Consider the following 57,671-nt stretch of genomic DNA (forward strand, 5'->3'; position numbering starts at 1 on the left):
CTGATCGGCGTAAGCTCGCTGGAGGACGTACCGGCAACGAGACGTTTTTATGCCGGCGGCGGCGGATCGGTTCGCGGATATAGCTATCAGGAGATTTCGCCCTATAATGATGAAGGCGAAGCAACCGGTGGCCGCTCCTACGTTGTCAGTTCCCTGGAAGCACGTTTCAAGGTGACGGACACGATCGGCCTTGTCCCATTCGTCGATGCGGGTGTGGTCTCTTCAGACCTCGCTCCGGATTTTTCCGATATCCGCGCCGGGGCCGGCATCGGTCTTCGTTATGCGACACCGTTTGGACCATTGCGTCTCGACGTCGCCATGCCACTCAAGAAATACGAGGGTGGAAGCAGCTTTGGCATCTATGCCGGTATAGGCCAGTCTTTTTGAACAGAGCGGCCTTTCAAGACAACCAGCAGAGTGAAGAATACGTTTGATGACCGCATTGATTCGACTGTTGACATGGATCATCTACGTTGCCCTCGGCGGCGTGGCTTTGCTGGTGCTGGCGGTCATGTTCATCGGACTGACACCGACGGGCTCCCAATTTGCTGCCTCTAAGCTGTCGTCGCTGATCTCCACGCCGGATCAGGCCATCGAAATATCATCCCCCACCGGACTGCTCACGGGCGATCTGCGCCTGGACCGCGTTACGCTGTCAGACCGCGATGGTCGATATGCGCAACTCAACGGCATCGAGGTCGATTGGTCCCCTATGGCGCTGCTGCAAGGTACCTTCCATGCGCAGCGGATCAGCGTTCTCAATGTCGACGTGCAAAGACCCCCTCTTCCCGCCCAGCAGACTGCTGAAAAAAACGAGAGGGGTTTTTCGCTCCCCGTAAACATCACGGTCGACGACCTCGCCCTGCTCGATATCAGGCTCGGGGAAAAGCTGGCAGGCCGTATGTTCGAGCTCGCAGCAACGGGTAAAGGCAACGCAAGCAGCAACACGATTGCTCTTTCGCTAGCCGCAAATCGCAAAGACGAGCCTAATGCCAAAGTCGTTGCCGATATCGCTTTTTCGCCGAACGAAAATCTTCTGAAGCTCGATGCGTCCCTAGATGAACCAAAGGGAGGTCTGTTGGCTACGCTCCTGCGTCTACCGAACACGCCTGCCGTGGCTCTGGCGTTAAAGGGAGACGGAGCACTATCGGACTGGACCGGCAAGCTCAGCGGTGCGGTTGATGGCAATCCCGTGCTTGAGCTCAATGGACGCCATCGGCTTGCCAGCGACGGAACACGCCACCTGGAGCTTCAAGGCGGTGGCCAGCCGGACATGCTTCTGCCGCCGGTGGTGCGACAGCTCTTTTCCGGTCAGACCAAGCTGGATATAGCTGCCAGCATCGCTCCGAGCGGTCGTATCAGTGTCGAAAGCGGCAATATCGAAACCGGAAAGCTGTTGCTGACCGCGTCCGGTGCTGTCGACCAGCAAGGCCAGAACGATTTGACGGCAAACCTCATCGGCACGGATGGTCCCGTCGATATACGCGTGCCCATCGATGGCGGCGAAGTGAGCGCCCTCGTCAACGGTATCGATCTTTCCCTTCGCGGCAATGCAAGCGCCGCGAAACTCGATGCGTCCGCGTCGCTCCGTTCACTGGCTTTGCCACAAGGTCGTTTCGATGACGTCAAGATTACCGCAGGAAGTGGCGACCTCAATCTGGCAAGCCAGACCGGAACGGTAAAGACCTTCGTCAGCATCGCCCAGTCCGCATTGATCGCCCCGGATCTCGAAAGAGCGATCAAGGCACCGCTGAAGCTGACCGCGCCGTTGCGGATTTCTCCCGGCACGATCGCATTCGAAGGGGCAACGCTGGAGAGCGCCAGCATCGGCGGAACCGGAAGCGGCACCTATGATCTGTCAGCAGGCAACATTACGAGCAATCTTCGCCTCTTCGTGCTCCCAGCCGTACTTCCGCCGGTACTTGCGGATAAATTCGACACGACGATTGCCATCGATGCCTATCTCGACAGCACGATAGGTGGCCGTACAAGCATCGAAAATCTTGTCATCAAGTCCGGCACCCTGGAAGCCAATGGCAATCTGGCCGTTGAGAACGGAAATGTCGTCGCCAAGCTTGGCGGTCGTTTGCCGGCACTCGAAAAACTGACGCCGCAAGCATCCGGCGCTCTGGGCTTTTCATTGGATGCCAACGGACCGCTGGGCGCGGCAGAGTTTCAGCTCGACCTGAACGCGGCGAGGGCGACGCTTGCAGGGCGGACATTGGCTGCACTGAAACTCTCTGCCAAGGGCAAGGCCGACCCGAATGCCCCACAAGCCACGTTGACAGCAAGCGGCACATTGGACGGGCAGGTTATCGATGCATCGGGGGAGCTGCTTCAAGGAGAAACGGGAACGACGGTTCCAGCATTGAACGTGACCGTCGGGCGCAATGTTCTGACCGGAAAGCTTCAGTTCACGCAGCAGTTTCTTCCCACGGGCACCCTGACATTCGACTTTCCCGACCTCTCTCTGTTGGCGGCCCTTGCGGCGCAACAGGCAAATGGTGACGTAAAGGGTGATGTCGCCTTGTCGAACTCCGGTGGCAAAATCGCAGCCACCATTCGCGCATCGGGCAGCAACATTGCGCAGGGAACCAGTTCCGTCTCGAAATTCGTGGCGGACCTCAAGATCGATGATCTTCTGGCACTTGCTGCCAACGGCAAGGTAACCGCAGAAACGATCAACGCCGGTGCTGTTTCCATCTCCGGTCTCGACCTCGATATCGATCACTCTGGTACGGCAACCACCTTCGATCTCAACGCTCGCTACGACAACGCGCCATTGATACTGAAAGGAAGCGCCGACACCGGTACAGGCGCACTCGCGGTCAAAATCGACGCCCTGTCTGCAACACCGCGTAATATACCGGTGAGGCTTGCTCAACCCACCGCCATCGCGGTTGAAGGCGGTACTGCCCGCATTGCAGGCCTCGTCATACAAACCGGGAACGGGCGCGTCGAAGTCAGTGGTACGGCAGGCTCCGCGCTTGATCTTAAGGCCACGATACGCGCCCTTCCGGCCAATCTCGCCAATGCATTCGCACCCGGTCTGGACGCAGCAGGCACGATCTCAGGAACAGTCACGGCAAAGGGGTCGGCCTCCGACCCGGCGATTGATTATGATCTGACCTGGTCCGATGCCGCTGTAAGCCAGACCCGCGCCGCCGGTCTCGGCGCTCTCGGCATCAAGGCCAATGGGCGCTTTGCCGGTGGAACGCTCCGCCTCGATACCGACGTGACCGGTCAGGGCGGGCTGTCGCTTTCCGGCGGCGGAACGCTGGGTGTCGATGGCAACCGCCCACTCTCCATGGCATTCAAGGGAACATTGCCGTTCGGCGCAGTTGCCGCCCAGACCGCAGCGCAGGGCTTCGACGTAGAAGGCAGGGCCGCAATCGACGTGAAGATCGAAGGCACCGCCTCTGCCCCCATCGTCACCGGCGGCATTACGACGGATGGCACCCGTGTCACGGATGTGCGTCGGAACCTGACGATCAACAATCTCGGCGCGACGATCAATCTCGATCGCGACCGAGCCACCATTGCGCGCCTGACAGGCAGGCTGGCCGGTGGCGGAACCATCTCCGGCACCGGCACCGTTGGCATAACACCCGGCTCCGGTTTTCCCGCAGACCTCACCATTACGCTCAACCGTGCCGCCTATAATGACGGAACGCTGTTTACCACAAATGCCAGCGGCACGCTGACGCTGAAAGGGCCGGTTTTGAACTCACCCGTGCTTGGCGGCACGCTAACGTTGGAGAAAAGCGCGATCACGATACCGGAGCGCCTACCCGCATCTCTCGCCCAGATCGACGTCAAGCACAAGAACGCGCCGCCTGCCGTGCGGGCCCAAGAGAGAAAGCTGAACGCCGACAAAGGTGGCTCGGGCAGTTCCTCCACCATTGCGCTCGACCTCCAGATCAATGCGCCCAGTGGCATATTCGTTCGCGGTCGGGGTATCGACGCCGAATTGACGGGTAGCCTGACAGTACGTGGCACGGCCGCAGATCCTGTGGTCTCAGGCGGCTTTGAAATGCGCCGCGGCAGACTTGAAATCCTGACGCGGAGACTGGATTTCACGACCGGCGACATCACGTTCGGGGGCGGTCTCGTCCCAGTGCTGAACATGGCAGCGGAATCGACCGCCGGCTCCACCACCGTGACCGTGTCGGTAACCGGAAACGCCAACGATCCGGCCTTCGCCTTCACCTCGTCTCCTGCGTTACCGCAGGACGAGGTCATGGCGCAGCTTATCTTTGGGCAATCCATGTCCAAGCTGTCTGCGTTACAGATCGCACGGCTGGCGGATGCAGCAGGTCAGCTGGCAGGCGGACGCTCGACATCCCTGTTCGATAGTCTGCGCAGCAATTTGGGCATAGACGATTTGGATATTTCCACCGACTCGGAAGGGCAGGCGCGCGTTTCGGCTGGCAAATATCTGAACGACCGGACCTATCTGGAGCTTGAACAAAGCGGCAGTTCCGGCGCCAAGGCCATCATCAATCTTGATGTAGGGCGCGGCGTCAAATTGCGTGGCGAAGCGGGCGGCGATGGCGAAGGTGCGGCGGGCATATTCTACGAAAAAGAATACTGAAGCGCCTGCTCCATAGGAAAAATCATGGCTTTCAGTAGCTAAATAAGCGTTTAGACATCCGTCAAATTCAGATATTCTTAAACACAATCTTGTAGATGAATTGTTGTTGCCTTGAACAGTGGGAGTTGGCCACCTGATCAGGTCCGCGCGCAACAGCAAAAGCCGCACCGGACGAACTGACGATCCAGTGCAATGGAGTGTCATCCAAGTGCTATCTCTTCTCGGAACGCATTCAAAAGCCGTTCTCACTGCGCTCAGTTGCTCTCAGGCAATGATCGAGTTCGACACAAGCGGCAAAATTCTTTCAGCGAACGAAAATTTCTGCCGGGCGATGGGTTACACCGCAGATCAGATCGTTGGCAAACATCACAGCCTGTTCTGTGAACCAGCCTATGCAAAGAGTGCAGAATACCGGACTTTCTGGGAAAATCTGCGCGAAGGAAAATTTCAGGCACAACAATATAAGCGGATCGCAAAAGGCGGCGGCGAAGTATGGATTCAGGCCTCGTATAATCCCGTGATCATGGGCGGCAAGGTCAAAAGCATCGTCAAGATCGCAACTGTCATCACGCAGGAAAAAACGAAATCCGCTGAGGACGCTGGAAAACTCGATGCGATCTCGCGGGCTCAGGCGATCATCGAATTTACACCTTCGGGTGAAATCATCACCGCCAACGAAAATTTTCTGAACTGTCTGGGCTATAGCCTCCACGAAATCCGGGGCCAGCATCACCGGATGTTCTGCGAAGAACAATTCCGCAACAGCCCGGAGTATACGGAATTCTGGCGCAAGCTTGCCGCGGGCGAATTCATTTCGGCGGAATTCAAGCGCATCAGCAAGACCGGCAAGCACGTCTGGATTCAGGCGTCCTACAATCCCATCATGGATCAGGACGGTCGAGTTTTCAAAGTCGTCAAATTTGCAACGGATGTGACCGAGCGTGTTCGCGCCGTGGACGATCTGGCTGCAAGCCTGACGGCTCTTGCCAGCGGAGACCTGACGGCAACGATTGAAAAGCCTTTCATTCCAACACTGGAAAAAGTCCGTCAGGACCTGAACAGCTCGCTCCATAAGTTGCAGGGCGCAATGCGCGAAGTTGCTGAAAGCGCCAGCGGCATTGCAACCGGATCGCGCGAGGTCAGCGAAGCATCCGACAATCTCGCAAAACGCACGGAACAGCAGGCGGCCGCCGTAGAGGAAACCTCCGCAGCACTCAACGAGATTACCCGAACCGTCGGCGAGAATACGGCGCGTGCGGAAGAATCTGGCGAACTGGTGGCCAAGACGAAAGCAGGTGCCGAGCATTCCGGCGCCGTCGTCAACAAGGCGATTGCGGCCATGGGCCGTATCTCGCAGTCGTCGAACGAAATCGGCAATATCATCAGCGTCATCGACGATATCGCGTTCCAGACCAACCTTCTGGCTTTGAATGCCGGTGTTGAAGCCGCGCGCGCCGGAGAAGCGGGCAAGGGCTTTGCCGTTGTTGCGCAAGAGGTTCGTGAACTGGCCCAGCGATCCGCGCAAGCAGCCAAGGAAATCAAGACCCTCATCACAACCTCCTCCGAACAGGTCAAGGAAGGCGTGAACCTGGTTGGCGAAACCGGCAAGGCGTTGGATACGATCGTTTCGCAGGTTGCAGAGATCAACACAAATGTCGTCGCCATCGTGGATACGGCGCGTTCGCAGGCAAGTGGACTGAAAGAAATCAACCACGCCGTCGAAGCAATGGACACCAACACTCAGCAAAATGCTGCCATGGTCGAAGAAACGACCGCCGCCAGCCACAGCTTGGCGCATGAAGCAGACGTTTTGAGAAATTTGTTAACGCAGTTTAGATTTGGGAAACACTCTTCTGCTACGAATCACAGAATGAAGCCGGAAGAGAATACCCCGGTTGTTCGTACACCAGGCAGGATGCCAAAGTCCGGATACGCAAGCGTCGGTGCGCTTGCACTAGCCCAGAACAAGGATTGGGAAGAATTCTGATGGTTACGATTAATTCTACGAACTTCGGTGGCGACACTCTGGAAATCATCGCGTTTCGTCTGCACGATCAGGAGTTCTGCGTCAAAACGACCACAATCCGTGAAATTCGCGGCTGGGCTCCATCCACACCTCTTCCGCACGCGCCGAAAGACGTGATCGGCGTCATGAACCTTCGCGGCTCGGTTATCCCGATTATCGATCTCGCCTACAAGTTGGGCATGAAGAGCACAGTCGCCAACGAGCGCAGCGCCATCGTCGTGGCTGAAGTCCACAACATGGTCATCGGCATGCTGGTCGATCGCGTCTCGGACATCCTGACCATTCCCGCCAGCCAGGTTCAGCCGGTCCCGGAAGTATCCGCTTCCTTCGACAAGTCTTTCTCCGAAGGCATAATCGCCAACGAGCATGGCATGATCTGCTTCCTCAACCTCGCCAAGATGTTCAAGGGCGCGGACCTCGAAGACCTGGCAGCATAAGCTCTGCTTTCATCCAATAGAAATTCAAAGGCCTTCCGGAAACGGGAGGCCTTTTGCTTTTCGTCTTCACTGGCTTTGCGAAGCAAGATCATTCAACGGTATAACCATAAATAAAAATACGTATCTATACATGGCCTTACATGAATGATCATCGATTAAACTTTAGGACATTAGAAATTTAAGTAAAATGTAGAAAATTATCAACCCTATATTAATATTATTGATGTCTAATTCAATTAAAGAACGAGTAAATGACCTGGAACGACACCCCCCCGATAAAACGCACGCGACGATGAAGTGCACTGCCGCGGCGTCTAGCTCACTTTGGAGACGACATGCTTTGGCTGGGAAAAAGCGCGGATGACCGGAATGTTCTGGAGGCCCTGTCGGCTTCTCAAGCCGTGATCGAATTCGACCTCAAAGGCAACATTCTGACGGCAAACAAAAATTTCTGTTCTGCTCTGGGGTATGAGCTGGCCGAGATCAAGGGCAAGCACCACCGGATATTCTGCGAGCCGGATTACGCGGGTTCCAAAGCTTACTCCGATTTTTGGGCAAGCCTTGGCAAAGGCAATTATGACGCCAGCGAATACAAGCGTATTTGCAAAGACGGTCGCCCGATCTGGATCGAAGCATCCTACAATCCCGTCAGCCGCAACGGCAAGCCCTACAAAGTCGTCAAGATCGCGATCGATATCACCGCCAAGAAGCTCAAGGCCTATGAAGACGAACGCACGCTGGAGGCTATCTCCCGTTCGCAGGCCGTTATCGAGTTCAAGCCGACCGGCGAGATCATCACCGCCAACGACAACTTCTGCAACACGCTGAACTACAGTCTGAGCGAGATAGCGGGAAAGCACCATCGCCTGTTTTGTGAGCCGGGCTATGCGGCATCCAAGGACTATGCGGATTTCTGGACGCGGTTGGCTGCGGGTGAATTCATTTCCGACGAATTCGTACGTTTCGGAAAGAACGGCAAGGAAGTCTGGATACAGGCCGCCTATAACCCCATTCTCGACAGTAGCGGCAAAGTCGTCAAGGTCGTCAAGTTTGCCACCGATGTCACACCGCGTATGAGCGCGATTTCGACACTGGGCGCTGCCTTACGCCTTCTTGCAGAAGGCGAGTTGCAACAGCGGCTCGACACGGCGTTCGTTCCCAGCATGGAAAAACTACGGGCAGATTTCAACGAAGTGATCGAGAAGCTACGCTCGACCATGCAGACGGTCGCCCAGAACGCCGCGACCATCGCCTCGGGCTCGGCCGAAATTCGCGTTGCCGCCGATCAGCTTGCCCGTCGCACGGAACAACAGGCCGCCTCGCTGGAAGAAAGCGCGGCAGCACTGGAAGAAATCACCACCACCGTCAAGGACTCCAGCAGGCGCGCAGATGAAGCCGGCAAACTCGTAGGCTCGACAAAGCAGAGCGCCGAAGTCTCTGGCGACATCGTCCACCGCGCCATCGGTGCCATGGACCAAATCTCGCAGTCATCCGGCGAAATCACCAACATCATCGGCGTCATCGATGACATCGCTTTCCAGACGAACCTGCTCGCTCTCAATGCGGGCGTAGAGGCTGCCCGGGCTGGCGAAGCGGGCAAGGGCTTTGCAGTTGTGGCCCAGGAGGTGCGTGAACTTGCCCAGCGCTCCGCAAGCGCTGCCAAGGAAATCAAGCAGCTCATCAACACATCGCGCCAGCATGTGGCCAACGGTGTGGAACTGGTTGGCCAGACGGGTGATGCGCTGAAGGATATTGCCAACAAGGTCGGGCTGATCGACGTCAACGTAACCGCGATTGTCGAGGCGTCGAAAGAACAGGCCAATGGCTTGGCGGAAATTAACGACGCCGTGAACCTGATGGATCAGGCAACGCAGAAGAACGCTGCCATGGTCGAAGAAACCACGGCTGCAAGTCATGGTCTCGCACGGGAGGCAGAAAGCCTGCGGCAATTGCTGACGCAGTTCAATGTCGGCAACAATTCGCAGCGTGTGTCGCAACAGGCGCCCGTGCCTCAACACGAAACACCCATGCCCCGTCTCGTCGCGGCGTCAGCCGGTGGATCAGCAGCGGCAAAATGGACTGAGTTTTGAAACTTTCGTGATGCCAAAGATAAAAAAGGCGACCCTTCGGTCGCCTTTTTCCGTTTTATGGTGCCGTTCCATCAGGTGAACAGAACGAACGTCTTCTGCAGTGTGATCCAGATACCCCAAACGATTGGAATACCCACAACGGCCCATGCGATTGCAGCCTTGGCGTCGAAACCGCCCTTGCCGATACCGAAAGAACCTGTCGGACCGCTGCTGGCGGCCGTCGTCTTGGCCTGAAGGGCCGCGACTTCCTCGTCCGACATATACCACTTGTCTGCCAGCGGCTTGACCATGAGGTTGGCGATGAGGCCCAGCACCAGCATGCCAGCCAGGATATACATGGTGAAGTCATAGACCTGCGCGCGCGGGATACCGGCTGCGATCTGTGCTTCGCGGATGTAGTTCACCACGACCGGGCCGATAATGCCCGCCGTTGCCCATGCCGTCAGCAGTCGACCATGGATAGCACCCACGAACTGCGTGCCGAAGATATCGGCCAGATAAGCCGGGATCGTCGCAAAGCCGCCGCCATACATCGACACGATGATGCAGAGCATACCGACGAACAGCGCCTTGTTGCCAAGACCTGCCGCCCATGGAGCAGACGCATAAAGCACGATGCCGAGCGCAAAGAATGTGAAGTACGTGCCTTTGCGGCCAATACGGTCAGACAGCGATGCCCAGAAGAAGCGGCCAGCGATGTTGAAAACCGAGAGAAGTCCGGTGAAGCCGGCAGCAATCGCGGCGATCTGTGCCAGTTGCTCAGGTGTCAGGTCGGCGAATTTCACTTCGGGAAGACCGATGAGCGAACCGGCGAAGATTTCCTGAAGCATGGGCGATGCCATGCCGAGAACGCCGATACCAGCCGAAACGTTGAGGCAAAGAACGAGCCAGATCATCCAGAACTGCTTGGTCTTGTGCGCATTCTTGAGGTGCACGTGGCGGGTGGTGATCATCGAGTTCTTGGCCGCAGGTGCGGTCCAGCCTTCAGGCTTCCAGCCAGCAGGTGGAATGCGATAACCGAAAGCGCCAGCCATCATGAAGACGAAATAGATCGCAGCCATGACGAGGAAGGTTTCCCAGACGCCGATGGAAACATCCGTGCGGAAGTGACGCATCAGCGCATCGGCAAGCGGTGCACCAATCATCGCGCCGCCGCCAAAGCCCATAATGGCCATACCGGTTGCCATGCCGCGACGGTCCGGGAACCACTTGATCAGAGTGGAAACCGGAGAAATGTAACCGAGGCCAAGGCCGATACCGCCGATGACGCCAGCGCCGAACCACATCAGCCACAGCTGGTGGGTCATGATGCCAATGGCAGCGATGGTCATACCACCGCACCAGCAGATGGCGGATACGAAGCCTGCCTTGCGCGGACCAGCGCGTTCCAGCCAACCGCCCCAGATGGCCGCAGAGCAGCCGAGCAGCACGAAGAACAGCGTGTAGATCCAGCCGAGGTCACTGACGCGCCAGTCGCAGGTCGTCGTGAACAAAGCCGATGCCAGGTTGAGATCGGCGCAGGCGACGGTCGAGGTGATGCCGATTGCCTTGGTCAGCGGCAACCAGAATACCGAGAAGCCGTAAGCCATGCCGATGCAAAGATGGATGGCCAGCGCAGCCGGTGGAACCAGCCAACGGTTGAAACCGGGTTTGGCGATAATGCGTTCGCGGTCCAGGAGACCTGCACCCGCGGCCACCGGCGCGAGCGTTTCGTTCGTCGCAGTCATGTGTGTCCCTCCATTCACCGATATCGGTGAATTTCGATGTTGTTATTCGTTCCGAGGTTTGCGGCGTGACCGTCGATTACTCGACAGGCCACGCCCTCATCCATATGAAACAATGTCCCAAGCCCACGGACCCGAAAGCGCGGCAGCTCCTTCTTTGGAACGCTCACACGCAAGGGTCTTTGTGTTGCCGATGACTACTCAGCAATTCCCGTGCCAGAAACAGAATTGTTATTTATCAAAGTGATAGTCGCAACGACGCGAACCGCTGGGACAAATTGTCCCGGCAATGCGACAAAATGTCCGCAATTTCGCTTTTATTTCGCCATTTTCGACATTAATCATCCAAGCAGTCAGACAGCTTCCGGTAACCATATTGTAAAAGCGGTACCGCTGTTGACGGCGCTTTCGACAGTGATCTCCCCGCCCTGCCGTGCGACCAGCATCTGGCTGACAGAGAGGCCGAGCCCGGTTCCCTCCTGCCGTTTGGTCGTAAAAAACGGGTCGAAAATCCGCTCGACAACGTCTGCACTCATACCGACACCCGTGTCCGCAACGATGATCGCGACACCTCTGGCTCCATGACGTTCTTCATCCACATCAGTCAAAGTGAGCGTGCCACCCTGCGGCATGGCATGGGCGGCATTGACAATGAGATTGACCAGAACCTGTTGCAGTTCTGTCCGGTTCATCGCCAGAAGACCCTTGGCGCCGTCATGCCTGACGACATCGATGCCGGCACGATTCAAAACATGTTTGACCAGCGGCATGCAGTCGGAGATGACCGTACTCGGACTCTGGCGCTCCACATAACCGGCGAATTCTTCCGGCCGCGCGAATTGCAGAAGCTTGCCCACAATTCTGCTGATGCGGTCGACCTGATCGTCGATCAGATTGAATTCGGTTCGGGCGACATCTGCCGTGTCACCAAGCATGGCGCGGGCGACTTCCAGATTGCCCTGTATGACGGCGATCGGATTGTTTATCTCATGGGCGACACCAGCGGTGATTTCACCGATCGTTGCCAGCTTTTCGGACATGACCAGCTGTTTCGTCGTGGCTTCGAGACGCAGATTGGCAAGCTGCAACTCCTGTGTTCGCTGCTCCACCCGTACGTTCAGCTCTTCGTTCCACGCCCGGAGTTCCCCCTCACGCTGCTGCAACCGATCCAGCAACTCATCGAGATGCACCGCCACCTGGCCGATTTCATCGCCGATCGGCGGCAGGCCGGTACGGGCGCCGAGGTCACCGTCATCGACCTTGGAGATCGTCTGCGTCATTCTCTCCAGAGGTTTGAAGATACCTCTAGCCCATCGCAGGAAGACGGGAATACTGAGGATGGTGATTCCCAGAAAAGCCGCGATCACAGATCCCAGCGTTTCATATTTGGCACGCGCAAAGGGGGCTTCGAGAAAACCGACATACAGCATGCCGACCCGTTTCCCATAACTGTCTACCAGTGGCTCATAGGCTGAAATATACCAGTCATTGACGACAAAAGCGCTATCCAGCCAGACCTGCCCTGCCCCTAGAACGGCCGAATGCACCGCCTCCGACACGCGAGTTCCCAGGGCACGGCGATTCTCGAACAGGCGAACATTGGTGCTGATCCTGACATCGTCCAGAAACAGCGTCGCAGTGCCTTGGCTTCCCTCGGGCAGGCTGGCCTGCCGATAGACGAGATCGTTGATCGTATCGATGAAGTCGAGATTCTGATTGAGCAACCGGCCGCCGACAAGTGCCGATGAACCGCCATCCGGCAGCCGCAGGGGGCTTGCGGCATGGATCATCATGCCTCGCGTTTCCACAGTCCTGTCGGCGGCATGTGCTGATTGGGTCGGGACGAGTTCGAGATGGGCTCGCTCGACAAGTGAAGGCGACAGGGCAGCCAAATCCTGCTGTGAGAAGATGTCGATCGCATAGGATGCCTTACCTGCGAGTGCCGTTGCCCGCACCGGCCAGTCTACGCGGATATTCGTCGCCCGCGTACCTGCGCTTGCAGAAATCTCACCCTTGCCATTTACGACAAAGAGAAAATCGAGATTGAGCTTTCTTCTGTTGTCCTCCAGAAGTGCAGCGAGCGAACCCTGATCTCCGCTAGCAACGATATCGCGCAACTGCACGGAATTGGTGATCGCTTCAAGACGTTCACCTGTATTTTCCAGAATTGTCGCCAGATATTGATGGGCCACCGTCAAGTCGCTGTTGACCTTGGTTATGAGCAAGGCATCGAACTTGCCGCTCCAGCGCACCATGGTGACGCCGAGCAAGAGCGGCAGGATCACCAGCGTCGGCAACAAGGCGATTGCCAGAAGCCTGAAGCGGACAGACCGCAAGGCTTCGAAAAATGGGGGGAGGCCCGTCGTTTTAGCCATGCCAGGACGACATTTTACGATCGATCGTCTTGCGCGAAATGCCCAGACGCTTGGCCGTTTCATCACGATTTCCGGCCATTTCACTGAGCACAGCCAGGATGTGTCGTCGCTCGACCTCCTCAAGCGTGCCGGTTGCGGCTGCAGCGGAACCGCTTGCGCGCAAATCAAGTGGGAACCGACCCAGAATAAGGCTCCGTTCGATAAAATTGCGCAATTCACGAACGTTGCCGGGCCAATGATAGGCGAGCAGCATGGCGCGCACCGCATCGTCAATTGCCACGGGCGGCATGCCCAGTTGCTGCGACAGCTTGTTCATGAACAGCTCGGTCAATTCCAAGACGTCTTGCTCACGGTCACGCAACGGAGCCAGATAGATTTGCATGACATTGATGCGATAGAACAAATCCGCCCTGAACCGCCCCTTCTCCACATCGGCAGCCAGATCGGCATTTGTCGCAAAGATGAAGCGGATGTCGACAGGCACCTCCCGCTCCGCGCCCACAGGTCGAATTTTTCTATCTTCGATCACACGCAGAAGCTTGCTTTGGAGTGCTATCGGCATCTCGCCGATCTCATCCAGAAACAGCGTTCCGCCCTGCGCATGCAGGAACAACCCTTCCCGCCGGGTGTCTGCACCTGTGAAAGCGCCTTTCACATGGCCAAAAAGCTCCGTTTCCAGCATGTCTGCAGGAATGGCCGCACAGTTGATCGGCACGAACGGCTTGTCGGCCCGATCCGACAGGTCGTGGATGGAATGCGCCAGAACTTCCTTGCCCGTACCAGACTCCCCGGTGAGCAGCACCGATGTGGGCAGCGGCGCAACACGGCTGATCATTTCTCGGGTCTGCTGAATGGTGGCCGAGCTTCCCACCAGCTTGTCGCGCAGGAAAATATGTTCGGATGCCGTCTTCAATTGATATTTCAGCGCCGAATTTTCCCGCTGCAGATTTGAACGGTCGAGGGATCGTGAGATGGCATTGAGAATCTGGTTCGAGCGGAACGGCTTCAACACGAAGTCTGCCGCACCCGCACGGATGGCCTGAATGGCGGTGTCCAGATCGGCATAGGCGGTCATTAAAATCGCGTCTGCATAAAATCCGATCGCTCTTTGCTCAGCCAGCCATTCCAGCCCCGTCTTTTTCGGCATGATGTTATCGAGAATGACGATATCGAAATGTCGCTCATCAAGTTTTCGCGTGGCCTCCGCCGTGTCGGCTGCCTCATCGACAAAACCGCAACGGGTTTCGAGGGTCCGCATCAGGAAATTACGCATACCCGGCTCGTCATCGATGATGAGAATGGATGCCTTCGCCAACCATGGGCCGAAGTCAGTTTCCGACGTGGTGTGCCGTGTCTTGGAAATCGGGTCTTGCTGCATGCTCGTCTCCCGGAACCGCCGTGGGACGCAGCCCGTCAAATAGGGTCGTGAAAGCAGCAGGGCATCGCGTTGCTGGCCATGCCGCTGACATTTCGAATGATGCTCAATGGACGAATATCAAAACCGGCGAACAAATCAAAACGATTGCATGGGTTACATTTGCGATTCTGCGGACGCGCCGGAAAAGACAATGCGATCCGGCCGCGTAAATATTTCCATATCGTCACCTCTCACAAGAGCAACCAGTGTCATGCCAGCTTTGTGCGCGGTCTCGATTGCGAGCGCCGTGGGAGCGGATACAGCAGCAAGGATTGGGCTTCCCAGCAGCGCCGCCTTCTGTACCATTTCAACGGATATACGGCTGGTGACGACGACAACACCAGATGCCCCTTCAAATCCTCCACGCAGCACACCGCCAGCGAGCTTGTCCAGCGCATTGTGGCGACCGACATCCTCTCGCGCAGCAATCAGGCCGCGTTGGGGGACGTAAAAGCCCGCTCCGTGAACCGCTCGGGTCTGGCGAAAAACGAGCTGCGCTTCGTGCAGCGCTTCCATGGCGAGCACCAGTTCTGCCGTTTCCAAAGCGAGCGTTGCCTTGGATACATCCGGAACCGGCCTCACAGCCTGCTCGATGGATTCAATGCCACAAAGCCCACAGCCGACCGGGCCCGCCATGTGGCGCCTGCGCAGCCGCAACGCATCCGCCTGCTGATCAAGCAACGTCACCTGCACATCATAGCCCTGCTCGGTGCGAATAACGTCAACCGCCTCGATCTGTTCAGGATCGGAAATGATGCCTTCAGTCAAGCTGAAGCCGTAAGCGAAGTCCTCCAGATCAATCGGCGACGCCATCATGACGGCATGGGTTGATCCACCATAGGAGAACGCGACCGGGACTTCTTCCGCTACCTCTCGATCGCCTGTCGTGACAGAGCCGTTTTTCAGCGCGATGCGCGTGAGAGAACGAAAGGCTGATATGGCAGACATGGCAAACCTCTGTGATAGCGCCATCAGGCGGAAACATCACGGCGTATGGATTGTGGAAGCAACAGTGACCAACAGTTTGAGTGTGTCTTCATCAAATGACAACGCCCTAACCGAGCGACACATCTCCCATTTGAAGCACCCTCACGTGAACCCGCTGCCCGTTCAGGCGAAGCTTTCCGAAGGGCCAGATAACGCTAGACCCCAAAACCCATCCACAAAAAGAAAAAGCGGCCAAATGGACCGCTTTTCTCCAATTTTTGTGGGCAGTCGTTCTTACGAACCCGCCCGGTGCTTTCAAGCGGCGACGAGAACCTCATGCAGGTTCGTCAATTCGTAGAGATGCTTTTCGAGCTTGGTCAGATGCTCGTGGTGATGATTGCCTTCTTCGATCTCCGAACGGGCAGCATCGATACGCTTCTGCAAGTCATCAGGGCTGATGTCGTCGGCAGGCGTCGCAGATTCGGCAAGCAAGGTGCAGCCGCTCTGAACGATATCCGCAAAGCCACCAAAGACCACGTATTTGTGCGTCTCGCCGGATGCGAACTTCACCGTGACCAGACCGGGCTTGATCGTGGTCATGACAGGCGCATGATTCGGCAGAACCGTCATTTCGCCGAGCGTAGCCGGAATGACAACTTCAGTGACCGTTTCGGAAACAAGCAGACGCTCCGGAGAAACAAGTTCGAATTTGAAACTGTCGGCCATGGCTATTCACTTCTTTTTTGTTGCGCGACGGACAAAGGCGCGTGCAAAAGCCACGCGCCTTTTTGACGATTATCAGGCGACTTCGCCAGCCATCTTCTTGGCCTTTTCGATGGCTTCTTCCATCGAGCCGACCATGTAGAAAGCAGCTTCCGGCAGGTGGTCATACTCGCCGTTGACGAGACCCTTGAAGCCCTTGATCGTGTCTTCGAGAGCCACAAGCTTGCCCGGAGAACCGGTGAAGATTTCGGCCACGAAGAACGGCTGGGACAGGAAGCGTTCGATCTTACGAGCGCGCGCAACAGCCAAACGGTCTTCTTCAGACAGTTCGTCCATACCGAGAATGGCGATGATGTCCTGAAGAGCCTTGTAGCGCTGCAGGGTCATCTGAACCTTACGGGCAACTTCATAGTGCTCTTCGCCAACGATCATCGGGTCGAGCATGCGCGACGTGGAGTCGAGCGGGTCAACAGCCGGGTAAATACCCTTTTCAGCGATCGAACGCGACAGAACCGTCGTTGCGTCCAAGTGGGCAAAAGAAGTTGCCGGTGCAGGGTCGGTCAAGTCGTCGGCAGGCACGTAAATAGCCTGAACCGAGGTGATCGAACCCTTGGTCGTGGTGGTGATGCGTTCCTGCATCTGGCCCATGTCGGTCGCCAGCGTTGGCTGATAACCCACAGCGGAAGGAATACGACCCAAGAGAGCCGACACTTCGGAACCAGCCTGCGTGAAGCGGAAGATGTTGTCCACGAAGAACAGAACGTCCTGGCCCTTGTCGCGGAAGTCTTCAGCGATGGTCAGACCCGTCAGAGCAACGCGGGCACGCGCACCTGGTGGTTCGTTCATCTGGCCGTAAACGAGAGCAGCCTTGGAGCCTTCGCCGCCGCCATGCTTGTTCACGCCGGATTCGATCATTTCGTGGTAAAGGTCGTTGCCTTCGCGGGTACGTTCACCCACGCCGGCAAATACCGAGTAACCACCGTGCGCCTTGGCGACGTTGTTGATCAGTTCCATGATGAGAACGGTCTTGCCAACGCCGGCGCCGCCGAACAGGCCAATCTTACCGCCCTTTGCGTAAGGCGCGAGAAGGTCGACGACCTTGATGCCGGTGACCAGAATCTGGCCATCTGTCGACTGCTCGACGTAGGATGGTGCTTCCTGGTGAATAGCGCGCTTGCCGGAGGTAACCAGCGGACCTGCTTCGTCAACCGGCTCGCCGATAACGTTCATGATACGGCCGAGTGTCTCAGGACCGACAGGAACGGTGATCGGAGCGCCCGTGTCGCGAACGGCCTGACCGCGAACCAAACCTTCGGTCGAGTCCATGGCGATCGTGCGAACAACGTTTTCGCCGAGATGCTGCGCAACTTCGAGAACCAGACGGTTGCCGTTATTGTCAGTTTCGACCGCGTTGAGGATCGCAGGCAGGTCGCCTTCGAACGCCACGTCGACAACAGCGCCGATAACCTGCGTAACCTTGCCGGTCGCGCCAGTGATCGCTGCGGTTTTCTTGGGGGTAGCTGCCTTAGCCATTATCCTTACCCTCTTTCCTTAACCTCAGAGCGCTTCCGCGCCCGAAATGATTTCAATCAGTTCCTTGGTGATCTGAGCCTGACGCTGACGGTTATAGGAAAGCGTCAACTTGTTGATCATTTCACCGGCGTTGCGCGTGGCATTGTCCATCGCGCTCATCTTGGCACCCATTTCGCCAGCAACGTTTTCGAGCAGAGCCCGGAAAACCTGAACCGAAATGTTGCGCGGAATAAGGTCTTCCAGAATGGAAGCCGCATCCGGCTCGTATTCATAAATCGCCGTCGTTGCAGACTGCTCAGCTTCGACCGCAGGCGCGGCAGCAGGAATAAGCTGCAGACCTGTCGGGATCTGGCTGATGACCGATTTGAACTCGGAATAGATCAGCGTGCAGACGTCGAACTCACCGGCATTGAAACGCGCGATGATCTTCTTGGCGATACCATCGGCGTTCTCGAAACCCACCCGCTTCACGTCACGCAGTTCAATGCGCTCGATGATATTGGACGAGAATTCGCGACGCAGGCTATCGTAGCCCTTTTTGCCGACAGTCATGATCTTGACCGTCTTGCCCTGAGCGATCAGCTTACGAGCGCGATCACGGGCAAAGCGGGAAATCTGCGCATTGAAACCACCGCAAAGACCACGGTCAGCCGTGCAGACGACGAGCAGATGCACGTCGTCCTTGCCCGTACCGGTCATTAGAACCGGAGCAACGTCTGCCTCTACCGCCTGAGCGATATTGGCAAGAACGGCACCCATGCGCTGCGAGTAAGGCCGGGCGGCCTCCGCAGCTTCCTGGGCGCGCCGAAGCTTCGCCGCGGCGACCATTTTCATCGCCTTGGTAATCTTCTGCGTCGCCTTTACGGAGGCAATGCGGTTTTTCAGATCCTTTAGTGAAGGCATCCGTTATCCGTCCCAGTCACGAGGCTAATCAGGAGAAAGACTTGGCGAAGTTCTCAAGAGCAGTCTTCAGCTTGCCCTTGGTATCATCGCTAACAGCCTTTTCCGTGCGGATGGTGTCGAGAATGTCCTTGCCTTCCGAACGAAGGTAAGACAGCAGACCCTGCTCGAACTTGCTGATATCTGCAACAGCGACCTTGTCCAGGTAACCGTTCACACCAGCGAAGATCACGGCAACCTGTTCTTCAGTCTTGAGCGGGGAGAACTGTGGCTGCTTGAGCAATTCGGTCAGACGTGCACCACGGTTCAGCAGGCGCTGTGTGGAGGCATCGAGGTCGGAACCGAACTGGGCGAACGCTGCCATTTCACGATACTGGGCAAGCTCGCCCTTGATCGAACCGGCAACCTGCTTCATGGCCTTGATCTGAGCAGCAGAACCAACGCGCGAAACCGACAGACCAACGTTAACAGCCGGACGGATACCCTGATAGAACAGGTCGGTTTCAAGGAAGATCTGGCCGTCGGTGATCGAGATCACGTTGGTCGGAATGAACGCGGAAACGTCGTTACCCTGCGTTTCGATGACCGGCAGAGCCGTCAGCGAACCGTTGCCAGCATCGTCACCCATCTTGGCGGCGCGCTCGAGCAAACGGGAATGCAGGTAGAAAACGTCGCCAGGATAGGCTTCGCGGCCCGGAGGACGGCGCAGAAGAAGCGACATCTGACGGTAGGCAACAGCCTGCTTGGAAAGGTCGTCGTAACCGATCAGCGCATGCATGCCGTTATCACGGAAGTATTCGCCCATGGCGCAACCGGCAAACGGTGCTAGATACTGCATTGGAGCAGGATCGGAAGCCGTTGCGGCAACGATGATCGAGTACTGCAGAGCGCCACGCTCTTCCAGAACCTTCACGAACTGGGCAACGGTCGAACGCTTCTGGCCGATAGCCACGTAAACGCAATACAGCTTTTCGCTGTCCGGACCGTTATCGTGAATGGCCTTCTGGTTGAGGATCGTATCCAGAATGATAGCAGTCTTGCCGGTCTGACGGTCGCCAATGACGAGCTCGCGCTGGCCACGACCAACCGGGATCAGAGCGTCGATGGCCTTGAGGCCTGTCGACATGGGCTCATGAACCGATTTACGTGGAATGATGCCGGGGGCCTTGACGTCAACGCGCGAACGGCGCGTTGCGTTGATCGGGCCCTTGCCGTCGATCGGGTTACCGAGAGCATCGACCACGCGGCCGAGAAGCTCTGGACCGACAGGAACGTCAACGATAGCGCCAGTCCGCTTGACGGTGTCGCCTTCCTTGATGTCACGGTCGGAACCGAAAATAACAACACCGACGTTGTCGTTTTCGAGGTTGAGTGCCATGCCGCGAATGCCGCCTGGAAACTCGACCATTTCACCGGCCTGAACATTGTCGAGGCCGTAAACGCGGGCGATACCGTCACCGACGGAAAGCACCTGGCCGACTTCCGAGACTTCTGCCTCGTTGCCGAAATTTTTGATCTGGTCTTTTAGAATTGCGGAAATTTCCGCGGCGCGGATATCCATCAGCCAACCTCTTTCAGTGCAAGCTTAAGGGTGGAAAGTTTGGTGCGAAGAGACGTATCGGTCTGGCGCGAGCCAACCTTGACGATGAGACCGCCAAGAATGGAAGGATCGACGGTCAGCACGACCTTCACATCCTTGCCAGTAACGCTCTTCAGCGCCGCCTTCAGTTCAGTTTCCTGCGCCTCATCCAGCGCATGTGCCGAAGTAACTTCGGCAGTGATCTCACCGCGATGAGCGGCAACGATTTCACGATAAGCAACGACCATGCCGGGAACGGCAAACAGGCGACGGTTGCCCGCAACGACCTTCAGAAAATTCGCAGCCAGACCGGAGATGCCTGCCTTCTCAGCGATTGCGGAAATAGCCTTAGACTGCTCTTCCGCAGAAAAGACCGGGCTCGCAACCAGACGCTTCAGATCTGCGCTTTCGTCAAGCATAGCCTGAAACTTGTCGAGGTCGGCACCGACCGCTTCAATCACACCCGCTTCCAGAGCAAGCTCGAAAAGCGACGACGCATACCTTTCCGCTACACCGGATGTTCCATGGGAGGTATCTGCCACGGGCACTTTTTCCCTGCTAATCGTCCAAGAAAGCCAAGCTGAGGACCAGCTCCACCAAATTCTTGAAATCGTTTCAATTTCCCCGAAAAAGGCCGGAATTCCCCCCTGCCTTATCTCGATTTCGCGGTCCGTCTAGCATAGGACGCCGGGACTCGCAACACGCGTAGTAACGGAAACTGTCTTTTGGGCAAGAGGGATGACGTTAAATTTTCCGACATCACCCAAGAAAGAGGGGAAGAAAGGCGAATTCGTGCGCCTCCGTCTCCTAGACCCAGCCGAAAACATACATCAGCGGCAGTGCAGCGAGCGCTGTATGAACAACCAGGAGTAGGCAATTTCGTATAGTTGCGCCTCCGTCCGACAGAATCGACAGCACGGCACCGAAAACGGCGATCGCAAAGGATATGCCAAATGCCAGGTAGACCATCGGCTGCGCCAGAAGCAGGGCGCTTCCCCCAAAGCCCAGATAAAACCCCGCCAACGACGAGCGCAAAAGCACCATACCGTCACGACGATCTGACAAATAGCTCAAGCCGAAAAAGCGAAATGTCAGCCCCGGCGCAAACATGATGACAAGCCCGATGATGGCAGAGGCGGCGGCGGCGGAAAAAGCCAGTTGCTCACCAAATTCCGTTGGAAAGTAAAATTCCATGTGATCGTCCCCAAATCAGTATTCCCCTGCCGCCTTATGGCATGACGCAGGAATGATCGAAAGAAGGTCAGAGAAAACTTTGTGGATCGATATCGACCTGCACATGGATCGATCCGCGCTCCTTCGGCCCGCTGCCCAGCATGGCGCGCATGAAGGACTGCATGTCCGAGTTTCGCTTGCCATGAACCAGCAAACGGAAACGGTAACGCCCACGGATCAGCGCCAGCGGCGCTTCGGCAGGGCCCAGAAGCATGATGCCGGAGGCTTGAGGCGCAGACGCGCGTAGACCACGCGCATGCGTTTCAGCCTCCGCGCGCGTATCTGCGGAAATGATGACCGATGCCAAGCGCCCGAATGGCGGCAGCAACGCCTTCTCGCGTTCGATCACTTCCCGCTCATAAAAGGCTGCGGCATCACCGGAGACGATGGCCTGCATGACCGGGTGTTGCGGCTGATAGGTTTGCAACAGGCCATGGCTCTTCAGGCCCGTGCGGCCAGCGCGCCCTGTAACCTGTGACAAAAGCTGGAAGGTGCGCTCGGCTGCACGCGGATCACCATTTGCCAGACCGATATCGGCATCGACAATTCCGACCAGCGTCATCAGCGGAAAGTTATGGCCTTTCGCCACCAACTGCGTGCCGATGACGATATCCGCCTCGCCCTTGACGATGGCCTCCAGCTCCAGCCGCAGCCGTTTGACGCCCATCAGGTCCGAAGACAGCACGATGGTCCGCGCTTCGGGGAAATGTTTCTCCACCTCTTCGGCGATGCGCTCCACACCGGGGCCGCAGGCCGCGAGATGATCGAAGGTGCCGCATTCCGGGCAATGGTCCGGCGTCGGCTGATTGTGGCCACACTGGTGGCACTGGAGCTGACTGCGGAAACGATGCTCCACCAGCCAGCTGGAACATTGCGGGCACTGAAAGCGATGCCCACACACGCGGCATAATGTCAGCGGTGCATAACCACGCCGGTTCAGGAAAAGCAGCGACTGCTCGCCCTTCTCCATGGTTTTGGCAATGCCGCGCAACAGCACCGGAGACAGAAAACCGCCGCGCTCCGGTGGGTGGCGGCGCATATCGACCAGATGCAGGTCGGGCATGGCCGCATCGCCAAAGCGCGTGTGCAGATGAATGGTGTTGTAGCGGCCAGACGTACCGTTGACCTGACTTTCAACCGAGGGTGTGGCGGACACCAGCACGACCGGGAAGTCCGCGATGCGGGCCCGCACCACCGCCATGTCGCGAGCATTATAATAGACACGATCTTCCTGCTTGTAGGCGGGGTCATGCTCCTCATCCACGATGATAAGGCCGAGATTATCGAATGGCAGGAACAGCGCCGAGCGCGCACCGGCGACGACCCGCACCTCGCCCGTCACCGTCTGGCGCCACACTTTTTCTCGCATGCGCGGTGACAGATCCGAATGCCATTCCGCAGGCTTTGACCCGAAGCGATCCTGAAAACGTTCCAGAAACGAGGCGGTCAGCGCGATTTCCGGCAAAAGAATCAGCACCTGTTTGCCCTGCCGCAAGGTCTCGGCCACTGCTTCGAAATAGACCTCAGTCTTGCCGGAACCCGTCACGCCATCAATCAGCGAAACCGCAAACCCACCCTTCTTCACATCCTCCAGAATTTCAGACGCGGCCTGCCTCTGCGGACCTTCAAGGCGGGGCTCGGTATAATCAGGGTCCGGCTCCGCAACAACGGCAGGCGCAGGCAGGAACACGCTTTCGAAAATACCCTGCTTGGCAAGACCTTCGATGACGCTGGCAGAGACGCCTGCGGCATTGGCAAGTCCGCTTTTGGTCCAGGCGTGCCCTTCTGCGGCAAGCTCCAGCACCCGTTCACGCGCAGGCGTCAAGCGTTCGGGCCTGGCTTCGGTCAGGCGAAGACCTTCGATCATCGGTTCGGGATCGAAAGCGGCTGGGGCGCGTAGCGCCATGCGCGCCACGAGGCCGGGGGGCGACAGCGTGTAAGCGGCGACCCAGTCGATGAAGCGGCGCATCTCCTCGCGGATAGGGGGGCAATCGAAGGTCTTGGTGATGGGCCGCAGCTTCTTCGGATCGACGGCATTGCCATCGCTCTTGTCCCAGACCACACCGATCACCTGCCGCGGGCCTAACGGCACCTGCACCACCGAACCCGGCTCGACCACCATACCGTCCGGCACCGCATAGCTGTAGGGCCCGGGTGCTGGCAATGGCACCAGAACGGGAACAGCCGAAACAGGGTCGGACGAAGTGGGCTTGCGCTGATCGAACAGCGCCCCGAACAGATCGGTCGAATCTTTTGCCATGATGCTGGCGACAATGCCCTCTGGAAACGGGAAAGGGAACCTTTAGCGGAGACGGGCCTGCCATGTCATCTGCATTTTAACCAAATACAGATGACACCTGCTTTAGGATCGCGTGCCAACAAAGGGACTATAGCTTGGAAGACATCCTCACCTTTGCCGATCAGGAGCTTCTGAACGAGCGGCAGCTATGGCTGTCGTCGCTTGAAGGCGAAAGGCGGCTGGCGGACAACACGCTGGAAGCCTATGAGCGCGATACCAGACAGTATCTGATGTTCATGACGGGTTATCTCGGGCATCCGACACGCATCAAGGATGTCAGCAATCTGCGCCCTGTCGATCTGCGAGCCTTTCTCGCAGCCCGGCGCAAAGAGGGTTCCGGTGCGCGTTCGCTCGGTCGCCATCTCGCCGGTCTTCGATCGTTCCTGCGATATCTGGAGAAAAAGGGGCTGGTCAACGCTGCCGGTGCCACGGCTATGCGCTCGCCCAAACAACCGAAATCCCTGCCCAAACCGCTGACGGACCGTCAGGCGCTGAAAATCACAACGGCAGACGCGCAGCTTTCCGAGGAGCCCTGGATTGCGGCCCGCAATGCCGCCGCGCTTGCTCTGCTCTATGGCTGCGGCTTGCGCATATCGGAAGCACTGGATTTGACGGCATCCGACCTGACCGCTGGCACCCGCAGCCTGCGCGTCACCGGGAAGGGCAACAAGATGCGCATCGTTCCCCTGCTTCCTGTCGTCCTTGAAACGGTCGATGCTTATCGCAGGCTGTGCCCCTATCATCTGTCACCCGACGAGCCCTTGTTTCTGGGCGCTCGCGGCGGCAAGCTTCAGCCGGCCATCATTCAGCGCGAGATGCAGAAATTGCGCGGCGCTTTCGGCTTGCCAGACAATGCAACGCCGCACGCGCTGCGCCATTCCTTCGCCACCCACCTGCTGGCAGGCGGCGGAGACCTTCGCACCATCCAGGAACTGCTCGGCCATGCCAGCCTGTCCACGACGCAAATCTACACCGGCGTCGATACGGCAAGGCTCCTCGAAATCTACGACAACGCCCACCCGCGCGCATGATGTGACTTACTTTCGAGCGATGATTAAAAAGAGACAAGCGCTAACGACTTATTAACCAAGCACGTTAACCGTCCGTGCAAAACCCCGCTCTTATAAGCGATGGCATGAAACGGGGGTGATTCGATGATTGTTCTTTCCAGACCGCAAACCATGACATCCCTGCTGATGGGCCGCATGGGAGACGCACTTTTGTGGCTGTTTGCTTCCGTGCACGTGGTCGCCGTCGCCGTTCTCCTGCTCACCCTGCTGTCGCTGACAGAAGCGCAGGCAGCGGAGCCCACCGTGACCTGCGCGGGAAGCGACCTTCTTGTCGATATGCAGAAGAACGAGCCTGCGCGCTACGATGCCATCGTCACCGAGGCAGACGCAATCCCGAACGGCAAGGCGACATTCTGGAAAATCGAAAAGGCCGGTGCCGAACCATCCTGGCTGCTCGGCACCATGCATATCTCCGATCCCCGCGTTCTGGCCATGCCGGAAGGCGCCAAAGCCGCTTTCGATAAAGCAGCTGTTGTCATCGTCGAATCGGATGAAATCACCAGCGAGAAGGAGGCATCTGCCAAACTTCTGGAACAGCCCGAGCTGATGATGTTTCTGGACGGCAAATCCATCACCGATATGCTGCCGAAAGACGATGTCGCAAAGCTCGAGGCGGGCCTGCAGGCACGCGGCATTCCCTTGAACGCCGTCTTAAAAATGAAGCCGTGGATATTGTCCAGCTTCGTTGCTCTTCCCGCTTGTGAGTTTGCCCGCAAGGCACGCGGTGCGCGCTTTCTCGATATGAAGCTCGCCAATGATGCTCTGGCTGACGGCAAACGGCTGGTCGGGCTCGAAACACTTCTGGAACAGATGAAGGCTCTGTCCGATCTGCCCATGTCCTTCCATATCCAGTCCTTGATCGACATGCTGCAACTGGGCGACCGCATGGAGGACGTCATGGCGACGATGATCGACCTTTATCTGAAAGGCGACGTCGGAATGATCATGCCGATGATGAAAAGCATCGACGCCAATATTAGTGAAAGCGAAGCTGGCTATGAGGCCTTCGAACAGCGCATCATCGACGACCGCAACCACGTGATGGCCGATCGTGCCGTACCGCAGCTGGAACAAGGCAATGTCTTCATGGCGGTCGGGGCATTGCACCTGCCTGGCAAGGTCGGCCTTGTCGAACTTTTGCGTGCGAAAGGCTTCAAACTGACCGCTGTCCACGCGGGCTAATCGCGCCGTTAACCTCTTGTAAAATTAGAAAATTCTAATTCTAAAAAATTGTGCGTGATGCAACTTTCTCGCGCGCAACTCATTCCCCGTTCGAGGAACGCCGTGCGTTCGCAAATGCACGAATTTCACGAGGGGAACAGACATGGCTGAAGACCAACCGCCCGCCCAAAAACCCGTCGGTTTGACCGAAGGTGTCAACAAACCTGTGTTCATATGGTCCGTTGCGTTGACGCTGGCCTTCGTCATCGCCGGCGTGATCGCACCGGAAGGGTCTGCTGCCGTCTTCAGCTCTGTTCAGTCGTGGATCGTCACCGAACTGGGCTGGATATATCTTCTGTCTGTCGCCATCTTTCTGATCTTCATGCTCTATCTGGGCTTTTCCAGCCATGGAAAAATCAAGCTCGGTCCCAATCATTCAGAGCCGGATTACAGCTACGGCGCGTGGTTCTCCATGCTGTTTGCCGCAGGCATGGGCATCGGTCTTGTGTTTTTTGGTGTGGCAGAGCCGGTCAAACATTTCACCGCACCACCGACGGGTGATCCAGCGACCATCAATGCGGCCCGCACCGCCATGGAAATCAGCTATTTCCACTGGGGCCTACACGCCTGGGCGGTCTATGCCGTCATCGGCCTGTCGCTTGCTTATTTCTCTTTCCGCCATGGCCTGCCACTCACCATGCGCTCGGCGCTTTATCCGCTGATTGGTGACCGCATCTATGGGCCGATCGGCAATGCCGTCGACATCTTCGCCGTTATCGGTACGCTGTTCGGTGTCGCGACATCGCTTGGTCTGGGCGTGCTTCAGGTCAATGCCGGTTTCAACCACGTTCTTGGCTGGCCGATCAGTTTCTGGATACAGCTGCCGCTGATCGTCGTCATCACCGGCATGGCCACCGTGTCGGTCGCGACGGGTCTCGACAAAGGTATCAAGTTTCTCTCGAACCTGAACATGCTGATGGCCGTTGCCTTGATGCTGTTCGTCTTCGTCATGGGCCCGACGACCTTCCTTTTGCGCGCCTTTGTGCAGAACCTTGGCGCTTATCTCGACCACTTCGTGCTGCGCACCTTCTATATGTATGCCTATGCGCCCGATAAGGGACCGAGCGAATGGCTGGGCGACTGGACGCTGTTTTATTGGGGCTGGTGGATTGCTTGGTCGCCCTTCGTCGGCATGTTCATCGCCCGCATTTCCCGTGGCCGCACCATCCGTGAATTCATTGCCGGTGTGCTGCTGGTGCCAGCCGGTTTCAGCTTTGCCTGGATGACGGTGTTCGGTGACACGGCACTTTCCATGCATCTGACCGGCGCAACGACCGCCGTATCGGACGCAGTGGCCAACGATGTGACACTCGCACTCTTCGTGTTCCTCGAACAGTTTCCGCTTGGCGTCTACGTGTCGTGGTTTGCCATGGCGCTGATTGTGTTCTTCTTCGTCACCGGGGCGGATTCGTCAGCCCTCGTCATTGATACGCTGACCTCCGGCGGTCGTGAAGACGGACCGACAGCGCGGCGTGTCTTCTGGGCCATCATATCCGGCGTCATCGGCGCGATCCTGCTTTCGACAGGCGGTCTTGATGCGCTTCAGACAGCCTCCATTGCCGGAGCCCTGCCCTTCACCTTCGTCATGCTGCTGATGTGCTGGGGCCTGTGGAAAGGTCTGCAACGCGAGGGCCTGCGCCAAAACGCGCTCGTCCAGAGCTTGAGGCCCCGTCAATCGGCTAGCTGGCAAAGGCAGTTGCAGGGTATTCTCAACCACCCCGGAAAGGCGGAAACGGAACGTTTCATGCAGGAAACAGCGACGCCAGCACTGGAAGCTGTCGCGCTTGAGCTTGAAAAACGCTCTCTCAATTCGCAGCTGGACAATAAGGACGACAGGCTGAAGCTCACCGTCACGCCGGGCGAAGCGGAAGAGTTCATCTATGGCATCCGCATGCGTCGCTACGAAACGCCGGGCTACAGCTTCTTCGAGAGCCAATCCAGCCGCAAGAGAGCCGAGCACTATTACCGCGCAGAGGTGTTCCTGTCCGATGGCGGCCAGGATTACGATGTGATGGGCTTTACCAAGGAAGAGCTCATTCAGGACGTGCTGGCGCAGTATGACAGGCACTTCCAATACCTGCACGCCATCCGCGTCTAGATCTTGCGATCAGACACAAAAAAGGCCGCAGCCCGGAAACGGGCCTGCGGCCTTTTGCTGGAAATCAGATCTTACATGTGGATCGGCTTGAAGAAGGTGGCGAGCGCTGCTTCTTTCACCGCTTCCGACATGGTCGGATGCGCGTGGCAGGTGCGTCCGAGGTCTTCCGAAGAGCCGCCGAATTCCATCAGCACGGAAATTTCCTGGATCAATTCGCCAGCACCGAAGCCAAGAATGTGACCGCCGAGAACGCGATCCGTTTCCTTGTCAGCGAGGATTTTCACGAAACCATCCGTAACCTGCATGGCGCGAGCGCGGCCATTGGCGGTGAAGGGGAACTTGCCGACCTTGTATTCGATACCGGCAGCCTTCAGTTCCTCTTCCGTCTTGCCGACGGAGGCGACTTCCGGCTGGGTGTAGACGACGCCCGGAATGACATCGTAGTTCACATGACCGTGCTGACCGGCGAGAATTTCCGCCAGCGCCACGCCTTCGTCTTCAGCCTTATGCGCCAGCATAGGACCCTTGACCACGTCGCCAATGGCGTAGATGCCTTCCACATTGGTCTTGTAGTGACCGTCGATCTCGACGCGGCCACGGCTATCCAGCACGACGCCCGCTTCCGCCAGACCAAGACCTTCGGTGAATGGCTTGCGGCCTGTGGAAATCAGCACGACATTGGCATCGAGCGTTTCAGCTGCACCGCCCTTGACCGGCTCGAACACAACCTTGGCGCCATCGCCAGATTTTTCGACAGCGGTCACCTTCGCGCCCAGCTTGAAGTCGATGCCCTGCTTGGCGAACAGACGCTGCGCCTGCTTGGACAGCTCGCCATCCATGCCAGCGAGAATATTGTCGAGATATTCGACGACCGTAACCTTTGCACCCAGACGCGACCAGACCGAGCCGAGCTCGAGACCGATGACACCACCGCCGACGACGATCATCTTTTCCGGAACCTTGGTCAGAGCAATGCCGCCCGTGGAGGAGACGATCACCTGCTCGTCGATATCGACCTGCACGCCCGGAATGCCCGCAACGTCCGAACCGGTTGCGATGACGATGTGCTTGGTTTCGATTTCCTGAACCTCGCCCGCATCGTTGGTCACAGAAACCTTACCGGCAGACACGACCTTGCCGAGACCCTGGAAGGTGTCGACTTTGTTCTTCTTGAACAGGAAGGAAACGCCATCGACATTGGCTTTCACCACGCCGTCCTTATGCGCCATCATCTTGTCGAGGTTCAAGGTCGGAGCTGCAACCTCGATGCCAAGGCTGTCAACGCCATGGGCCACATGCGCAAAGACTTCCGAGGCGTGCAGCAGCGCCTTGGATGGAATGCAGCCAACGTTCAGGCAGGTACCGCCATAGGTCGCGCGCTTTTCGATAACGGCAACTTTCAAACCAAGCTGAGCCGCCTTGATCGCGCAAACATATCCGCCGGGGCCTGTGCCGATTACAACTACATCATATGCCATCATTTTTTCCTTCATTATTGGCGTCTATCTGCCGCCACTCACATTCAATATCGCTCCCGTGACATAGGAAGCTTCGGGCGAAAGCAGGTATAAAACCGCATCCGCAATTTCCTGCGCTGTCCCGGGGCGTTGCATCGGCACCAAATGTGCCAAATCTCTTGCGCGATCCGGTAATCCACCTGAGGCGTGAATATCGGTGTCGATGATGCCGGGCCGGATGGCATTCACACGGATACCTTCATTCGCGACTTCGCGGGCAAGACCAATGGTAAATGTATCGACCGCGCCTTTCGAGGCAGCATAATCCACATATTGGCCCGCGCTGCCCAGAACCGCAGCCGCCGAGGAAATATTGACGATCGAGCCGCCGTTTCCACCGTGGACAGTAGACATTCGTCTCACCGCCTCAGATGCGCAGCGGATTTTTCCGATCACATTGATCGCAAACATACGGTCAAGCCGCTCCCGCGAAAACTCGTCGACACGTGCAGTCTTGTCGACCACACCAGCATTGTTGACAAGACCGTCGATCTGCCCAAAATCCTTATCGACGGCATTGAAAATTGCAGCAATGCCGTCCTCGGTTCCCGTGTCGCCCTGCACGATGCGGGCGACACCACCGTCGGAAACGATCTTATCCGCAACGGCGCGCGCGGCGTCTTCGTTGGACACATAATTGATCAACAGACGCCATCCACGCTGCGCCGCTGTCAGCGCGACGGCAGCACCTATACCGCGACTGCCACCTGTCACAACGAGAACGGGGCCATCTGTCATTGCGCTCATCCCTCCAGGCTGCCGCGTCAAGCAGACTTTTCCGTGGCCAGCTTGATGCCGAGCGCGATGAACACAACGCCGCTGGTGCGGTCGATCCACTGGCTGGCGCGAGAAAAGGCTGCGCGCATGCGCGGCGTTGTCATGAACATGCTGACACCGACGAACCAGAGGATGAGGCAGCTAGCCATGACGAAGCCATAGCCGAACTTGATCGGAACCGGCGTATGCGCATGAACGACAGTCGAGAAGATCGACAAAAAGAAGAAAACCGGCTTCGGGTTGAGCGCATTGGCGGCAAAGCCCAACGTGAAAGCCTTCACGCCGGACTGACGTTTCTGCTGAACCAGCTCAGCGCCATCGGCCTCTGGCATCTCCATCTTGCCAGCCCGCAAAGCCTTGATCCCGATATAAATCAGATAGGCGACGCCGAGCCATTTGACGATGTTGAAGAGGTAGATCGACTGCGAGATGATCAGGCCGAGCCCAAGGATCGTATAGGTCACATGGAACATCAGCGAGGTGCCGACACCAAAGCTGGTGATAATGGCTTCACGGCGTCCGTGCGTCATCGCCTGGCGCATGACCATGGCGAGATCGGCGCCTGGGGACACGATGGCGAAAGCGAAGATCGCCATGAGTGATGCAAGTTCAATGAGATATTGGTGCATCGACTGTCCTCAGAACAACAAGACAAACAGCATGAGCAGAAGCCCGATCATGGAGCCGATCCAGACCAGCGACCGGACATAGGGGATGCCCGCCAGATATAGCGGGATATAGACGATGCGGCAGACAACCCAAATCCATGCACCAATCAAGGCAATCCCAGCAGGATCACCCGCCATAATGGCGCCGAAGGCCAGAGCGATAAAGGCGACATAAGTTTCGAGAAAATTCGAGGCTGCGCGCTCTGCACGGCCAGCCAGCTTGCCCTGCGGTTTTTTGCCGTCGTCACGCGGACCGGCATTCCAGCTGCTTCCAAGCTCTTTCGTCGCGATCATGGCCTGCAGCGCGATGTGCACCATCAGAATGAGCACACTGACCCCTACGAGGGGCAAAAACGGCGATGCGGCGAGGAAAGTGGGTTGCACGAGCAAGCTCCTGAGACAATTTCAGCGGGATTTCACTTGAAACCCCGCTGACCGAAAAAGCAAGTTCGATCAGAGATCGAGAACCAGACGTTCAGGATCCTCAAGGCTTTCCTTGACGCGAACGAGGAAGGTCACGGCTTCCTTGCCATCCACGATGCGGTGATCGTAGGACAGGGCCAGATACATCATCGGACGGATAACGACCTGACCGCCGATGGCGACCGGACGCTCCTGGATTTTGTGCATGCCAAGAATACCGGACTGCGGCGCGTTCAGGATCGGCGAGGACATCAGCGAACCGTAGACACCACCGTTGGTGATGGTGAAGGTGCCGCCCTGCATGTCGGCCATGCCGAGCGAGCCGTCGCGGGCTGCCTTGGCAAGACGACCCAGTTCCTTCTCGACGCCTGCGATGGAGCGCTGGTCGGCATCACGGATGACCGGCACGACCAAGCCCTTATCAGTGCCGACAGCCATGCCGACGTGACAATAGTTCTTGTAGATGATGTCGGTGCCGTCGATTTCAGCGTTAACCGCTGGCAGTTCCTTCAGCGCGTGGGTCACGGCCTTTGTGAAGAAGCCCATGAAGCCGAGCTTGACGCCGTGCTTCTTCTCGAACACGTCCTTGTAGCGATTGCGCAGTTCCATGACCGCCGTCATGTCCACTTCGTTGTAAGTGGTCAGCATGGCGGCTGTATTCTGCGCATCCTTGAGGCGGCGGGCAATGGTCTGGCGCAGGCGCGTCATCTTCACGCGCTCTTCGCGAACGGCATCGCCTTCGGAAGAAACCGGACGAGGTGCTGCAACGGCAGCAGGGGCAGCGGCTGGAGCCGACGTACCCTTGGCAACAGCGGCCAGAACGTCACCCTTCAGAACCTGTCCACGCTTGCCGGAACCATCGACCTGATCGGCAGAGAGGTTGTTTTCAGCCAGCAGCTTTCCGGCAGCCGGTGCTGGCGGCATGGAGCTTGCAGCAGGAGCAGCGGACACAGCAGGTGACGGGGCAGCGGCGGCAGGTTCGGCAGCCTTTGCCGGTGCAGCGGCGGGCGCAGCCGAAGCGGTGCCGGCAGCACCTTCAGCGATCTGGCCGAGAAGAGCGTCGAGACCAACCGTTTCACCGTTCTGTGCGACGATTTCTGTCAACACGCCCGAGGCAGGAGCTGGAACTTCAACGGTTACCTTGTCGGTTTCCAGTTCTACCAGCGGCTCATCGGCCTTGACGGTATCGCCAACCTTTTTGAACCATGTTCCGACAGTTGCTTCGCTGACGGACTCGCCGAGGGTTGGTACGCGGATTTCAGTGGCCATGATCTAGTTCCGTTTCATCAGATATCTGTTTTGCGAGGGTGCGTGTGGGAGAGATTTCACTCTCCCAGCGCGTCTTCCAGGAATGCCGCGAGCTGCGCGAGGTGCTTGGACATCAGGCCCGTTGCAGGCGATGCAGCAGCCGGACGACCCGTGTAACGGACCTTCTGGTACTTGGCATCGATATGCGCCAGAACCCATTCCAGATAAGGGTCGATGAACGACCACGCACCCATGTTCTTCGGCTCTTCCTGGCACCAGACCATCTCGGCATTGCGGAAGCGGGACAGCTCGTTGATGAGCGCCTTGGCCGGGAACGGATAAAGCTGTTCGATGCGCAGCAGGTAGACATCGTCGATGCCACGCTTTTCGCGCTCTTCGAGAAGATCGTAATAGACCTTGCCGGTGCAGAGCACGACGCGGCGGATCTTCGAATCCTTCTGGAGCTTGATCGGACCGTCCTTGATGACCTCCGCATCGTCCCACAGAAGACGGTGGAAGGAGGACTCGCCACCCAGTTCGGTCAGCGAAGACGTCGCACGCTTGTGGCGCAGCAGAGACTTCGGCGTCATCAGGATCAGTGGCTTGCGGAAGTCGCGCTTCACCTGACGGCGCAGGATGTGGAAGTAGTTAGCCGGCGTCGTAACGTTGGCGACCTGCATGTTGTCTTCGGCGCACATCTGCAACCAGCGTTCCAGACGAGCGGACGAATGTTCCGGGCCCTGACCTTCATAGCCATGCGGCAGAAGGCAGACGAGACCGGACATACGCAACCACTTGCGTTCACCCGACGAGATGAACTGGTCGAACACGACCTGCGCACCGTTGGCGAAGTCACCGAACTGGGCTTCCCACAGCGTCAGCGCATTCGGGCGGGCCAGCGAGTAGCCATATTCGAAACCGAGAACAGCTTCTTCAGACAGCATGGAGTTGATAACTTCGTAGCGAGCCTGCGTTGGCGCAAGGTTTGCCAGCGGAATATAGCGCTCTTCCGTCTCCTGATCGTAGAGGACCGAGTGGCGCTGCGAGAAGGTACCGCGTTCGCAATCCTGACCGGACAGACGGATCTTGTGACCGTCTACGACCAGCGAACCGAATGCCATGGCTTCCGCCATCGCCCAATCCAGACCTTCGCCGGTCTCGATCATGTTGGCGCGGTTTTCCATGAAACGCTGAATGGTCTTGTGCGCCTTGAAGCCCTCAGGAATGGTCGACAGCTTGCGGCCGATTTCCTTGAGCTGCTTCATCGGAGCGCCGGTCTTGCCACGACGCTGCTCATCGGCATTGTCGGCGGCACGCAGACCGGACCACTGACCGTCCAGCCAGTCGGCCTTGTTCGGTTTGTAGCTCTGGCCGGCTTCGAATTCCTGCTCCAGATTGGCGCGCCAATCGGCCTTCATCTTTTCGAATTCGCCTTCGGTCAACAGACCTTCGGCAATCAGGCGCTCCGCATAGATATTCGCAACGGTCTTGTGCGCGCGAATGACCTTGTACATCTTCGGTTGCGTGAAGGACGGCTCGTCGCCTTCGTTGTGGCCGAAGCGGCGATAGCAGAACATGTCGATGACGACAGGCTTGTGGAACTTCATACGGTATTCGGTCGCAACCTTGGCCGCATAGACCACCGCTTCCGGATCGTCACCATTGACGTGGAAGATCGGCGCTTCGATCATCTTGGCAACGTCGGATGGATAAGGCGACGAGCGCGAGAAGCCCGGATTGGTCGTGAAGCCGATCTGGTTGTTGATGATGAAGTGCATGGTACCGGCAACGCGGTGACCGCGCAGACCGGACAGGCCGAGAATTTCAGCAACCACGCCCTGACCGGCAAAAGCGGCATCGCCGTGCAGCAGCAGTGGCAGAACCTTGGCACGCTCGGACAATGGAATGGTATCGCCATCCCACGACTTGGCAAGCTGGTCCTGCTTGGCGCGGGCCTTGCCCATGACGACAGGGTTGACGATTTCAAGGTGCGACGGGTTGGCCGTCAGCGACAGGTGAACCTTGTTGCCATCGAATTCGCGGTCGGAAGACGCACCCAGGTGGTACTTCACGTCACCAGAACCTTCGACATCGTCAGGCTTGAACGAACCGCCTTTGAACTCATGGAACACGGCGCGGTGCGGCTTGCCCATGACGTTCGTCAGAACGTTCAGACGGCCACGGTGGGCCATGCCGAGAACGACTTCCTCCAGACCGTCCTGGCCGCCACGCTTGATGATCTGTTCCAGCGCCGGGATCAGCGATTCGCCGCCATCGAGACCGAAACGCTTGGTGCCTTTGAAGCGAACGTCGAGGAACTGCTCATAGCCTTCGGCTTCGACCAGCTTGGACAGGATCGCCTTTTTGCCTTCAGCTGTGAAGGCAACGCCCTTGTCCGGGCCTTCGATACGTTCCTGAATCCAGCCCTTTTCTTCCGGGCTCGACATATGCATGAATTCGACGCCAAGCGTCGAACAATAGGTGCGCTCGAGAATCTCGATCATTTCGCGCACGCTGGCATATTCGAGGCCAAGGACGTTATCGATGAAAATCTTGCGGTCGTAGTCGCTTTCCTCGAAGCCGTAGGACTTCGGCGACAGCTCGTTGTAATCCTCAACCGCGCTGGCAATGCCCAGCGGATCGAGCTTGGCATGCAGGTGGCCGCGCATGCGGTAGGCGCGGATCATCATGATGGCGCGGACGCTGTCGCGTGTCGCCTGAAGAACCTCTGCCTCGCTCACAGCCTTACCGGTTTCAGCACCCTTGGCTTCCGCCTTGGCCTGAACCTTCTTTTCGATAGCCTTTTCGACGGTGGCCCAGTTGCCATCCAGCGCCGAAATCAGATCGCCATTGGCGGCAATCGGCCAGTTGGAACGCTTCCAGGAAGCGCCCTTCGCCGCAGCCTTCACATCTTCGGGATTGTCGGAAAGCCCCTTGAAGAAGCTCTGCCATTCTGGAGACACGGAGGACGGATCCTCCTCGTACCGGGCGTAGAGCTGCTCGATATAGGCCGCATTCGCGCCGTCTAGAAACGACGTGATCTGAAACTGCTCGTTGGCTTCTTGCCTTGCCATTGTGTTTTCGCGGACGTATTCGCCCGCCTCCTCAATCCCGTTGATGACCGTTTCCGGTCTGCCGCTTTCGTTCACGCCATCAGGTCTCACCTTAAGGCGTCAGTCTTTCTTCTTGCGGCTTCGGGCAGGCTGCCGTTTCCGACCCCTGCCCGCTGCCAAATTGATGCGATCTCAGCCCTTGAGGACTTCGACCAGCGTCTTGCCAAGGCGTGCCGGGGAAGGCGAAACCTTGATGCCCGCTGCTTCCATGGCAGCGATCTTGGATTCCGCGTCGCCCTTGCCACCGGAAACGACAGCACCGGCGTGGCCCATGGTACGTCCCTTTGGAGCGGTACGACCTGCAATGAAGCCAGCCATTGGCTTCTTACGGCCCTTCTTGGCTTCGTCGATCAGGAACTGTGCTGCTTCTTCTTCTGCTGCACCGCCGATTTCGCCGATCATGATGATCGACTGCGTGGCTTCGTCAGCGAGGAACATTTCCAGCACGTCGATGAACTCGGTGCCCTTGACCGGGTCGCCGCCGATACCGACAGCCGTCGTCTGTCCCAAGCCTTCGTTGGATGTCTGGAACACAGCTTCGTATGTAAGTGTGCCGGAGCGCGACACAATACCAACAGAACCCTTGCGGAAGATCGAGCCCGGCATGATGCCGATCTTGCACTCTTCCGGCGTCATGATGCCTGGGCAGTTAGGCCCGAGCAGACGCGAGCTGGAGCGGTCGAGGCGGGCCTTGACGCGAACCATGTCCATGACAGGAATGCCTTCGGTGATGCAGGTGATGAACGGAATTTCCGCATCGATGGCTTCGATGATCGCGTCTGCGGCGCCGGCTGGCGGAACGTAGATCACGGATGCATCTGCACCGGTCTTTTCCTTGGCTTCGGCAACCGACGCAAAGATCGGCAGGCTTTCGCCCTTCGAACCGGTCCAGGTTTCGCCACCCTTCTTCGGGTGAATACCGCCAACCATCTGCGTACCGTAGTACGCAAGCGCCTGTTCGGTGTGGAAGGTGCCGGTCTTGCCGGTCAGACCCTGAACGAGGATCTTGGTGTCTTTGTTTACAAGAATAGACATTATTTCAAGTCCCTCAATTAGCCGTTGATCGCCGCAACGATCTTCTTGGCTGCATCGTCCAGGTCGTCGGCAGCCGTAATCGCAAGACCCGATTCGTTCAGAAGCTTCTTGCCCAACTCGACATTGGTGCCTTCGAGGCGCACGACGAGAGGAACCTTGAGACCAACTTCCTTCACCGCGGCGATAACGCCTTCGGCAATGACGTCGCACTTCATGATGCCGCCGAAGATGTTGACGAGGATGCCCTCGACCTTCGGGTCAGCCGTGATGATCTTGAACGCAGCCGCAACCTTTTCCTTGCCAGCGCCACCGCCGACGTCGCAGAAGTTTGCAGGCTCTTTGCCGTACAGCTTGATGATGTCCATCGTTGCCATGGCGAGACCAGCACCATTGACCATGCAGCCGATGTTGCCATCGAGCGCCACATAAGCGAGGTCCCACTTGGAGGCTTCGATTTCCTTGGCGTCTTCTTCGGTTTCGTCGCGCAGCAGCTTCACGTCGTCGTGACGGAAAATCGCGTTGCCATCGAAGGACATCTTGGCGTCGAGAACGCGCAGATGGCCGTCGGTCATGACGATCAGCGGGTTGACTTCGAGAAGAGCCATGTCCTTTTCGACGAAGGCCTTGTAGAGCGCTGGGAAGAGCGCCTTGGCGTCTTCGGCAGCAGCACTGGAAAGCTCCAGAGCCTTGGAAATAGCCGCAACGTTTTCAGCCGTCACACCCGTTTCAGGGTTGATGGCGATGGTGTGAATCTTCTCAGGCGTGTCATGGGCAACAGCTTCGATGTCCATGCCGCCTTCGGTGGAAACCACGAAAGCAACCTGACCGACCGAGCGGTCGACCAACAGCGAGCAATAAAGTTCGCGGTCGATGTCTGCGCCGTCTTCGATGTAGAGGCGGTTGACCTGCTTGCCAGCATCGCCCGTCTGCGCTGTCACCAGCGTGTTGCCAAGCATGTCCTTGGCGTGGGAAACGACTTCTTCGATGGATTTGGCCAGGCGAACGCCGCCCTTTGCGTCAGGGCCGAGTTCCTTGAACTTGCCCTTGCCGCGACCACCAGCATGAATCTGGCTCTTGACCACGTAAAGCGGGCCAGGAAGCTGCTTTGCAGCGGCTTCGGCTTCTTCGACCTTGAGGATAGCAACCCCTTCGGCCACCGGCGCACCATAGCCCTTCAGAAGAGCCTTGGCCTGATACTCATGAATATTCATGGATTAATCCCTGTTTGTAGCCACTTAGAGCGTCCCGCGTCCTCAGACGCAGAAGGACGCTCTAAACTATTGAATCTACGCATCGTGCCTTGCAAAACCGAGTTCGGTTCTGCGCCGATGCGTCAGGCAATTACTTCAGCGACGGAGCAATGTTGACGCAGGCTTCGCAAAGACCCGCAACCGCGCCGACGGACTTCTGGAAGGCAGCTTCCTCGTCCTTGTTGAGTTCGATTTCGATGATGCGCTCGATACCGCCTGCACCGATGACTGTCGGGACGCCGACATACATGTCGTTAACGCCGTACTGACCCGAGAGGTAGGCCGCAGCAGGCAGAACCCTCTTCTTGTCCTTGAGGTAGGATTCGGCCATCTCGATGGCGGAAGCAGCAGGTGCATAGTATGCAGAACCGGTCTTCAGCAGGCCAACGATTTCAGCACCGCCATCACGCGTGCGCTGAACGATTTCTTCCAGACGCTCGGCAGTGAGCCAGCCCATCTTGACGAGGTCGGTCAAAGGCACGCCAGCAACCGTGGAGTAACGTGCGAGCGGCACCATGGTATCGCCGTGGCCACCCAGAACGAATGCAGTGACGTCTTCAACGGAAACATTGAATTCTTCGGAGAGGAACAGGCGGAAGCGCGCGCTGTCCAGAACGCCAGCCATACCGACGACCTTGTTCTTCGGCAGACCGGAGAACTTCTGGAGAGCCCAGACCATAGCGTCGAGCGGGTTGGTGATGCAGATCACGAAAGCATTGGGGGCATATTTCTTGATGCCAGCGCCAACCTGCTCCATGACCTTGAGGTTAATACCGAGAAGATCGTCGCGGCTCATGCCGGGCTTGCGGGCAACACCGGCGGTGACGATGCAGACATCTGCGCCTTCAATGGCGGCGTAATCGGACGCGCCCGTCAGCTTGGCATTGAAACCTTCAACAGGACCGGACTGGGCAATATCCAGACCCTTACCCTGTGGAATGCCGTCAGCAATGTCGAAGAGGACGATATCGCCCAGTTCTTTCAGACTGGCCAGATGCGCCAGCGTGCCGCCGATCATGCCAGAACCAATAAGTGCAATCTTTTTGCGAGACATCGAATGCTTCCTCTCGAGCTTCAATTCAATTTCGCCGCTGATGTATGGCGGCCTTAAATTGTCGCACTCGACTTAGCTTTATTGGCCCGAAATGGCAACAGATTCTTTTGATACAAGTATTTTCAATCGTTTAGATAATAAATTTCTTACGTAAACGTAAGAAATTAAATAACAGAACTGTCATGCGGCGGCGCGCTTCTCGTTGTGCAGAGCGAGGTAGTCAGCGCTTCGCATCTCGAACAGGCGCGACGCCGTTCGGTCAAACTCGAAACCTTCCGTACCCTTTCGCTTGCCCAGCAAATCCTCTGGCATGGCAGCAGCAGAAGCAAACAGCCTTGTCGTGTGATCGTAGAGCGCATCGACCAGGATGATGAAACGCTTCGTCTCGTTGCGCTTATCGGCACTGAGGAGCGGGATGTGGTCGATAAAGATCGTATCGAACCGGTCGGCAATGGCCAGAAAATCCGATGCACCGAGCGGCTTTTCACAAAGGTCGGAGAAGGAAAAACGTGCAACCCGGCCCGCCGCACGGGGAACATGGATCGAGCGGCCCTTGATGGCGATTTCCGTCGGCGCAACGGCATGGCCTTCCGTCAGCTGGCGCCATGCCATGTCCATGGCCTTGTCTGACGCATCATCCAGCGGCGTGACGTAGACGGGCAGGCTTTTGATTTTTTCCATCCGGTAGTCGGTGGGGCTGTTCAGCGTGACGACAACCACGTGCTGCTGGAGCAAGTCGACAAAGGGCATAAACAGGCTACGATTGAGCCCGTCCTTGTAAAGATTGTCGGGCAAGACGTTGGACGTCGTCACCAGCACGCAGCCATTGGCAAAAAGCTCGGCAAACAGGCGAGCAAGGATCATAGCATCGGCGATATCCGTGACCGAAAACTCATCGAAACACAGCAGCTCCGCCTCGGCCAGCAACTGTGCGGCCACTGGCGGGATCGGGTCCGCCTGCTTGGTTTCGCCGCTCTTCAATTTCTGACGATGCGCGTGGACGCGATTGTGAACATCAGCCATGAATTCATGGAAATGGCAGCGCCGTTTCTTTTCGACAGGGGCCAGCTGAAAGAACATATCCATCAGCATCGTCTTGCCACGCCCCACGCTGCCCTCGACGTAAAGACCTTTGACGCCTGTAGCGGGTCCGGCTTTTTTCGCAAACATCCAGCCCAGCGCGCTCTTTTTCTTGGCGGGCTTGCGGATTTTGAGATCGGTCAGAATACGGTCGAGCTGTGCGGCCACATCCATTTGTGCGGCGTCGGCCTTCAGTTCGCCAGAGGCGGTCAATGCGTTGAGTTGCTCAACGACGCTATGATTGTAGTCTGGTAATGGCTTCATGAAAGCGCCTCAGACGCGAGCAACGTTGGACGCTGCCCGCGTGACAGAATTAACGGCTGAGGCTGAGTGGCTGACCGCTGTTGGTCGTGCCGTCGTAACGGGTATCGCCGGTCTTGTAGACGCGACCGATCGTATCGCCAGCTCGGTTCTTGAACTGAACCATTTTGTTCGACACTTCCCATGAACCCATTGACGAAAGCTCGCCTGCGCAACCACGCGTGCCGCCACGCGAACCGCTGCCAAGGTTGGTCAATGTCAGGAACATGTCACAGCTCGCGCCGCCATTCGAGACACGCCAGTTACCAACCATGGCTTCCTTGGTGACATCCATGGCCGCTGCAGGAGCAGCAGACGCCACGTTCGTGCCACCGGATGCGGCATTGGCGGGGGCTGTCGGGAACTGTGTCGAGCCGCCTGGAGGCGGCAGAGCGCCGGACTGAACAGATGGAACCGGCTGCGCCTGCAAGGGAGGAGTATAGCCGGGATTACCGCTAGGACCGCTATTGTTGTAATCGTAGGAGGTGCGTTGGCAACCGGCAAGGCTCATAACAACCGCAAGACCTGTCACCACATATCTAAACTGCATCTCTAGCTCCCGATTCTCTCTACTTCGGAACGAACATGTCTACACAAAACGGCTGAATTATTACGAAAGCATTAGCCTAAACACCGGAATGTCTCGGTAACAGCAATTTCAGTCGAATTTTATCGGAATTTTCAGACCCTCTTATGGTCAAACGGGCCACGACTGGAAGTCATGGCCCGCTCCTTATCAACAATCTTGAGCCGCATCAAACGCGGCGCTCGACCATCATTTTCTTGATTTCGGCAATCGCCTTAGCCGGATTGAGGCCCTTCGGACAGGCTTGTGCACAATTCATGATGGTATGGCAGCGATAAAGGCGGAAGGGGTCTTCGAGGTTGTCAAGACGCTCGCCGGTGGCTTCGTCGCGGCTGTCGATCAGCCAGCGATAGGCCTGCAGCAGAACGGCTGGACCGAGATAACGGTCGCCATTCCACCAGTAGCTGGGACAGGAGGTGGAGCAGCAGGCGCACAGAATGCACTCATAGAGACCATCCAGCTTCTGACGGTCGTCATGACTCTGCTTCCATTCCTTGGCAGGCGTCGGAGACACCGTCTTCAGCCAGGGTTCGATGGAGCGGTGCTGCGCATAGAAGTTGGAAAGATCAGGAACAAGGTCCTTCACAACAGGCATGTGGGGCAACGGGTAAACCTTAACGGTGCCGTTGATTTCCTCCATGCCCTTGGTGCAGGCCAGCGTGTTCGTGCCATCGATATTCATAGCGCAGGAACCGCAAATGCCTTCGCGGCACGAGCGGCGCAGCGTCAGCGTCGGGTCGATGTTGTTCTTGATGTAAAGGAGTGCATCGAGAACCATCGGGCCGCAATCATCGACGTCGATGTAATAGGTATCGATGCGCGGATTCTGGCCGTCATCAGGGTTCCAGCGGTAAATCCGGTATTCGCGAACATTCTTCGCGCCTGTCGGCTTCGGCCAGACCTTGCCTTCGGTCATCTGAGAGTTCTTGGGAAGAGCAAGTTCAACCATGTCCAATTCCTCTCAAATCAATAGACGCGAGCTTTGGGTGCGATCTTCTGGAGATCGATGCCCTCAGCGATAAGGTCGGTGTGAACCGGGCGGTAATCGAGCTTCACGTCGCCCTGCTCGTTGACCCAGGCCAGCGTGTGCTTGCGCCAGTTGACGTCGTCACGACCGCCGAACGGACCGTCCACGAAGTCTTCACGCGCATGGCTGCCACGGCTTTCCTTGCGGGCTTCCGCGCCGTAAACCGTGGTGATGGCGTTGGCCATGAGGTTTTCGAGTTCCAGCGTTTCCACCAGATCGGAGTTCCAGACCATCGAGCGGTCGGTGACCTTGATGTCGGGCAGCTCTTTCCAGATGGCGGAAATGCGCTTGCAACCGCTTTCTAGCGATTCCTGCGTGCGGAACACGGCAGCATCGTCCTGCATGGCGCGCTGCATCTTGTCGCGCAGAACGGCGGTTGGTGTGCCGCCATTGGCGTTGCGAAGACGGTCGAAGCGATCCATGATCTTGTCGCAAGCGGCGACGTTGAGCGCTGGAATAGCGCTGGCACGGTCGATCACTTCAGCAGCGCGAATAGCGGCAGCACGACCGAACACCACAAGGTCGATCAGCGAGTTGGAACCGAGGCGGTTTGCACCGTGCACCGAGGCGCAACCGGCTTCACCCACGGCCATCAGGCCGGGAATGATACGCTCAGGGTTTTCGCTATCGGCGTTCAGCACTTCACCCCAATAGTTGGTGGGAATGCCGCCCATATTGTAGTGAACCGTCGGCAGAACCGGGATCGGCTCGCGCGTCACGTCCACGCCTGCGAAAATCTTCGCACTTTCGGAAATGCCCGGCAGACGTTCGTGCAGGATAGCCGGATCGAGGTGATCCAGGTGCAGGAAGATGTGGTCCTTGTTCTTGCCAACGCCACGACCTTCACGAATTTCCATGGTCATGCAGCGCGAGACGACGTCACGCGAGGCAAGATCCTTGGCTGATGGCGCGTAACGCTCCATGAAACGCTCGCCTTCGGAGTTGACGAGGTAACCGCCCTCACCGCGTGCACCTTCGGTAATCAGACAGCCTGCGCCGTAGATGCCGGTCGGGTGGAACTGAACGAATTCCATGTCCTGAAGCGGCAGACCGGCGCGTGCAATCATGCCGCCGCCATCACCGGTGCAGGTATGTGCCGAAGTTGCCGAGAAGTAGGCGCGGCCATAACCGCCGGTCGCAAGAACAACCATCTTGGCCGTGAAGCGATGGATGGTGCCGTCATCGAGGTTCCAGGCGACGACGCCCGTGCAACGGCTGCCATCATCGGACATGATGAGGTCGAGCGCAAAATATTCAATAAAGAATTCGGCGTTGTTGCGCAGCGACTGGCCATAAAGCGTGTGCAGAATGGCGTGGCCGGTACGGTCGGCAGCAGCGCAGGTGCGCTGTACCGGCGGGCCTTCGCCGTAATTCTGCATGTGGCCGCCGAACGGGCGCTGGTAAATCTTGCCTTCGGCGTTACGCGAGAACGGCACGCCGTAATGCTCCAGCTCATAGACCGCCTTTGGCGCTTCCATGGCGAGATACTGCATGGCATCGACATCGCCCAGCCAGTCAGAACCCTTGACGGTATCGTACATGTGCCACTGCCAGCTATCCGGCGTCATGTTGTTGAGCGAAGCGGCAATACCGCCCTGCGCCGCAACCGTGTGCGAACGGGTCGGGAAAACCTTGGTGATGCAGGCTGTCTTGAAGCCCTGTTCGGCCATGCCGAGCGTCGCGCGAAGACCCGCGCCACCGGCACCAACGACGATCACATCATAGGAGTGGTCGACGTAAGTATAGGCCTTGCCGTTCTGAGAAGGTGAACTGTTAGGTGCCATGACGATTATCCTGCGAATGCGATTTTCAGAACGGCGAAGAGACAGAGACCAGCCATGATCACCGAGAAGAAGGTGTTGAGCATGAGAAGGACCAGCTTTGGCACTTCCGCATGCACGTAGTCTTCGATGATGACCTGCATGCCGAGCTTCATGTGAATGATGCCGGAGATGACGACGAGCGCCATCGTGACCGCAACCAGCGGGTTCGACAGAGCCGAGGCAACCACCTCGTAGGGCGCACCGCCATACATGACGAGGAAAACGACAAAGAAGATCAGCAGCGGAACGTTGGCAACCGCCGTCACGCGCTGGCGCCAGAAATGCTCGGTGCCTTCCTTGGCAGAGCCAAGACCGCGAACCTTATTGAGAGGTGTACGCATATCCATGACAGTATCTCCTCAGCGCACGATCAGGGCGATGACCCAGATCAGCGCGGTCAGACAGATCGAAACCACCCACGATGCTTTGGCCATTTTCGTGGTGAAATGCTTGTCGAAGCCGTGACCCAGATCCCACATGAAATGGCGAAAACCACCCAGCATGTGATGGACGAGCGCCCAGGTGTAGCCGATCAGAACAAGCTTGCCGATGATGGAACTCATGGCCCACTGAACCCAGCTATAGGCATCGACACCCGACGCCGTCGCGATCAGCCACCAGGCGACCAGCAACGTGCCGAAGTAGAGCGCCGCACCGGTGATGCGGTGCACGATCGATGCAAGCATGGTTGGAATAAGCTTGTAGACTTGAAGATGCGGCGACAATGGCCGATTGCTTGTCGTATTCGCCATATAAACCTCACGGCGTTCCTGCGCCCCCGAATTGCGGGCGCCCCCAAACAACGCACAGGACGGAGAAATGTGCATTGCACCAACCGCGACCTTTAATAGCACGACGCCATCACCACAAGCACAATTGGACATCGAATCGAATTTAATCGATTGTGTATTGAAGAATCTTCCGAATTTTCTGGATCAAAAATAAAATATTCAGCGTTTCCAAGTGCTGGAGCAGAATTTTTCTTACGTTTACGTAAATATTTTTGACATTTTTCGCATTGCGCTAGCCTATAAAATCCGGAGAATAAACGTCATGTTATCGACCCGAATCGCAGTCATCTTAGCAGCAATTACTCTCTCCGTGGCGGGTGTTTCAAATGCGGCGGCAGGCGATGCCTATGGATATTCAAACCATAAACATGGTCATAGGCATCAGGATCGTTCCTTTTATGGCGGAGATGGACTGCCCTCCTATATCGGTGGCATCGGCACATATGCCGGTGGCATAGCCGGAATTCGCGACAGAGGTAACGGGATCTATTTCGCCATGGACCGCTGGAGAAACGGAGGCCGGGCCTTCACCAGTCAACCGGCAAGACCCCGCATCATTCACGTCAACAGGAAGACAGCGGGTGCCGAATGCTCCTACGAAGCAGGCGTTTGCGTCATCCGCCCTTAAGAAAGTCTCAGACGAACTGCCAGACGGTGGTCTTCTTGATGTCGCTGTCTTCCAGTGCCCGCGTGACCGGCACTTCATAGATGGCGCAGGACCGTAATCTTTCTTTGGGCAGATAGGCACGGCCGGGATCGCCCACCAGAACACTGACGCCCTGATCCGTCAAAGCAGAGAACCACGGTGTCAGGTGCTCGGCAAATGCGCGGTCATAAAACACATCGCCAGCCAGCAGCACATCCGCCTCTATCTCAGTTTCGACAATATTTTCGCCTGAGAACTGAAGTTGCACGTCATTGACCGCAGCATTCAGCAAAACCGCTGTCTTTGCCCATGGATCGATGTCAACCGCGATCACGCTTGCAGCGCCCGCCTTGGCGGCGGCAATCGCTACCAGCCCGGAACCGCTGGCAAAATCCACGATACGCTTTCCCGCAACCACTTCCGGGTGATCGAGAATATAGCGGGCAAGCCCCTGCCCGCCAGCCCAGGCGAAAGCCCAGAATGGCGGTGGCAAGCCGATCTCCTGCAATTCATCTTCCGTTTTCAGCCAGAGATCATGCGCTTCGCTAGCCAGATGCAGCCGGATTTCCGGCACATGTGGCGGGGCCATGATGGTGGTGTTGGCCTGAATGAAGACGCGCGGATCAGTTTTCAATCGGCTCAGTCCGGCGAGCGCGGCGGCTTGTCGAGCTTGCCCATGCGGCAGACCTCGAGATATTCCTCCAGCAACACCGGCTGCACGGAAAGCCGCATCGAGGTGACGAGAGACATCTCCGCAAGCTTGGGATTGGCCTTAACGTCCTTCAACGTCACCGGCGAGGGCATGTCGCAAACGGCCTTGATGTGCACGCAGTCCCAGCGCGCATCGCCTTCCGCGGTCGAATCCGGCCGTGACAATTCGCAGACCTCAACGATGCCGACGACCTCCAGCCCTTCATTGGAGTGATAGAAGAAGCCTTTGTCGCCAATCTTCATGGCGCGCATATTGTTGCGTGCCTGATAATTGCGAACGCCGCCCCATTCTTCGCCAGCCTCGCCCTTGGCCTTTTGCTGCTCCCACGACCATGTGGCAGGCTCGGACTTGAAAAGCCAATAATTCGCCATTCTTCTTACGCTCCCGGATTGTTGAAGACCCAATTATAGGGCTTCACATCGACGCTTTCGAACAGGCCAGCCTTGGCGTAAGGGTCGGCGTCAGCCAATGCCTTGGCCGCATCGATATCGGCTGCTTCCACGATCACGAGACTGCCATTCGGCTTTCCCTCGGCATCCAGAAACGGACCCGCCATTTTCAACGTTCCCTCGGCATTGAGCTTGTTCAGATGCTCCAGATGAACGGGCCGTGTTTCCATGCGCACATGCAGATGGTCGGGCTTGTCTTTGCAGATGAAGGCAAACAGCATTTCGATCTCCTCTCAAGAGGCCCTATTCGGTGGTGATGGGCCGTGTCATCAATTGTTGAATGGCGGTTTTGATGTCGAGCCTGCCATCGATGATCGCCGCAACGGCGTCCGTCACCGGCATCTCGATCCCAAGACCATCGGCAAGGCGCGAGGCGACCGAGGCAGCGTAAGCGCCTTCCACCAGCCCGCCATGGAAAGAGCCGGGCTCTCCGCCCTGCCCCAGCAGAATACCGAAGCGCAGATTGCGCGATTGATGGCTGGTTGCCGTCAAAACCAGATCGCCAAGGCCCGAAAGGCCGCGAACCGTATCTGCCTGACCGCCCATGGCCACCACGAGCCGCGACATTTCCGCCAGCCCGCGCGAAATCAGCGCTGCTCGCGCCGAATCGCCAAGCCCTGCGCCTTCAACGATGCCGCCAGCAATCGCCAGCACATTCTTCAGGGCACCGCCCAGCTGCACGCCGATGCGGTCCGTCGATGCGTAGAGCCGAAAGGTGCGCCCGGAAATCGTCTGTGCCAGCCGCTCGGCCACAGCAGCGTCAGCAGCTGCAAGCGCCATTGCTGTCGGTAGCCCCTTGGCAATATCCGCCGCAAAACCGGGTCCGGACAAGACGCCGACGGGGTGATGCGGCAATTCATGCTCCAGCACATCCGTCAACAACTGGCCGGAAGATTGGTCGATACCCTTGGCGCAGGTCACGACCACGGCATCCTTAGCCAGATAAGGACCGTAATGGCGGGCCGCATCCGCCTGCGCCTGCGATGGCATGGCAAAAAGAACGATGCCAGCGTCTTTGAGAACATCCGGCTCGGCGGAATAATGCAGCGAATCCGGCAGGGAGATGCCCGGCAGAGCCGCATCATGTACGCCGTCTTCCCGCAAATCTTCCATCAGGGCGGCATCACGTCCCAGCAAGGTCACGTCGTGTCGGTTTTCCAGCGCAACAACCACGGCAATGGCTGTGCCGAAAGCACCTGCGCCGATGACGACGATCTTTTCGCGTTCCGTCATGCCTTCGCTCCCCGCTTGCCGAAGCCGATCAGCGTTTGCGCCTGCGCATCCAGCGGCCAGCGCGAACGCGGCTGCACATCCAAACTATCAGGCTCCATGCCCTGCGCCATCCGCTCAAGCCCGGCCCATGCAATCATGGCCGCATTGTCGGTGCACAGTTGCAAGGGCGGTGCGATGAAACGAAACCGGTGCTTGTCGCACAGATCCTGCAGCGTGCGGCGGATTTCCTGATTGGCGGCAACGCCACCGGCCACAACGAGGGACGGTCCACCGTCCACCTCTGGAAACTCGTCCAGAAACCGTTGCAGACCGCGACCGATGCGATCCTTCAACGTGCGTGACACGGCCTTCTGGAACGACGCGCAGATATCGGCAATATCCTGATCGGATAGCGGTGCAATGGCCGTCGCAGCTTGGCGAACCGCCGTCTTCAGACCGGAGAAGGAAAAATCAAGCCGCGCCTCGCCGACCATGGGGCGCGGCAGCGGGAAGCGATCTGCATCACCGGTCGCTGCTGCTTTTTCAACCGCAGGCCCACCAGGATAGGGAAGTCCCAAAAGCTTCGCCGTCTTGTCGAAGGCTTCGCCCAGTGCGTCATCGATGGTCGTGCCCCAACGCTCATATTGGCCGACACCGCGCACGAGGATGAGCTGGGTGTGTCCACCGGACACAAGCAGCATGAGATAGGGAAAGGACAGGCCATCCGTCAGCCGCGCCGTCAGCGCGTGGCCTTCCAGATGGTTGACGGCATAAAGTGGCTTGCCCGCCGCCTTGGCAATCGCCTTGCCGGTCATCAGCCCCACGATCAGCCCACCGATCAATCCCGGACCGGAGGTTGCGGCAACGGCATCGATATCGGCAAGTGTGACGCCAGCGCCCGCCAGCGCCTCCTCGACCAGCGTATCGAGCGCTTCCACATGGGCGCGCGCGGCGATTTCCGGCACCACGCCGCCATAGGCGCTGTGTTCTTCCAGCTGCGACAAAACGACGTCGGAGACGATCTCTCCACGGCCATCGGCATGCCGAACCACCACGGATGCAGCGGTTTCGTCACAACTTGTCTCTATGCCGAGGATACGAAGAAAGGGGGTCATCAGCGGGTTCGTTGATTGCGGTGCTTCAGAAACTTGGGTACGAACACCTCCGGTAACAATGGATAGAAGCGGATGCAAACAAAACCTTTCCGAATCGGCACACGCGGCAGCCCTCTTGCACTCGCACAGGCCACCGAAACCCGTGATCGCCTGATGGCGGCCCATGGTCTTGCGGCTGACATGTTCGAGATCGTGCCGATTTCCACAAAGGGCGACCGCATAGCCGACCGCGCTCTGTCCGAGGTCGGTGGCAAAGGTCTGTTTACCGAGGAACTGGAAACCAAGCTTCTCTCCGGCGATCTGGATTTCGCCGTGCATTCCTCCAAGGACATGGCGACGAAACTGCCTGATGGTCTCTATCTCTCGGCATTTCTTCCGCGTGAAGATGTGCGTGATGCCTTCATCGGTCGCGCCGCACCGAAACTCATCGAATTGCCGCATGGCGCAACCGTCGGTTCCGCCTCGCTGCGTCGGCAAGCACTGATCCGCCGCGTGCGACCGGACCTCAACGTCATTCTCTTTCGCGGTGCCGTTGCCACGCGGTTGCGCAAGCTGGAAGACGGCCTGGCCGATGCGACGCTGCTCGCCTTTGCCGGTCTCAAGCGGCTGGATATGGCCGACGTGCCGACCGAGCTTCTGGAAACGAAAGACTTCCTACCCGCCCCGGCGCAAGGTGCCATCGGCATCGAAAGCCGCATTGGCGATACCCGCGTCGGCGATCTGCTTGCTGCCATCAACCACTGTCCCACCTATCATGCCGTTTCCTGTGAACGTGCATTTCTCTCGGTGCTGGATGGTTCCTGCCGCACGCCGATTGCCGGCTACGCCACGTGCGATGGCGACGAGCTGCATTTCTCCGGCCTCATCCTCACCCCGGATGGACGGACGGAACATAGTGTCGAAATGTCAGGCAAATGCACGCAGGCTCTGGAGCTTGGCAAACAGGCGGGCGAACAGGTGCGCGCCGCTGCCGGAACCGGCTTCTTCGAAGGCTGGACCTGACCATGCGCGTCGTCGTCACACGCCCGCAGGCATCCGGGCAAAAGACGGCGGAACTGTTACGTGCGCTTGGGCATGAGCCTGTCCTTCTGCCGCTGACGCAGCCTGTCCATTTTACCCAAATGGCCAAAGAGGCATTATCAAAACAACCCGCCGCACTCGCCGTAACGAGCGCGCAAGCCATTCGCGTCCTGACGGAAGGCGATACTTTTACCGCTCAATCGCTGGACACGCCTTTGTTTGCTGTCGGCGAAGCATCGGCGCAGGCAGCGCGGGACGCCGGTTTTCGGAACGTCATTGCCGGCAAGAGCGACGGGGTTGCGCTGGCGCAGTTGATTGCCGAGACGTTGCCTCCGGACAATTCACTTCTCTATCTCGCCGGAAAACCGCGCGAAGCGGGTTTCGAAGACCGACTGTCATCTCTGAATGTGCCGTTCGAAACCGCCGAGATTTATGAAATGCAGCCCGTCGACTGGCATCAGGCGCAGCTTCAAAACCTGCTGGCGGATGCTGCAATCGATGCCGTCCTTCTCTACTCCGCCGAGGCCGCACGCCGTTTTTTTGCGCTGATGGAAACCGAAGCCGTTTCCGTGTCGTTGGATCACTGTAAATTCATCTGCATCAGCGCCAAGGTCGTTTCCCATATTCCAGAAGCGTTTCGACACGCAGCCCTGGCGAGCGCCACACCCGGCGAGGCTGAAATCTTCGCGCTTCTGGACACGCAGGCGGGAACCTAATTCCCTCTTGCCCCTTTCCTTTGCCGCTATCACTGACTAGGTTTAAGGAAATGCAGGCAGAATGAGGTTGTCATGGTATCGGGAAAGCCGCCACGCCACTCCAAGTCCAACGCCGAGCCGGTCACGATTGACCTGGACGCAAAGGACGTGAAGGAAATCGGCAAGGAAAAGGACGCCGCTGCTGCGGACAATGCTGGCAAGCCTGAACCCGATAAGGAAGCGGTACCTGCACAAAGTGCAGCCATCGATACCCCGAAGGAAAGCCCCAAGCCGATCTGGGACCAAGAGGTCAAAAAGCCAATCGAGCCTGAACCGAATATTCACAAGACGGATGACGTGAAAGCTCAGCCCGCTGGCGCGCAAGAGCCTCCAAAGACGTCGTCTGTGCCTCCCTTCAAGGCCGAAACACCAAAGCCAAGCCAGACATCATCCTCTTCCCCCAAGGTCGAGCCGTCCAAGCCCGCTCCAGAAACAAAGACCTCCACAAGCACAGCGACCAAACCGAAAACCGAGGCTGAAAAAAGCTCCGGAAATTCCGGCCTGCTTGCCGCCGGCATCGTCGGTGGCCTTATTGCATTGCTTGCCGCAGGCAGCATGCAATATGCCGGATATCTCCCGCCCTTTAGCGGAAATGCGGGTTCGTCGGATGAACTGGCGACATTGAAGACACAGGTTGCAAATCTGCGTGAGCAGATCGCCAACGCGCCACAGGCCACGGCAGATACGTCGGCACTGGAAACCCGTCTTGCCGCATTGGAAAATTCCGCGTCCGGCGGTGGCGATCTCGCAAACAAGGTAAGCTCGCTGGAAAGCACCGTTTCGACCCTCCAGTCTGATAAGTCGGCACAGGATACGGCTAATGCCGAACTGACGCGCCGCCTGAGTGCTGCAGAAACAAAGATCAACGAACCGCGCGACGATATCGAAGTCGCACGCGCCATTGCCTCGGCGGGCCTCAAGGCTGCGATTGATCGTGGCGGACCGTTCCTGACCGAACTCGACACGCTGTCGAAGGTCACACCGAATGATCCGGCCATCCAATCGCTCCAGCCCTTTGCTAATACGGGTGTCCCATCCCGCGCGGAACTGACCCGCAATTTCCCCGATGTCGCCAACGCTATGCTTGGCTCGCTCAATCAGGCGGATCCCAACCAGGGCATCTTCGACCGCCTGACGGAAAGCGCCCTGTCGCTCGTCAAGGTTCGCCCCGTCGGCAATGTCGAAGGCGAAGGACCGGAGGCAAAGATTGCCCGGATGGAAGACAAGCTGCGCAATGGCGATCTCAAGGGTGCCGCACTGGAATGGGATGGATTGCCTGAGCCCGCCAAGGCCGCATCCGCTGACTTCAAAAAGTCTCTCGATGCCCGCGTACAGGTCGAAGACCTCGTAAACGGCACGCTGACACGCGCCATCAGCAGCACCGGCCAGCAGGGGTAAGACATGACAAAGATCATCAGTTTCGTCGTCATCGTCCTTCTCATCGGCTTCGGTTTTTCATGGCTTGCAGATCGCCCTGGCGTTCTGTCCATCGTCTGGCAGGGCCAGTTGATCGAGATGAGCCTTATGGTGGCCGCTTCGATCATTGCCGCCTTGATTGCGACGGTCATGATCGTCTGGTGGCTGTTCAACACCCTCTGGAATTCGCCTCACGCCGCGCGACGTTACTTCCGGGCGCGAAAGCGCGACCGTGGATACCAAGCCCTCTCCACCGGCCTGATTGCCGCGGGGGCAGGCAACGCGATTCTGGCGCGGAAAATGACGGCACGCACGCAAGGCCTGTTGAGCGCGGATCAGGAACCGCTGATCCACCTACTGGAAGCGCAAGCCGATCTGATTGAAGGAAAATACGACGCGGCTCGTCGTAAATTCGAGGCAATGGCACAGGACCCGGAAACACGCGAACTGGGTCTCCGCGGCCTCTACATGGAAGCCCGCCGTCAGGGAGCGAACGAAGCCGCTCTTGAATATGCCGAGGACGCGGCGAGGAATGCCCCCTACTTGCCTTGGGCAGCACAGGCCACCTTAGAGAGCAAATCACGCGATGGCGAATGGGACGATGCTATCCGGCTGCTCGACCAGCAGAAAGCCGCCCACGTTCTCGAGCGCGGAGATGCCGAACGGCTAAAGGCCGTCCTGTTGACTGCAAAGGCGGAAGAGAAGTTCGAAAGCGATCCGAAGGCAGCGCGCGAAGACGCCAAGCAGGCCCTCAAGCTTTCAAAGGCATTGGTTCCCGCCGCTCTCGTCGCTGCAAAGTCGTATCTGCGCGAAGACAATCTGCGCAAGGCTGCTTCGGTTCTCGAGCCTGTATGGAAAATCTCTCCGCATCCGCAAATCGCGCAGCTTTACGTTCGGGCACGCAGCGGTGATACCGCCATCGACCGCTTGAAGCGTGCAGAGCGACTGGAAAGCCTGAAGCCGAACAACATCGAAGCTCTGTTGGCGGTGGCACAGGCAGCGCTCGACGCTCAGGACTTCACGAGAGCCCGTACGAAAGCAGAAGCAGCGGCACGAATCGAGCCTCGTGAAAGCATTTTCCTGCTGATGGCCGACATCGAGGAGGCGGAAACAGGAGATCAGGGCCGTATCCGTCACTGGATGGCACAGGCGCTACGCGCACCCCGTGACCATGCGTGGGTGGCCGACGGCGTCGTATCGGAAAAATGGCTTCCTGTCTCACCCGTCACCGGGCGTCTCGACGCGTTCGAATGGAAGACACCCTTTGGTCAGGTCGATAGCCCCGTAGAGAGCGTCACCGTCGATGGCGCACTGTCTTCCTTACCGGATGTTTCAAAACCCGAGATACGCGAGAGAATCATCGAGGTACCCGTACCGACCGGGCCGACAGAGCCTGCTATCAAAGCGGAACGCGAAAACCCGCCCGTGGCCAAACCCGCGCCAGTGAAGGCCGACACCATCAAGCGGACCGACGAGCAGCCTAGCGAGAAGGCAATAGATGCCGTTCCCTTTTTCGGGGGCGCACCGGATGATCCGGGGGTGAAAAAACCCACCCTCGAACCAGACGAGAAAACCCGCCTCAAACTATTCTGATTGCCTTTAAGGAAAATCATGTTCGATCGTATCCAGTCGTTTTTCCAGAACCTCGCTCATGGCGGATCTTCCGAAGACTTTGCACCCGACGATCTTCGGGTTGCTATCGCAGCTCTGTGTTTTCAGGTGATGGAGGCAGACGGGACGGTGTCCAACGTCGAACGTCAGCGTTTGCGGCAACTTCTTCAGGAGCATTATCAACTCAGTGCAGGCAAGCTGGACGCGCTGATGGATGCAGGACGGGAGGCCGGACGCGAAGCAGTGGATTATTACCGGTTCACAGCCGATATCCGCCGTCACCTCGACGAAGACAAGCGTATCGAACTGATCGGCATTCTCTGGGATATCGTTTACGCGGATGGCGAACGCAATGAAATGGAAGATCACGTGATCTGGCGCGTGGCAGACCTACTCGGTGTGTCAGTCAGAGACCGGGTCCTTCAACGCCAGCAAGCGGCAACCCATGTCAATCTTTCCGACGAGGCCGATAGTCAGAAAGATGTCGTCTGATCAAACTCCTGCGCTGCTGGTGGATTAGCCGCGTAGGACTTCCGTCAGCCTGACGCCGATAATGTGGTCTTGGTTGTCCGAAACGATTTCGCCCCTACCAATCATCTGACCATTGACGCGAATTTCGACTGGATCGCCGAGACGCTTGTTGAGCAAGATGACCTGATCACGCGTCAGAGACATAAGTGCGGACACCGGAACCTGAGCTTGGCCGATGACCACTTCCATGGTCAACGGAATTTCCTCAAAATGATTGGCAGAGGGGTGGTGCGAAGGATTGACTGAACGCACTTCATGCAGCACCGGTTTGCCCCAGTCTGTGAGGTGCGCGCGCACGGTCTCGGCTGCTGGGACAGGCAAATTTTTCGTCAGACCAATGCTGTAAGGCTGGCTGAAAATTGCCCCGAATGCTGGCCATGACAAGGCCGCGCCACCATCGTTTGAATCCATCATGGAACACCCCAGCAAAATCGAATCAACCCGTCATGGGCATGCATGTATCCTATCGTGCTGCGCTGCCACGCAGGACGGAAATCTCGGCCGCGATAACGAGATCGTTAACAAGGCTTTAACATCCACAGGGCAATGCCGACACATCCACGCGCGGCGGGTTGCGTGTATCAAAACGGTGCGTTTTCCCGCGGTGAAACAGGGTGAGTTGGATTTGCGACGCAATTCCACATCGGGTGTGCCGTAAACGCCACCTGCAAGACCAGCATAGGTCGTCTAAACGATAAGGCAGGAAAGCAACGACTGCCATACGCAGGGAAAGCCTGAAATCGAACCACTTGCCGGTTGCTGTACGAATGACTAGATGTCATCCAACAACGAATGGAGACATTGATGCTTGCCCTGTTTCAGACAATAGATCTGGCCTTGAACCTTTATACCTGGGTGCTGATTGCCAGCGCTATCTTCTCCTGGCTTTACGCCTTCAACGTCATCAATTCTTCAAACCAGTTCGTCGGAGCAATCGGCAGCTTCCTTTATAATGTCACAGAACCGGCCTTGCGGCCGATCCGCCGTATTCTGCCGAACCTTGGTGGCATCGACATTTCGCCGATCATCCTGTTGCTGATCATTTTCTTCATCAGATCTTTGATGTGGAACACGATTTATCCGATGGTTGCCTGATTTCATCAAAAAAAAGAAACCTCCGGACCGACACGACCCGGAGGTTTCTTTATTGAGCTGCAGCCGTAGCTTAAATCAGGCCTGAGCCTTGTAGCGCTCGATGGCTTCAACGATCAGCTTCTTGGCAACGTCGACATTCTGCCAGCCGCCCATCTTCACCCATTTGCCGGGCTCCAGATCCTTGTAGTGCTCGAAGAAGTGCTCGATCTGCTTCAGCGTAATCTCAGGCAGGTCGGTGTAGTTCTGCACCTTGTCGTAACGCTGCGTCAGCTTTGGCGCAGGAACTGCGAGGATTTTTTCGTCCTTGCCGCCGTCGTCTTCCATGATCATGACGCCGATCGGGCGCACGTTGATCACGCAGCCTGGAACCAGCGGACGTGTGTTGCAGATAAGAACATCGATCGGATCGCCGTCTTCCGAAAGCGTGTGCGGTACGAAGCCGTAGTTACCCGGATATGTCATCGGGGTGTAGAGAAAACGGTCAACGATCAGAGCGCCGGCGTCCTTGTCCATTTCGTACTTGATCGGATGGCCACCAACGGGGACCTCCACGATCACATTGATATCATCCGGCGGGTTCTTGCCGATAGAAATAGCATCGATACGCATTCGCTTCCCTCGATTAGGTGGGTTGGACTGGCATGTCGATACTGGGAAAGTCGCCACTTTGCAACACGGCTACGCCGTTTGAGGCAAAACGCCTCACAAAAACAACGGGTTTCCGCTATGAAAAAAGAGGTTTCTAATTGGGGTCAGACAGACACCGGGACGCGCGACGACTGCGAGAAAGCAGTCGTCGCAGCTGCTAAAATTCTAAGCCAGCTGGCCTATCGGCCTTAGAGGTCGATGATCGTCCCGCGGCCATCGCTCCAGACGCGCATGTTCTGCTGATCGCGCTGACGCGGCTTGACGGGAATGGGAGCGGGCTTGAGCCGGGCCGACAGCAGGCGGGCGGCACTGAGCACCGCCAGGGTGCCGATAAGCGCAACCGTCAGAGATGCTGTGAAGAGTGCGGCCAGAGCCAGAACTGCAATGCTGGAAGCCGCGAAGAAGAATGTACGAATGCCCTGCATGATCCAAACCTTTCTGTCCAGACGAATGTGGGCTTTCTTTGCGTCGCTTGCAAGAGGATGCACACCGCCTATCTGCTTGCGAATGTCACAAAAGGTTGACACAAGTGCGGCATGGCCGATTTTTATTTTAGCAATACTGTTCGCCCACGCCGTTCGCTTCTGTCGGTGCCTGCCATAAACCTGCGCGCACTTGCAAAACTCAAGGCGTTGGATTGCGATGGCGTCATTTTCGATCTGGAAGATTCGGTCGCACCCGACGTGAAGGACGAAGCGCGCGGCAATCTCCTGACCTTCTTCAAAGAGACGCCGCTGGCCGGTCGCGAAACCATCATCCGCATCAATCCCACCTCGACCAACGTTGGACAACGGGACTTGAAGGCGGCTTTGGAATGCGCGCCAAGTGCGATCCTTTTGCCGAAGGTGGAGCAGCCATCCCATATTCAGGATGTGGCCGAACTTCTGGCGGAAGCCGATGCACCGGAGACCGTCAAAATCTGGGCGATGATCGAGACGCCGAAGGGTGTCCTGAACGCCGCAGCCATTGCCGAATCCTCACACACGCAAGCAGCCCGGCTCGGAGCATTCGTGGTCGGTCTCAACGATCTGCGCAAGGAAACCCGCGTTCCCGCTGAAGCACGCCGCACCTATCTCGTGCCGTGGCTGATGCAGATCGTCTTGGCTGCACGTGCCTACGGGCTCGATGTCATCGACAGCGTCTCCAACGATTTCCGCGATCTCGATGCCTTTGCCGCAGAATGCGAGCAGGGCCGCGCCATGGGCTTCGATGGCAAGATGCTGATCCATCCCGCCCAGATCGACGCCGCAAACCGGGCTTTTGCGCCCGCTGACGAGGCATTGGAAGAAGCCCGCGAGATTATTGCAGCTTTCGCAAAACCGGAATCTGTGGGATTGAACGTCATCAATTCCAACGGGCGCATGATCGAAAGGCTGCATGTCAGCCAGGCCGAAAGGCTTGTGGCAATGGCCGAGATCATCGACCAGAGAAAGGCAGAGAAAGAATGAAAGTCTATCGTTTCATCACCGGCCCTGACGACGCGAAATTTTGTCACCGCGTCACCGAAGCCCTCAACAAGGGCT

General features: G+C 57.6%; 51 protein-coding genes (2 of these 51 cut by a window edge). 17 read left to right on the top strand and 34 right to left on the bottom strand.

Going from position 1 to position 57,671, the window contains the following annotated elements; genetic code table 11:
• From ASF29_RS22400 to ASF29_RS22420, 5 genes are all read left to right on the top strand, one after another.
• A protein-coding gene (locus tag ASF29_RS22400; protein ID WP_082453703.1) for an autotransporter assembly complex family protein crosses the window boundary here: on the top strand, positions 1 to 387 show its 3' portion. It extends 1,539 nt beyond the left edge of the window; the window shows 387 of its 1,926 coding nt (coding positions 1,540-1,926); its start codon lies off the left edge, out of view; its stop codon occupies positions 385 to 387.
• Between the two features lie 46 nt (positions 388 to 433).
• A complete protein-coding gene (locus ASF29_RS22405) occupies positions 434 to 4,594 on the top strand; it encodes a translocation/assembly module TamB domain-containing protein (RefSeq protein ID WP_062452895.1) in 4,161 nt (1,386 codons plus the stop codon).
• 202 nt (positions 4,595 to 4,796) lie between these two features.
• Positions 4,797 to 6,581, top strand: coding sequence for a PAS domain-containing methyl-accepting chemotaxis protein (locus ASF29_RS22410; protein ID WP_062453131.1), 1,785 nt, complete (start codon positions 4,797 to 4,799; stop codon positions 6,579 to 6,581).
• Positions 6,581 to 7,057 carry a chemotaxis protein CheW gene (locus ASF29_RS22415; protein WP_062452896.1) on the top strand — a complete coding sequence of 159 codons (477 nt, stop codon included), beginning with the start codon at positions 6,581 to 6,583 and terminating at the stop codon, positions 7,055 to 7,057. Before ASF29_RS22410 ends, ASF29_RS22415 begins: the two co-directional genes overlap by 1 nt.
• A gap of 335 nt (positions 7,058 to 7,392) precedes the next feature.
• Positions 7,393 to 9,147, top strand: a complete 1,755-nt coding sequence (locus ASF29_RS22420; protein ID WP_062452897.1) for a PAS domain-containing methyl-accepting chemotaxis protein — start codon at positions 7,393 to 7,395, stop codon at positions 9,145 to 9,147.
• Between the two features lie 71 nt (positions 9,148 to 9,218).
• Here ASF29_RS22420 and ASF29_RS22425 read toward each other — a convergent pair whose 3' ends face one another.
• From ASF29_RS22425 to ASF29_RS22475, 11 genes are all read right to left on the bottom strand, one after another.
• Positions 9,219 to 10,874 (bottom strand): OFA family MFS transporter, encoded by a 1,656-nt coding sequence (locus tag ASF29_RS22425; RefSeq protein ID WP_062452898.1) that lies wholly within the window; start codon positions 10,872 to 10,874, stop codon positions 9,219 to 9,221.
• A 350-nt stretch (positions 10,875 to 11,224) separates the two neighbouring features.
• A complete protein-coding gene (locus ASF29_RS22430; protein WP_062452899.1) occupies positions 11,225 to 13,246 on the bottom strand; it encodes a cache domain-containing protein in 2,022 nt (673 codons plus the stop codon).
• Positions 13,239 to 14,624: a sigma-54 dependent transcriptional regulator gene (locus ASF29_RS22435; protein ID WP_062452900.1), complete on the bottom strand. Its 1,386-nt coding sequence runs from the start codon at positions 14,622 to 14,624 to the stop codon at positions 13,239 to 13,241. Before ASF29_RS22435 ends, ASF29_RS22430 begins: the two co-directional genes overlap by 8 nt.
• Positions 14,625 to 14,777: 153 nt before the next feature.
• The gene (fdhD, locus tag ASF29_RS22440) at positions 14,778 to 15,611 is read right to left on the bottom strand and encodes a formate dehydrogenase accessory sulfurtransferase FdhD (protein WP_062452901.1); all 834 of its coding nucleotides are present in this window, start codon (positions 15,609 to 15,611) and stop codon (positions 14,778 to 14,780) included.
• 294 nt (positions 15,612 to 15,905) lie between these two features.
• Positions 15,906 to 16,316 (bottom strand): F0F1 ATP synthase subunit epsilon, encoded by a 411-nt coding sequence (locus ASF29_RS22445; RefSeq protein WP_062452902.1) that lies wholly within the window; start codon positions 16,314 to 16,316, stop codon positions 15,906 to 15,908.
• Between the two features lie 72 nt (positions 16,317 to 16,388).
• Positions 16,389 to 17,846 carry a F0F1 ATP synthase subunit beta gene (atpD, locus tag ASF29_RS22450; RefSeq protein ID WP_062452903.1) on the bottom strand — a complete coding sequence of 486 codons (1,458 nt, stop codon included), beginning with the start codon at positions 17,844 to 17,846 and terminating at the stop codon, positions 16,389 to 16,391.
• A gap of 24 nt (positions 17,847 to 17,870) precedes the next feature.
• Complete coding sequence (locus ASF29_RS22455) at positions 17,871 to 18,749, bottom strand: F0F1 ATP synthase subunit gamma (RefSeq protein ID WP_062452904.1); 879 nt, start codon at positions 18,747 to 18,749, stop codon at positions 17,871 to 17,873.
• Between the two features lie 28 nt (positions 18,750 to 18,777).
• Positions 18,778 to 20,307 carry a F0F1 ATP synthase subunit alpha gene (gene atpA, locus ASF29_RS22460; RefSeq protein ID WP_045230844.1) on the bottom strand — a complete coding sequence of 510 codons (1,530 nt, stop codon included), beginning with the start codon at positions 20,305 to 20,307 and terminating at the stop codon, positions 18,778 to 18,780.
• A complete protein-coding gene (locus tag ASF29_RS22465) occupies positions 20,307 to 20,873 on the bottom strand; it encodes a F0F1 ATP synthase subunit delta (RefSeq protein WP_200925567.1) in 567 nt (188 codons plus the stop codon). The genes atpA and ASF29_RS22465 overlap by 1 nt, the downstream gene beginning before the upstream one ends.
• 259 nt (positions 20,874 to 21,132) lie before the next feature.
• Positions 21,133 to 21,519: a hypothetical protein gene (locus ASF29_RS22470; protein WP_062452906.1), complete on the bottom strand. Its 387-nt coding sequence runs from the start codon at positions 21,517 to 21,519 to the stop codon at positions 21,133 to 21,135.
• A 67-nt stretch (positions 21,520 to 21,586) separates the two neighbouring features.
• A complete protein-coding gene (locus ASF29_RS22475; protein WP_062452907.1) occupies positions 21,587 to 23,818 on the bottom strand; it encodes a primosomal protein N' in 2,232 nt (743 codons plus the stop codon).
• Between the two features lie 134 nt (positions 23,819 to 23,952).
• Between ASF29_RS22475 and ASF29_RS22480 the strand changes: the two genes are divergently transcribed.
• From ASF29_RS22480 to ASF29_RS22490, 3 genes are all read left to right on the top strand, one after another.
• Complete coding sequence (locus tag ASF29_RS22480; protein WP_062452908.1) at positions 23,953 to 24,888, top strand: tyrosine recombinase XerC; 936 nt, start codon at positions 23,953 to 23,955, stop codon at positions 24,886 to 24,888.
• A 123-nt stretch (positions 24,889 to 25,011) separates the two neighbouring features.
• A complete protein-coding gene (locus ASF29_RS22485; protein WP_082453707.1) occupies positions 25,012 to 26,109 on the top strand; it encodes a TraB/GumN family protein in 1,098 nt (365 codons plus the stop codon).
• A 142-nt stretch (positions 26,110 to 26,251) separates the two neighbouring features.
• Entirely contained in the window at positions 26,252 to 28,246 is a 1,995-nt protein-coding gene (locus ASF29_RS22490) for a BCCT family transporter (protein WP_062452909.1), read from the top strand.
• Positions 28,247 to 28,317: 71 nt separating this feature from the next.
• Here the strand turns inward: ASF29_RS22490 and lpdA are convergent, their stop codons facing one another.
• The 15 genes from lpdA to sdhC all read right to left on the bottom strand — a co-directional run bounded on the left by lpdA (position 28,318) and on the right by sdhC (position 44,899).
• Complete coding sequence (gene lpdA, locus ASF29_RS22495; protein WP_062452910.1) at positions 28,318 to 29,724, bottom strand: dihydrolipoyl dehydrogenase; 1,407 nt, start codon at positions 29,722 to 29,724, stop codon at positions 28,318 to 28,320.
• 24 nt (positions 29,725 to 29,748) lie between these two features.
• Positions 29,749 to 30,501, bottom strand: coding sequence for an SDR family oxidoreductase (locus ASF29_RS22500; protein ID WP_062453133.1), 753 nt, complete (start codon positions 30,499 to 30,501; stop codon positions 29,749 to 29,751).
• Between the two features lie 26 nt (positions 30,502 to 30,527).
• Positions 30,528 to 31,169 carry a LysE family translocator gene (locus ASF29_RS22505; protein WP_062452911.1) on the bottom strand — a complete coding sequence of 214 codons (642 nt, stop codon included), beginning with the start codon at positions 31,167 to 31,169 and terminating at the stop codon, positions 30,528 to 30,530.
• A gap of 9 nt (positions 31,170 to 31,178) precedes the next feature.
• Complete coding sequence (locus tag ASF29_RS22510; RefSeq protein WP_062453134.1) at positions 31,179 to 31,592, bottom strand: MAPEG family protein; 414 nt, start codon at positions 31,590 to 31,592, stop codon at positions 31,179 to 31,181.
• Between the two features lie 69 nt (positions 31,593 to 31,661).
• Positions 31,662 to 32,900, bottom strand: coding sequence for a 2-oxoglutarate dehydrogenase complex dihydrolipoyllysine-residue succinyltransferase (gene odhB / locus ASF29_RS22515; protein WP_062452912.1), 1,239 nt, complete (start codon positions 32,898 to 32,900; stop codon positions 31,662 to 31,664).
• A 56-nt stretch (positions 32,901 to 32,956) separates the two neighbouring features.
• Positions 32,957 to 35,953: a 2-oxoglutarate dehydrogenase E1 component gene (locus ASF29_RS22520; protein ID WP_062453135.1), complete on the bottom strand. Its 2,997-nt coding sequence runs from the start codon at positions 35,951 to 35,953 to the stop codon at positions 32,957 to 32,959.
• Between the two features lie 171 nt (positions 35,954 to 36,124).
• Positions 36,125 to 37,027, bottom strand: coding sequence for a succinate--CoA ligase subunit alpha (sucD, locus tag ASF29_RS22525; protein WP_062452913.1), 903 nt, complete (start codon positions 37,025 to 37,027; stop codon positions 36,125 to 36,127).
• A gap of 17 nt (positions 37,028 to 37,044) precedes the next feature.
• Entirely contained in the window at positions 37,045 to 38,238 is a 1,194-nt protein-coding gene (sucC, locus tag ASF29_RS22530; RefSeq protein WP_062452914.1) for an ADP-forming succinate--CoA ligase subunit beta, read from the bottom strand.
• 130 nt (positions 38,239 to 38,368) lie between these two features.
• Positions 38,369 to 39,331 (bottom strand): malate dehydrogenase, encoded by a 963-nt coding sequence (gene mdh / locus ASF29_RS22535; RefSeq protein WP_062452915.1) that lies wholly within the window; start codon positions 39,329 to 39,331, stop codon positions 38,369 to 38,371.
• A gap of 180 nt (positions 39,332 to 39,511) precedes the next feature.
• The gene (gene zapE / locus ASF29_RS22540) at positions 39,512 to 40,675 is read right to left on the bottom strand and encodes a cell division protein ZapE (protein ID WP_062452916.1); all 1,164 of its coding nucleotides are present in this window, start codon (positions 40,673 to 40,675) and stop codon (positions 39,512 to 39,514) included.
• Positions 40,676 to 40,724: 49 nt separating this feature from the next.
• Entirely contained in the window at positions 40,725 to 41,261 is a 537-nt protein-coding gene (locus ASF29_RS22545; RefSeq protein WP_062452917.1) for a protease inhibitor Inh/omp19 family protein, read from the bottom strand.
• Between the two features lie 205 nt (positions 41,262 to 41,466).
• The gene (locus tag ASF29_RS22550; RefSeq protein ID WP_062452918.1) at positions 41,467 to 42,246 is read right to left on the bottom strand and encodes a succinate dehydrogenase iron-sulfur subunit; all 780 of its coding nucleotides are present in this window, start codon (positions 42,244 to 42,246) and stop codon (positions 41,467 to 41,469) included.
• Positions 42,247 to 42,263: 17 nt separating this feature from the next.
• The gene (gene sdhA, locus ASF29_RS22555; protein ID WP_062452919.1) at positions 42,264 to 44,108 is read right to left on the bottom strand and encodes a succinate dehydrogenase flavoprotein subunit; all 1,845 of its coding nucleotides are present in this window, start codon (positions 44,106 to 44,108) and stop codon (positions 42,264 to 42,266) included.
• A gap of 5 nt (positions 44,109 to 44,113) precedes the next feature.
• The gene (gene sdhD / locus ASF29_RS22560) at positions 44,114 to 44,494 is read right to left on the bottom strand and encodes a succinate dehydrogenase, hydrophobic membrane anchor protein (protein WP_062452920.1); all 381 of its coding nucleotides are present in this window, start codon (positions 44,492 to 44,494) and stop codon (positions 44,114 to 44,116) included.
• Between the two features lie 12 nt (positions 44,495 to 44,506).
• On the bottom strand, positions 44,507 to 44,899 hold the full coding sequence (gene sdhC / locus ASF29_RS22565; protein ID WP_062452921.1) for a succinate dehydrogenase, cytochrome b556 subunit: 393 nt from the start codon (positions 44,897 to 44,899) through the stop codon (positions 44,507 to 44,509).
• Positions 44,900 to 45,200: 301 nt separating this feature from the next.
• Between sdhC and ASF29_RS22570 the strand changes: the two genes are divergently transcribed.
• Positions 45,201 to 45,566 (top strand): hypothetical protein, encoded by a 366-nt coding sequence (locus ASF29_RS22570; RefSeq protein WP_062452922.1) that lies wholly within the window; start codon positions 45,201 to 45,203, stop codon positions 45,564 to 45,566.
• Between the two features lie 7 nt (positions 45,567 to 45,573).
• Here the strand turns inward: ASF29_RS22570 and ASF29_RS22575 are convergent, their stop codons facing one another.
• From ASF29_RS22575 to tsaD, 5 genes are read right to left on the bottom strand one after another with little or no spacing between them, the layout of a single operon-like run.
• On the bottom strand, positions 45,574 to 46,218 hold the full coding sequence (locus ASF29_RS22575; protein ID WP_062452923.1) for a methyltransferase: 645 nt from the start codon (positions 46,216 to 46,218) through the stop codon (positions 45,574 to 45,576).
• 5 nt (positions 46,219 to 46,223) lie between these two features.
• Complete coding sequence (locus ASF29_RS22580) at positions 46,224 to 46,667, bottom strand: EVE domain-containing protein (RefSeq protein ID WP_062452924.1); 444 nt, start codon at positions 46,665 to 46,667, stop codon at positions 46,224 to 46,226.
• Positions 46,668 to 46,672: 5 nt separating this feature from the next.
• On the bottom strand, positions 46,673 to 46,966 hold the full coding sequence (locus tag ASF29_RS22585) for a YciI-like protein (protein WP_062452925.1): 294 nt from the start codon (positions 46,964 to 46,966) through the stop codon (positions 46,673 to 46,675).
• Positions 46,967 to 46,988: 22 nt separating this feature from the next.
• The gene (locus ASF29_RS22590; protein WP_062452926.1) at positions 46,989 to 47,978 is read right to left on the bottom strand and encodes an NAD(P)H-dependent glycerol-3-phosphate dehydrogenase; all 990 of its coding nucleotides are present in this window, start codon (positions 47,976 to 47,978) and stop codon (positions 46,989 to 46,991) included.
• On the bottom strand, positions 47,975 to 49,072 hold the full coding sequence (gene tsaD / locus ASF29_RS22595; protein ID WP_062453136.1) for a tRNA (adenosine(37)-N6)-threonylcarbamoyltransferase complex transferase subunit TsaD: 1,098 nt from the start codon (positions 49,070 to 49,072) through the stop codon (positions 47,975 to 47,977). Before tsaD ends, ASF29_RS22590 begins: the two co-directional genes overlap by 4 nt.
• 72 nt (positions 49,073 to 49,144) lie before the next feature.
• Here tsaD and hemC point away from each other — a divergent pair, with 72 nt between their 5' ends.
• The 5 genes from hemC to ASF29_RS22620 all read left to right on the top strand — a co-directional run bounded on the left by hemC (position 49,145) and on the right by ASF29_RS22620 (position 54,366).
• Entirely contained in the window at positions 49,145 to 50,074 is a 930-nt protein-coding gene (gene hemC / locus ASF29_RS22600) for a hydroxymethylbilane synthase (RefSeq protein WP_062452927.1), read from the top strand.
• Positions 50,075 to 50,076: 2 nt separating this feature from the next.
• Positions 50,077 to 50,808 (top strand): uroporphyrinogen-III synthase, encoded by a 732-nt coding sequence (locus ASF29_RS22605; RefSeq protein ID WP_062452928.1) that lies wholly within the window; start codon positions 50,077 to 50,079, stop codon positions 50,806 to 50,808.
• Positions 50,809 to 50,880: 72 nt separating this feature from the next.
• Complete coding sequence (locus ASF29_RS22610; RefSeq protein WP_062452929.1) at positions 50,881 to 52,245, top strand: COG4223 family protein; 1,365 nt, start codon at positions 50,881 to 50,883, stop codon at positions 52,243 to 52,245.
• A 3-nt stretch (positions 52,246 to 52,248) separates the two neighbouring features.
• A complete protein-coding gene (locus ASF29_RS22615) occupies positions 52,249 to 53,856 on the top strand; it encodes a heme biosynthesis protein HemY (protein WP_062452930.1) in 1,608 nt (535 codons plus the stop codon).
• Between the two features lie 18 nt (positions 53,857 to 53,874).
• Positions 53,875 to 54,366 carry a TerB family tellurite resistance protein gene (locus tag ASF29_RS22620; RefSeq protein WP_062452931.1) on the top strand — a complete coding sequence of 164 codons (492 nt, stop codon included), beginning with the start codon at positions 53,875 to 53,877 and terminating at the stop codon, positions 54,364 to 54,366.
• 24 nt (positions 54,367 to 54,390) lie between these two features.
• On the opposite strand, the gene ASF29_RS22625 is transcribed toward ASF29_RS22620, so the two are convergent.
• Positions 54,391 to 54,819 carry a FliM/FliN family flagellar motor switch protein gene (locus ASF29_RS22625; RefSeq protein WP_062452932.1) on the bottom strand — a complete coding sequence of 143 codons (429 nt, stop codon included), beginning with the start codon at positions 54,817 to 54,819 and terminating at the stop codon, positions 54,391 to 54,393.
• 390 nt (positions 54,820 to 55,209) lie between these two features.
• Between ASF29_RS22625 and ASF29_RS22630 the strand changes: the two genes are divergently transcribed.
• On the top strand, positions 55,210 to 55,500 hold the full coding sequence (locus ASF29_RS22630; RefSeq protein ID WP_062452933.1) for a YggT family protein: 291 nt from the start codon (positions 55,210 to 55,212) through the stop codon (positions 55,498 to 55,500).
• 75 nt (positions 55,501 to 55,575) lie between these two features.
• On the opposite strand, the gene ppa is transcribed toward ASF29_RS22630, so the two are convergent.
• The gene (gene ppa / locus ASF29_RS22635; protein ID WP_062452934.1) at positions 55,576 to 56,109 is read right to left on the bottom strand and encodes an inorganic diphosphatase; all 534 of its coding nucleotides are present in this window, start codon (positions 56,107 to 56,109) and stop codon (positions 55,576 to 55,578) included.
• Positions 56,110 to 56,336: 227 nt separating this feature from the next.
• Entirely contained in the window at positions 56,337 to 56,573 is a 237-nt protein-coding gene (locus ASF29_RS22640) for a hypothetical protein (RefSeq protein WP_062453137.1), read from the bottom strand.
• Positions 56,574 to 56,684: 111 nt separating this feature from the next.
• Here ASF29_RS22640 and ASF29_RS22645 point away from each other — a divergent pair, with 111 nt between their 5' ends.
• Complete coding sequence (locus tag ASF29_RS22645) at positions 56,685 to 57,596, top strand: CoA ester lyase (RefSeq protein ID WP_062452935.1); 912 nt, start codon at positions 56,685 to 56,687, stop codon at positions 57,594 to 57,596.
• On the top strand, positions 57,593 to 57,671 hold the 5' portion of the coding sequence (locus ASF29_RS22650) for a DUF1737 domain-containing protein (RefSeq protein ID WP_062452936.1). The gene runs 128 nt beyond the window's last position; only the first 79 of its 207 coding nucleotides appear in the window; it begins with the start codon at positions 57,593 to 57,595; its stop codon lies off the right edge, out of view. Before ASF29_RS22645 ends, ASF29_RS22650 begins: the two co-directional genes overlap by 4 nt.

Source organism: Rhizobium sp. Leaf262, assembly GCF_001422245.1.
Lineage (GTDB): Bacteria > Pseudomonadota > Alphaproteobacteria > Rhizobiales > Rhizobiaceae > Agrobacterium.

Coding starts and splice junctions, on each gene's coding strand:
- ASF29_RS22405 (WP_062452895.1), top strand. CDS start 434: ATGACCGCATTGATTCGACTGTTGACATGGATCATCTACGTTGCCCTC.
- ASF29_RS22415 (WP_062452896.1), top strand. CDS start 6,581: ATGGTTACGATTAATTCTACGAACTTCGGTGGCGACACTCTGGAAATC.
- ASF29_RS22420 (WP_062452897.1), top strand. CDS start 7,393: ATGCTTTGGCTGGGAAAAAGCGCGGATGACCGGAATGTTCTGGAGGCC.
- ASF29_RS22425 (WP_062452898.1), bottom strand. CDS start 10,874: ATGACTGCGACGAACGAAACGCTCGCGCCGGTGGCCGCGGGTGCAGGT.
- ASF29_RS22430 (WP_062452899.1), bottom strand. CDS start 13,246: ATGGCTAAAACGACGGGCCTCCCCCCATTTTTCGAAGCCTTGCGGTCT.
- ASF29_RS22435 (WP_062452900.1), bottom strand. CDS start 14,624: ATGCAGCAAGACCCGATTTCCAAGACACGGCACACCACGTCGGAAACT.
- fdhD (WP_062452901.1), bottom strand. CDS start 15,611: ATGTCTGCCATATCAGCCTTTCGTTCTCTCACGCGCATCGCGCTGAAA.
- ASF29_RS22445 (WP_062452902.1), bottom strand. CDS start 16,316: ATGGCCGACAGTTTCAAATTCGAACTTGTTTCTCCGGAGCGTCTGCTT.
- atpD (WP_062452903.1), bottom strand. CDS start 17,846: ATGGCTAAGGCAGCTACCCCCAAGAAAACCGCAGCGATCACTGGCGCG.
- ASF29_RS22455 (WP_062452904.1), bottom strand. CDS start 18,749: ATGCCTTCACTAAAGGATCTGAAAAACCGCATTGCCTCCGTAAAGGCG.
- atpA (WP_045230844.1), bottom strand. CDS start 20,307: ATGGATATCCGCGCCGCGGAAATTTCCGCAATTCTAAAAGACCAGATC.
- ASF29_RS22470 (WP_062452906.1), bottom strand. CDS start 21,519: ATGGAATTTTACTTTCCAACGGAATTTGGTGAGCAACTGGCTTTTTCC.
- ASF29_RS22475 (WP_062452907.1), bottom strand. CDS start 23,818: ATGGCAAAAGATTCGACCGATCTGTTCGGGGCGCTGTTCGATCAGCGC.
- ASF29_RS22485 (WP_082453707.1), top strand. CDS start 25,012: ATGATTGTTCTTTCCAGACCGCAAACCATGACATCCCTGCTGATGGGC.
- ASF29_RS22490 (WP_062452909.1), top strand. CDS start 26,252: ATGGCTGAAGACCAACCGCCCGCCCAAAAACCCGTCGGTTTGACCGAA.
- lpdA (WP_062452910.1), bottom strand. CDS start 29,724: ATGGCATATGATGTAGTTGTAATCGGCACAGGCCCCGGCGGATATGTT.
- ASF29_RS22500 (WP_062453133.1), bottom strand. CDS start 30,501: ATGACAGATGGCCCCGTTCTCGTTGTGACAGGTGGCAGTCGCGGTATA.
- ASF29_RS22505 (WP_062452911.1), bottom strand. CDS start 31,169: ATGCACCAATATCTCATTGAACTTGCATCACTCATGGCGATCTTCGCT.
- odhB (WP_062452912.1), bottom strand. CDS start 32,900: ATGGCCACTGAAATCCGCGTACCAACCCTCGGCGAGTCCGTCAGCGAA.
- ASF29_RS22520 (WP_062453135.1), bottom strand. CDS start 35,953: ATGGCAAGGCAAGAAGCCAACGAGCAGTTTCAGATCACGTCGTTTCTA.
- sucD (WP_062452913.1), bottom strand. CDS start 37,027: ATGTCTATTCTTGTAAACAAAGACACCAAGATCCTCGTTCAGGGTCTG.
- sucC (WP_062452914.1), bottom strand. CDS start 38,238: ATGAATATTCATGAGTATCAGGCCAAGGCTCTTCTGAAGGGCTATGGT.
- mdh (WP_062452915.1), bottom strand. CDS start 39,331: ATGTCTCGCAAAAAGATTGCACTTATTGGTTCTGGCATGATCGGCGGC.
- zapE (WP_062452916.1), bottom strand. CDS start 40,675: ATGAAGCCATTACCAGACTACAATCATAGCGTCGTTGAGCAACTCAAC.
- ASF29_RS22545 (WP_062452917.1), bottom strand. CDS start 41,261: ATGCAGTTTAGATATGTGGTGACAGGTCTTGCGGTTGTTATGAGCCTT.
- ASF29_RS22550 (WP_062452918.1), bottom strand. CDS start 42,246: ATGGTTGAACTTGCTCTTCCCAAGAACTCTCAGATGACCGAAGGCAAG.
- sdhA (WP_062452919.1), bottom strand. CDS start 44,108: ATGGCACCTAACAGTTCACCTTCTCAGAACGGCAAGGCCTATACTTAC.
- sdhD (WP_062452920.1), bottom strand. CDS start 44,494: ATGGATATGCGTACACCTCTCAATAAGGTTCGCGGTCTTGGCTCTGCC.
- sdhC (WP_062452921.1), bottom strand. CDS start 44,899: ATGGCGAATACGACAAGCAATCGGCCATTGTCGCCGCATCTTCAAGTC.
- ASF29_RS22570 (WP_062452922.1), top strand. CDS start 45,201: ATGTTATCGACCCGAATCGCAGTCATCTTAGCAGCAATTACTCTCTCC.
- ASF29_RS22580 (WP_062452924.1), bottom strand. CDS start 46,667: ATGGCGAATTATTGGCTTTTCAAGTCCGAGCCTGCCACATGGTCGTGG.
- ASF29_RS22585 (WP_062452925.1), bottom strand. CDS start 46,966: ATGCTGTTTGCCTTCATCTGCAAAGACAAGCCCGACCATCTGCATGTG.
- ASF29_RS22590 (WP_062452926.1), bottom strand. CDS start 47,978: ATGACGGAACGCGAAAAGATCGTCGTCATCGGCGCAGGTGCTTTCGGC.
- tsaD (WP_062453136.1), bottom strand. CDS start 49,072: ATGACCCCCTTTCTTCGTATCCTCGGCATAGAGACAAGTTGTGACGAA.
- hemC (WP_062452927.1), top strand. CDS start 49,145: ATGCAAACAAAACCTTTCCGAATCGGCACACGCGGCAGCCCTCTTGCA.
- ASF29_RS22605 (WP_062452928.1), top strand. CDS start 50,077: ATGCGCGTCGTCGTCACACGCCCGCAGGCATCCGGGCAAAAGACGGCG.
- ASF29_RS22610 (WP_062452929.1), top strand. CDS start 50,881: ATGGTATCGGGAAAGCCGCCACGCCACTCCAAGTCCAACGCCGAGCCG.
- ASF29_RS22615 (WP_062452930.1), top strand. CDS start 52,249: ATGACAAAGATCATCAGTTTCGTCGTCATCGTCCTTCTCATCGGCTTC.
- ASF29_RS22620 (WP_062452931.1), top strand. CDS start 53,875: ATGTTCGATCGTATCCAGTCGTTTTTCCAGAACCTCGCTCATGGCGGA.
- ASF29_RS22625 (WP_062452932.1), bottom strand. CDS start 54,819: ATGATGGATTCAAACGATGGTGGCGCGGCCTTGTCATGGCCAGCATTC.
- ASF29_RS22630 (WP_062452933.1), top strand. CDS start 55,210: ATGCTTGCCCTGTTTCAGACAATAGATCTGGCCTTGAACCTTTATACC.
- ppa (WP_062452934.1), bottom strand. CDS start 56,109: ATGCGTATCGATGCTATTTCTATCGGCAAGAACCCGCCGGATGATATC.
- ASF29_RS22640 (WP_062453137.1), bottom strand. CDS start 56,573: ATGCAGGGCATTCGTACATTCTTCTTCGCGGCTTCCAGCATTGCAGTT.
- ASF29_RS22645 (WP_062452935.1), top strand. CDS start 56,685: ATGGCCGATTTTTATTTTAGCAATACTGTTCGCCCACGCCGTTCGCTT.